Annotated in this window: 60 protein-coding genes and 1 pseudogene (1 of these 61 running past the window's edge); 31 read left to right on the top strand and 30 right to left on the bottom strand. The window is 63.6% G+C overall.

Annotated features, from left to right (window positions below; all coding sequences use genetic code 11):
- Positions 1–127 precede the first annotated feature (127 nt).
- Positions 128–3,097: a Tn3 family transposase gene (locus EV664_RS15260; protein ID WP_133496529.1), complete on the bottom strand. Its 2,970-nt coding sequence runs from the start codon at positions 3,095–3,097 to the stop codon at positions 128–130.
- 87 nt (positions 3,098–3,184) lie between these two features.
- On the opposite strand from EV664_RS15260, the gene EV664_RS15255 reads away from it, so the two are divergent.
- The 4 genes and pseudogenes from EV664_RS15255 to EV664_RS15240 all read left to right on the top strand — a co-directional run.
- A complete protein-coding gene (locus tag EV664_RS15255; protein WP_162848873.1) occupies positions 3,185–3,862 on the top strand; it encodes a recombinase family protein in 678 nt (225 codons plus the stop codon).
- Between the two features lie 3 nt (positions 3,863–3,865).
- Positions 3,866–5,008 (top strand): hypothetical protein, encoded by a 1,143-nt coding sequence (locus EV664_RS15250; RefSeq protein ID WP_133496527.1) that lies wholly within the window; start codon positions 3,866–3,868, stop codon positions 5,006–5,008.
- Positions 5,005–5,217, top strand: coding sequence for a hypothetical protein (locus tag EV664_RS15245; protein WP_133496571.1), 213 nt, complete (start codon positions 5,005–5,007; stop codon positions 5,215–5,217). The genes EV664_RS15250 and EV664_RS15245 overlap by 4 nt, the downstream gene beginning before the upstream one ends.
- 235 nt (positions 5,218–5,452) lie before the next feature.
- Positions 5,453–6,212, top strand: a pseudogene (locus tag EV664_RS15240) (Tn3 family transposase); the annotation flags it as partial.
- Between the two features lie 81 nt (positions 6,213–6,293).
- Here EV664_RS15240 and EV664_RS15235 read toward each other — a convergent pair.
- The 7 genes from EV664_RS15235 to EV664_RS15205 all read right to left on the bottom strand — a co-directional run bounded on the left by EV664_RS15235 (position 6,294) and on the right by EV664_RS15205 (position 12,024).
- Positions 6,294–6,809, bottom strand: coding sequence for a hypothetical protein (locus EV664_RS15235; protein WP_133496586.1), 516 nt, complete (start codon positions 6,807–6,809; stop codon positions 6,294–6,296).
- 172 nt (positions 6,810–6,981) lie between these two features.
- Positions 6,982–7,623: an ABC-type transport auxiliary lipoprotein family protein gene (locus EV664_RS15230; protein ID WP_162848878.1), complete on the bottom strand. Its 642-nt coding sequence runs from the start codon at positions 7,621–7,623 to the stop codon at positions 6,982–6,984.
- Positions 7,620–8,555 carry an MlaD family protein gene (locus EV664_RS15225; RefSeq protein WP_037508624.1) on the bottom strand — a complete coding sequence of 312 codons (936 nt, stop codon included), beginning with the start codon at positions 8,553–8,555 and terminating at the stop codon, positions 7,620–7,622. Before EV664_RS15225 ends, EV664_RS15230 begins: the two co-directional genes overlap by 4 nt.
- Positions 8,555–9,343, bottom strand: coding sequence for an ABC transporter ATP-binding protein (locus tag EV664_RS15220; protein WP_037508633.1), 789 nt, complete (start codon positions 9,341–9,343; stop codon positions 8,555–8,557). Before EV664_RS15220 ends, EV664_RS15225 begins: the two co-directional genes overlap by 1 nt.
- Positions 9,340–10,491, bottom strand: coding sequence for an MlaE family ABC transporter permease (locus EV664_RS15215; RefSeq protein WP_133496569.1), 1,152 nt, complete (start codon positions 10,489–10,491; stop codon positions 9,340–9,342). Before EV664_RS15215 ends, EV664_RS15220 begins: the two co-directional genes overlap by 4 nt.
- Before the next feature lie 142 nt (positions 10,492–10,633).
- The gene (locus EV664_RS15210) at positions 10,634–11,266 is read right to left on the bottom strand and encodes a sigma-70 family RNA polymerase sigma factor (protein WP_133496568.1); all 633 of its coding nucleotides are present in this window, start codon (positions 11,264–11,266) and stop codon (positions 10,634–10,636) included.
- 167 nt (positions 11,267–11,433) lie between these two features.
- On the bottom strand, positions 11,434–12,024 hold the full coding sequence (locus tag EV664_RS15205) for a recombinase family protein (protein WP_037508635.1): 591 nt from the start codon (positions 12,022–12,024) through the stop codon (positions 11,434–11,436).
- Between the two features lie 308 nt (positions 12,025–12,332).
- Between EV664_RS15205 and EV664_RS15200 the strand changes: the two genes are divergently transcribed.
- The 3 genes from EV664_RS15200 to EV664_RS15190 all read left to right on the top strand — a co-directional run bounded on the left by EV664_RS15200 (position 12,333) and on the right by EV664_RS15190 (position 15,324).
- Positions 12,333–13,196 carry a replication initiator protein A gene (locus tag EV664_RS15200; protein ID WP_133496567.1) on the top strand — a complete coding sequence of 288 codons (864 nt, stop codon included), beginning with the start codon at positions 12,333–12,335 and terminating at the stop codon, positions 13,194–13,196.
- 468 nt (positions 13,197–13,664) lie between these two features.
- Entirely contained in the window at positions 13,665–14,468 is an 804-nt protein-coding gene (locus EV664_RS15195) for a cyclic nucleotide-binding domain-containing protein (protein WP_229668364.1), read from the top strand.
- Positions 14,469–15,003: 535 nt separating this feature from the next.
- Positions 15,004–15,324: a single-stranded DNA-binding protein gene (locus EV664_RS15190; RefSeq protein WP_133496565.1), complete on the top strand. Its 321-nt coding sequence runs from the start codon at positions 15,004–15,006 to the stop codon at positions 15,322–15,324.
- Here the strand turns inward: EV664_RS15190 and EV664_RS19325 are convergent.
- Positions 15,321–15,467, bottom strand: coding sequence for a YlcI/YnfO family protein (locus tag EV664_RS19325; protein ID WP_162848877.1), 147 nt, complete (start codon positions 15,465–15,467; stop codon positions 15,321–15,323). The two genes, EV664_RS15190 and EV664_RS19325, sit on opposite strands and share 4 nt — an antisense overlap.
- A 154-nt stretch (positions 15,468–15,621) precedes the next feature.
- On the opposite strand from EV664_RS19325, the gene EV664_RS15185 reads away from it, so the two are divergent.
- The 6 genes from EV664_RS15185 to EV664_RS15160 all read left to right on the top strand — a co-directional run bounded on the left by EV664_RS15185 (position 15,622) and on the right by EV664_RS15160 (position 19,850).
- The gene (locus tag EV664_RS15185) at positions 15,622–15,813 is read left to right on the top strand and encodes a hypothetical protein (RefSeq protein WP_133496564.1); all 192 of its coding nucleotides are present in this window, start codon (positions 15,622–15,624) and stop codon (positions 15,811–15,813) included.
- 3 nt (positions 15,814–15,816) lie between these two features.
- Positions 15,817–16,557: a ParA family protein gene (locus tag EV664_RS15180; RefSeq protein WP_133496563.1), complete on the top strand. Its 741-nt coding sequence runs from the start codon at positions 15,817–15,819 to the stop codon at positions 16,555–16,557.
- Positions 16,554–17,549, top strand: coding sequence for a ParB/RepB/Spo0J family partition protein (locus EV664_RS15175; protein ID WP_133496562.1), 996 nt, complete (start codon positions 16,554–16,556; stop codon positions 17,547–17,549). Before EV664_RS15180 ends, EV664_RS15175 begins: the two co-directional genes overlap by 4 nt.
- Before the next feature lie 242 nt (positions 17,550–17,791).
- Positions 17,792–18,316, top strand: a complete 525-nt coding sequence (locus tag EV664_RS15170) for a hypothetical protein (RefSeq protein ID WP_133496561.1) — start codon at positions 17,792–17,794, stop codon at positions 18,314–18,316.
- Between the two features lie 38 nt (positions 18,317–18,354).
- A complete protein-coding gene (locus EV664_RS15165) occupies positions 18,355–19,422 on the top strand; it encodes a relaxase/mobilization nuclease domain-containing protein (RefSeq protein ID WP_229668363.1) in 1,068 nt (355 codons plus the stop codon).
- Between the two features lie 8 nt (positions 19,423–19,430).
- The gene (locus EV664_RS15160) at positions 19,431–19,850 is read left to right on the top strand and encodes a hypothetical protein (RefSeq protein WP_133496559.1); all 420 of its coding nucleotides are present in this window, start codon (positions 19,431–19,433) and stop codon (positions 19,848–19,850) included.
- A 543-nt stretch (positions 19,851–20,393) separates the two neighbouring features.
- Here the strand turns inward: EV664_RS15160 and EV664_RS15155 are convergent.
- The 15 genes from EV664_RS15155 to EV664_RS19320 form a co-directional block, all read right to left on the bottom strand.
- On the bottom strand, positions 20,394–21,140 hold the full coding sequence (locus tag EV664_RS15155) for an LPD7 domain-containing protein (RefSeq protein ID WP_133496558.1): 747 nt from the start codon (positions 21,138–21,140) through the stop codon (positions 20,394–20,396).
- A gap of 1 nt (position 21,141) precedes the next feature.
- Positions 21,142–22,962, bottom strand: a complete 1,821-nt coding sequence (locus tag EV664_RS15150) for a type IV secretory system conjugative DNA transfer family protein (RefSeq protein ID WP_373287536.1) — start codon at positions 22,960–22,962, stop codon at positions 21,142–21,144.
- Entirely contained in the window at positions 22,934–23,944 is a 1,011-nt protein-coding gene (gene virB11 / locus EV664_RS15145; protein ID WP_133496557.1) for a P-type DNA transfer ATPase VirB11, read from the bottom strand. Before virB11 ends, EV664_RS15150 begins: the two co-directional genes overlap by 29 nt.
- Entirely contained in the window at positions 23,941–25,140 is a 1,200-nt protein-coding gene (gene virB10 / locus EV664_RS15140) for a type IV secretion system protein VirB10 (protein ID WP_229668362.1), read from the bottom strand. The genes virB11 and virB10 overlap by 4 nt, the downstream gene beginning before the upstream one ends.
- A 1-nt stretch (position 25,141) precedes the next feature.
- Positions 25,142–25,981 carry a TrbG/VirB9 family P-type conjugative transfer protein gene (locus tag EV664_RS15135; protein WP_133496556.1) on the bottom strand — a complete coding sequence of 280 codons (840 nt, stop codon included), beginning with the start codon at positions 25,979–25,981 and terminating at the stop codon, positions 25,142–25,144.
- Positions 25,978–26,670 (bottom strand): VirB8 family type IV secretion system protein, encoded by a 693-nt coding sequence (locus tag EV664_RS15130; protein WP_133496555.1) that lies wholly within the window; start codon positions 26,668–26,670, stop codon positions 25,978–25,980. Before EV664_RS15130 ends, EV664_RS15135 begins: the two co-directional genes overlap by 4 nt.
- Before the next feature lie 389 nt (positions 26,671–27,059).
- Positions 27,060–28,064 (bottom strand): TrbL/VirB6 family protein, encoded by a 1,005-nt coding sequence (locus EV664_RS15125; protein ID WP_133496554.1) that lies wholly within the window; start codon positions 28,062–28,064, stop codon positions 27,060–27,062.
- A 28-nt stretch (positions 28,065–28,092) separates the two neighbouring features.
- Positions 28,093–28,398 (bottom strand): hypothetical protein, encoded by a 306-nt coding sequence (locus EV664_RS15120; RefSeq protein ID WP_133496553.1) that lies wholly within the window; start codon positions 28,396–28,398, stop codon positions 28,093–28,095.
- The gene (locus tag EV664_RS15115) at positions 28,395–29,099 is read right to left on the bottom strand and encodes a type IV secretion system protein (protein ID WP_244923138.1); all 705 of its coding nucleotides are present in this window, start codon (positions 29,097–29,099) and stop codon (positions 28,395–28,397) included. The genes EV664_RS15120 and EV664_RS15115 overlap by 4 nt, the downstream gene beginning before the upstream one ends.
- A gap of 21 nt (positions 29,100–29,120) precedes the next feature.
- Positions 29,121–31,511, bottom strand: a complete 2,391-nt coding sequence (locus EV664_RS15110; RefSeq protein WP_133496551.1) for a VirB4 family type IV secretion/conjugal transfer ATPase — start codon at positions 31,509–31,511, stop codon at positions 29,121–29,123.
- On the bottom strand, positions 31,504–31,848 hold the full coding sequence (locus tag EV664_RS15105; RefSeq protein ID WP_229668361.1) for a VirB3 family type IV secretion system protein: 345 nt from the start codon (positions 31,846–31,848) through the stop codon (positions 31,504–31,506). The genes EV664_RS15110 and EV664_RS15105 overlap by 8 nt, the downstream gene beginning before the upstream one ends.
- Before the next feature lie 63 nt (positions 31,849–31,911).
- On the bottom strand, positions 31,912–32,277 hold the full coding sequence (locus EV664_RS15100) for a TrbC/VirB2 family protein (protein ID WP_229668360.1): 366 nt from the start codon (positions 32,275–32,277) through the stop codon (positions 31,912–31,914).
- Positions 32,274–32,963: a lytic transglycosylase domain-containing protein gene (locus EV664_RS15095; RefSeq protein ID WP_133496550.1), complete on the bottom strand. Its 690-nt coding sequence runs from the start codon at positions 32,961–32,963 to the stop codon at positions 32,274–32,276. The genes EV664_RS15100 and EV664_RS15095 overlap by 4 nt, the downstream gene beginning before the upstream one ends.
- Entirely contained in the window at positions 32,963–33,361 is a 399-nt protein-coding gene (locus EV664_RS15090) for a hypothetical protein (protein ID WP_188656464.1), read from the bottom strand. The genes EV664_RS15095 and EV664_RS15090 overlap by 1 nt, the downstream gene beginning before the upstream one ends.
- 121 nt (positions 33,362–33,482) lie before the next feature.
- Positions 33,483–33,770 (bottom strand): hypothetical protein, encoded by a 288-nt coding sequence (locus EV664_RS19320; RefSeq protein ID WP_162848876.1) that lies wholly within the window; start codon positions 33,768–33,770, stop codon positions 33,483–33,485.
- Between the two features lie 95 nt (positions 33,771–33,865).
- Here EV664_RS19320 and EV664_RS15080 point away from each other — a divergent pair, with 95 nt between their 5' ends.
- The 8 genes from EV664_RS15080 (at position 33,866) to EV664_RS15045 (ending at position 38,716) form a co-directional block, all read left to right on the top strand.
- Positions 33,866–34,750 carry a DUF7146 domain-containing protein gene (locus EV664_RS15080; RefSeq protein WP_229668359.1) on the top strand — a complete coding sequence of 295 codons (885 nt, stop codon included), beginning with the start codon at positions 33,866–33,868 and terminating at the stop codon, positions 34,748–34,750.
- On the top strand, positions 34,747–35,346 hold the full coding sequence (locus tag EV664_RS15075; RefSeq protein ID WP_229668358.1) for a thermonuclease family protein: 600 nt from the start codon (positions 34,747–34,749) through the stop codon (positions 35,344–35,346). The genes EV664_RS15080 and EV664_RS15075 overlap by 4 nt, the downstream gene beginning before the upstream one ends.
- 156 nt (positions 35,347–35,502) lie before the next feature.
- A complete protein-coding gene (locus tag EV664_RS15070) occupies positions 35,503–35,832 on the top strand; it encodes a hypothetical protein (protein ID WP_229668357.1) in 330 nt (109 codons plus the stop codon).
- A 104-nt stretch (positions 35,833–35,936) separates the two neighbouring features.
- Entirely contained in the window at positions 35,937–36,194 is a 258-nt protein-coding gene (locus tag EV664_RS15065; RefSeq protein WP_133496549.1) for a type II toxin-antitoxin system ParD family antitoxin, read from the top strand.
- On the top strand, positions 36,191–36,487 hold the full coding sequence (locus EV664_RS15060) for a type II toxin-antitoxin system RelE/ParE family toxin (RefSeq protein ID WP_133496548.1): 297 nt from the start codon (positions 36,191–36,193) through the stop codon (positions 36,485–36,487). Before EV664_RS15065 ends, EV664_RS15060 begins: the two co-directional genes overlap by 4 nt.
- A 305-nt stretch (positions 36,488–36,792) precedes the next feature.
- Positions 36,793–37,728 carry an ArdC family protein gene (locus EV664_RS15055; protein WP_133496547.1) on the top strand — a complete coding sequence of 312 codons (936 nt, stop codon included), beginning with the start codon at positions 36,793–36,795 and terminating at the stop codon, positions 37,726–37,728.
- On the top strand, positions 37,725–38,378 hold the full coding sequence (locus tag EV664_RS15050; protein ID WP_133496546.1) for a hypothetical protein: 654 nt from the start codon (positions 37,725–37,727) through the stop codon (positions 38,376–38,378). The genes EV664_RS15055 and EV664_RS15050 overlap by 4 nt, the downstream gene beginning before the upstream one ends.
- Before the next feature lie 20 nt (positions 38,379–38,398).
- Positions 38,399–38,716, top strand: a complete 318-nt coding sequence (locus EV664_RS15045; RefSeq protein WP_133496545.1) for a DUF7673 family protein — start codon at positions 38,399–38,401, stop codon at positions 38,714–38,716.
- On the opposite strand, the gene EV664_RS19315 is transcribed toward EV664_RS15045, so the two are convergent.
- The gene (locus tag EV664_RS19315) at positions 38,668–38,991 is read right to left on the bottom strand and encodes a hypothetical protein (RefSeq protein ID WP_162848875.1); all 324 of its coding nucleotides are present in this window, start codon (positions 38,989–38,991) and stop codon (positions 38,668–38,670) included. The two genes, EV664_RS15045 and EV664_RS19315, sit on opposite strands and share 49 nt — an antisense overlap.
- Before the next feature lie 106 nt (positions 38,992–39,097).
- Between EV664_RS19315 and EV664_RS19310 the strand changes: the two genes are divergently transcribed.
- The 3 genes from EV664_RS19310 (at position 39,098) to EV664_RS15030 (ending at position 41,701) form a co-directional block, all read left to right on the top strand.
- Complete coding sequence (locus EV664_RS19310; RefSeq protein WP_162848874.1) at positions 39,098–39,274, top strand: hypothetical protein; 177 nt, start codon at positions 39,098–39,100, stop codon at positions 39,272–39,274.
- Between the two features lie 357 nt (positions 39,275–39,631).
- Positions 39,632–39,823 (top strand): hypothetical protein, encoded by a 192-nt coding sequence (locus tag EV664_RS15035; protein ID WP_066721896.1) that lies wholly within the window; start codon positions 39,632–39,634, stop codon positions 39,821–39,823.
- Between the two features lie 42 nt (positions 39,824–39,865).
- Positions 39,866–41,701, top strand: coding sequence for a ParB/RepB/Spo0J family partition protein (locus EV664_RS15030; RefSeq protein WP_133496543.1), 1,836 nt, complete (start codon positions 39,866–39,868; stop codon positions 41,699–41,701).
- Positions 41,702–42,272: 571 nt separating this feature from the next.
- Here EV664_RS15030 and EV664_RS15025 read toward each other — a convergent pair.
- Positions 42,273–42,752, bottom strand: a complete 480-nt coding sequence (locus EV664_RS15025) for a hypothetical protein (protein ID WP_133496542.1) — start codon at positions 42,750–42,752, stop codon at positions 42,273–42,275.
- Positions 42,753–43,026: 274 nt separating this feature from the next.
- Between EV664_RS15025 and EV664_RS15020 the strand changes: the two genes are divergently transcribed.
- The 5 genes from EV664_RS15020 to EV664_RS15000 all read left to right on the top strand — a co-directional run bounded on the left by EV664_RS15020 (position 43,027) and on the right by EV664_RS15000 (position 46,469).
- Positions 43,027–43,326, top strand: a complete 300-nt coding sequence (locus EV664_RS15020; RefSeq protein WP_133496541.1) for a hypothetical protein — start codon at positions 43,027–43,029, stop codon at positions 43,324–43,326.
- A 303-nt stretch (positions 43,327–43,629) separates the two neighbouring features.
- Positions 43,630–44,016 (top strand): DUF3768 domain-containing protein, encoded by a 387-nt coding sequence (locus EV664_RS15015; protein ID WP_133496540.1) that lies wholly within the window; start codon positions 43,630–43,632, stop codon positions 44,014–44,016.
- Between the two features lie 126 nt (positions 44,017–44,142).
- Positions 44,143–44,400 (top strand): hypothetical protein, encoded by a 258-nt coding sequence (locus EV664_RS15010; RefSeq protein ID WP_133496539.1) that lies wholly within the window; start codon positions 44,143–44,145, stop codon positions 44,398–44,400.
- 2 nt (positions 44,401–44,402) lie between these two features.
- A complete protein-coding gene (locus EV664_RS15005; RefSeq protein ID WP_133496538.1) occupies positions 44,403–45,692 on the top strand; it encodes a Fic/DOC family protein in 1,290 nt (429 codons plus the stop codon).
- Positions 45,693–45,896: 204 nt separating this feature from the next.
- On the top strand, positions 45,897–46,469 hold the full coding sequence (locus tag EV664_RS15000) for a DUF4142 domain-containing protein (protein WP_133496537.1): 573 nt from the start codon (positions 45,897–45,899) through the stop codon (positions 46,467–46,469).
- A 128-nt stretch (positions 46,470–46,597) separates the two neighbouring features.
- Here the strand turns inward: EV664_RS15000 and EV664_RS14995 are convergent, their stop codons facing one another.
- From EV664_RS14995 to EV664_RS14985, 3 genes are all read right to left on the bottom strand, one after another.
- Positions 46,598–48,178 (bottom strand): ABC1 kinase family protein, encoded by a 1,581-nt coding sequence (locus EV664_RS14995; RefSeq protein WP_133496536.1) that lies wholly within the window; start codon positions 48,176–48,178, stop codon positions 46,598–46,600.
- Positions 48,175–48,927 carry a TetR/AcrR family transcriptional regulator gene (locus EV664_RS14990; RefSeq protein WP_230588530.1) on the bottom strand — a complete coding sequence of 251 codons (753 nt, stop codon included), beginning with the start codon at positions 48,925–48,927 and terminating at the stop codon, positions 48,175–48,177. The genes EV664_RS14995 and EV664_RS14990 overlap by 4 nt, the downstream gene beginning before the upstream one ends.
- A gap of 110 nt (positions 48,928–49,037) precedes the next feature.
- A complete protein-coding gene (locus tag EV664_RS14985) occupies positions 49,038–49,997 on the bottom strand; it encodes an MlaD family protein (RefSeq protein WP_052076593.1) in 960 nt (319 codons plus the stop codon).
- Between the two features lie 90 nt (positions 49,998–50,087).
- On the opposite strand from EV664_RS14985, the gene EV664_RS14980 reads away from it, so the two are divergent.
- Together EV664_RS14980 and EV664_RS14975 are read left to right on the top strand one after the other, a co-directional pair.
- Positions 50,088–50,537: a PaaI family thioesterase gene (locus EV664_RS14980; protein ID WP_133496535.1), complete on the top strand. Its 450-nt coding sequence runs from the start codon at positions 50,088–50,090 to the stop codon at positions 50,535–50,537.
- Entirely contained in the window at positions 50,534–50,944 is a 411-nt protein-coding gene (locus EV664_RS14975) for a PaaI family thioesterase (RefSeq protein WP_052076595.1), read from the top strand. The genes EV664_RS14980 and EV664_RS14975 overlap by 4 nt, the downstream gene beginning before the upstream one ends.
- A 32-nt stretch (positions 50,945–50,976) precedes the next feature.
- On the opposite strand, the gene EV664_RS14970 is transcribed toward EV664_RS14975, so the two are convergent.
- Positions 50,977–51,697: the 3' portion of a MipA/OmpV family protein gene (locus tag EV664_RS14970; RefSeq protein WP_052076596.1), read on the bottom strand. 143 nt of this gene lie beyond the right edge of the window; only the last 721 of its 864 coding nucleotides appear in the window; its start codon lies off the right edge, out of view — the gene reads right to left on this strand; its stop codon occupies positions 50,977–50,979.

Here is a 51,697-nt window from a genome sequence, read left to right as displayed (position 1 = left end):
ATAATGGCACCGAGCTGACCAGCATGGCGATCCTGCGCTGGTCGAAGGAGCGCAATGTCGAGTGGCACTACATCGCGCCGGGCAAGCCCTATCAGGGGACCGGTGAGAGGATGGTCGAAAACGTACGCTAAGCGTTCTGGCTTTGCTGGTGAAGGCGAAGCGGCCTGAAACGCTCACGGGGTTTGTCGATTTCGCCCCAGAGATAGTCGCCGGTGAGACCGACATGCTCCCAGCCCAGCGGGGCGACGTGGGCGAGCATTTGGTCGGGCACGTCGATACCGTTTCCACGTAAATGCCGGACGGCGCGATCAAGATAGACGGTATTCCACAGCGTGACGGCCGCGGTGACCAAGGTCAGGCCCGAAGCGCGATGGCGCTGGTTCTCGAAAGTGCGGTCGCGCAGTTCGCCGAGCCGGTTGAAGAAGATGGCGCGGGCAAGCGCGTTGCGGGCCTCGCCCTTGTTGAGGATGCTGCCGGTGCGGCGTCGTTGCTCGGGATCGTCGAACCAGTTGAGCATGAACAAGGTGCGTTCAACCCGCCCGATCTCGCGTAAACTCCGGGCGACGGGGTTCTGGCGCGGGAAGCCCGCCAGCTTGCGCAGCATGACCGAGGCGCTGACGGTGCCAGCGCGGATCGAGGCTGCGAGGCGCAGCGTCTCGTCCCAGTTCTCCTCGATCGCGCGTACGTTGACTGGCCCGGCGACGAGCGGGCGCAGCGTTGGCCAGGAATCGAGCGGCAACAGACCGTATAGCCGGCGTTCGTTGAGGTCGCGGATGCGCGGCGCAAAGCGGAAGCCGAGCAGGTGGCACAGGCCGAAGACGTGATCGACCGCGCCAGCAGTGTCGGTCGCATGCTCGCGGATGACCAGTTCGCTCTCATGGTCGAGCAGGCCGTCAAGGACGTGCGCGGCCTCACCGGCATTGGCGGCGATGACCTTGGTGTGGAACGGGGTGAAGCGATCGGTGACATGGGTGTAGAACAGCACGCCGGGTTCGGTGCCGTAGCGGGCGTTGCGATCGGCGCGAGCCTCGCCCTGACCGCCGGCGCGGAAGAACTGCCCGTCCGACGACGATGTGTCGCCCGGTCCCCAGACCGCCGCAAGCGGATGCGCGGTGTGGCAGTCGACGATCGCCGCCAGCGCCGACAAATAGGTTTCGTCCCGGACATGCCATTCGGCAGTCCAGCGCAGGCGGGCCAGCGTCAATCCGCGCGAGCTCTCCGCCATACGCCCGAGGCCCAGGTTGGTCGCATCGGCGAGGATCGCACCCATCAGCGCCGATGGGTCGGAGGCGGGTGCGCCGCTGCGCGCATGGACGAAGCGATCGGTGAAGCCCGACCATGCGGCCACCTCGACCAGCAGGTCAGTGATGCGGACGCGCGGCAGCATCGCGTAGAGCCGCGCCTTCAGCGCCTCGGCATCGTCGGACGGGGATCGCCGGATCGGTGATATGAGCAACTGCCCGCGCTCGATCGTCACGTCGACCAGTTCGCCAGCTGCGGCTCCGCGTTCCACCTCGGTCATGCGCCGCGCCAGCAGGGTGCGATGTTCCTCGTACCATTCGGGAAAGTCGGTCGGTACAGCCAGGCGCAGATCGCCACTGGCGCGCATGGCCTCGAAGGCGGGCACCGGCAGCTGATAGTCGTCGAGCGTGCGATAGGCGCGGCTGCCGTCCACCCAGATACTGCCCGAGCCGAGCCGTTCGCGCAGGTGGACGATCACCGCGATCTCATAGGCGCGCCGGTCGATCGCTCCTTCCGTCGGTTGCACCACCTTGCGCCAGCGCGGCTTGATGAAGCTGGTCGGCACCCGCTTCGGCAGGACCGAACGTCCGTCGCGGTACATCGTTCGCAATACCTCGATTGCGCCGAGCAGCGGATCGCCCGATCGTGCGGTGCGGAAGGTAAAGGCGGCGAGGAAGGTCGGGGAGAACCGTCGCACGGCGGGATAGCGCTCGACCACTTCCTCCAGGCCATCATCTGCCGCGCGCGTCAGATCCTCGGCGAAGCGGATGCTGCGTTCTAGCTTATCCCAGCCCACCTGGGCGTCAATCGTGCGGAAGACATCGCGCCCACTCGCACGGGCATCGACCAGCAGGCGACCGAGCCGGGCATGGAAGCGCGCGGTGTCCTTCAACATCCGTGCCTGGCCGAGCAGCCGGTCGGACCGGGTGCGGTCGGCGCGGCGGAACAGCCCACCGACCATCTTCTCGACCATGACCAGCGCGGCGTCGGTTAGCGCTGCCTCCATCTCTATCATGGAAGCGATGAGCATCGCGAGCCGGCGCGGGCGTTCGAGACGCCGCAGGTGCTGTGCGGTGGCGATGCCGGCGGTTCGCGCGATGACGGCATAGCGGGCGGCATGGATGCGCCGTGCCCGATCGGCCACGATCCCGATGTCGCGCACCATGTCGAGCCGTTCGACGATCCCCTTCAGGTTGGCGGCCGATGGTGCTTCCGGCCACTCGCGTATCCACCCGAGTCGGGTACGGCCGCGGTCGTCGGAGCCGATCAGATGGTCGAGCGCGGCTTCCTGCTCGGCCGAACAGTCGCGGATCAGATTGGCATGGGCTGCCTTGCGCGCCCGTGTCCGCACAATGAGCGCGAGCCGTTCCAGCGTCGATGCCGCCGGCAGCACGATACGATCCGTCCGAAGGCGATCGACCATCCCGGTGACTATCGCTTCGCCCCTATCGGTCGAGGCCGCGATCTCCGATCCCAGCGCCAGCATAGCTCGCACTTCCACCCGCGCGAAGGCACGCAGACCGAGCAGGGCTTCGATCTCGGCACGGTGTTCGCGCAGCGTCGTGAGGCGCATGGCATAGCCGGTGAAGTCGTTCGCCTCGCATCCGATCTGGTCGGCGAGCAGCGCCAGCATGGTGTCGGGCACGTTCTCGCCCATTAGCAGCCCGCGCCCAGGATGGCGCAGGTAGCAGAGCTGCACCGCATAGCCGATCCGGTTGGCCCCGCGACGACGTCGCGCCACCTGCACCAGATCGTCGGGACCGAGCGTGTAGAGCCGTTCGATCGTCGCACGATCGAGAGGCGGATCGAAGATCGCCGCACGCTGTGCTGGCGACAGGATAGTCTTGGTCGGCATTGGTGTCCTGTTCGTCACGAAACAGGAAAGCAGACCTGTTCACGGAGCATAGACCAGAAGACGGGTTATGTGACACAATGTAGATCGATGACGAAGCGATCCCGCTCCGTCACGCGAACGGACGTATATGTGACAACACAGATCGGCTATGCACGAGTGTCTAAGGCAGACGGCAGCCAGGTCCATGACCTCCAGCGTGACGCACTGGTCGCGGCCGGCGTCGATCCCGACCACATCTATGAGGACGCCGCATCGGGCCGGCGTGACACGCGCCCCGGTCTCGATGCCTGCCTCAAGGCGCTGCGGCGCGGCGATACGCTGGTCGTGTGGAAGCTCGACCGGTTAGGGCGCGACCTGCGCCATCTCGTCAACCTGGTTGGCGAGCTGACGAAGCGACAGATCGGCCTCAAGGTGCTGGCGGGCGAAGGCGCGTCGATCGACACCACTACCGCCAACGGCCGGCTGATCTTCGCGATCTTCGCCGGCCTCGCCGAGTTCGAGCGCGAGTTGATCGTCGAGCGCACCCGCGCCGGACTCGCCTCCGCCCGCGCACGGGGTCGGCACGGCGGACGGCCTTTCAAAATGACGCCTGCCAAGCTGCGTCTCGCCCAAGCAGCCATGGGAAAGCCGGAAACCAAGGTCGCCGAACTATGCGCCGAACTCGGTATCACGAGGCAAACGCTTTATCGTCACGTCACACCAAAAGGGGAGATCAGGGCAGATGGGGAAAAGCTTCTCGCCCGCAAGGCGCGGTCAGTCACATAACCTATGACATTCTCGAAAAATCTGGCTTTTGTCTTTATCGGTGGAGAGCATCAGGTCTTGCACCTGGCGCCCGTGGCCGCTGCGATCAGCCTGCGTCATCCCAATATAGCCGTTGAATGCATTTGCGCCGATGAACGCACGGCCACCGCTTTGCTCAAGGTTGCCGAGACCATGGGCGCAGGCACGATGAAGGTAACGCAAATTACGTGGCCCTGGGCAAGCAGGATGGCGGCCCGATTGACGGGCATTCAATCGTCGGCGAAAGGCCCCTTGCTGGCGAAGATCCGATGGTTGCTCCGGAATTCACATGCAATCATCGTTCCGGAGCGCACCTCCGCGGCTTTGCGGTGTTTGGGATGGCGCCGCCCGCTCATACATTTTCGTCACGGGGCTGGCGATCGCGCGCCGTCTTCGGAAGTGAGGCTGCGCGCCTTCGACTTCATCTTTGTCGCCGGGCAGAAGGATATCGAGCGAGCGGTAGCGCAAGGCATCGACAGGAAAAAGCTTTCAGCAGTCGGCTACATAAAGATGGATTATTTGCGAACCATGCCTGCCGGATCGCGATTGTTCGATAATGATCGACCGATCGTCGTCTACAATCCCCATTTTGATCGCTCCATCTCGTCAATCAGTCTGGCTCGGGACGTCATCGCCCGCTTTCGCGAGCAGGAGCGATTTAATCTGATCTTTGCGCCTCACATCCGCGCTTTCGAGAACCTGGATGCGGTCTCCCGGGCGAAATGGCAGAAGCTTTCAGAGCCAGGACACATCATTGTGGATCTCGATTCACCCAGGCTCTTCGACATGACCTACACGCGGGCCGCCAGTATTTATCTGGGTGACATGTCGAGCCAGCTATACGAATTCCTTACAACGCCCCGGCCGGTGGCGTTCCTCAATGCACATGGTGCAAACTGGAAGGACGATTCACGCTACGCTGGTTGGCATCTGGGGGAGGTCGGGTCCGGAACTGACGATGTTCTCGATGTGATCGACCGGGCGTTCGCACGACATCCTGAAAGGGTCCAAAAGCAGTCGGAGGCGGTGGCGTTGGCCTTCGGTGACTACGAAGGTGCGATCACACGTGCTGCAGGGCAATTGCGGCAAGCCTTCAATCGTCGCGATCCGCTTAGCGTACGTTTTTGACCATCCTCTCACCGCCCCCCGACAAGCGCGTGTTGGGTGCTGTTATTGCAGTTGGCGCAGCGCTGGCGTCCTCCCACGCCGGCCTTGCGGCGCGCAGGTGGTCCATGCGGCGTTTTGGCCAGACCGGCACCGGCTTTGTCGAGGATGCGATCGTCTTCGGCAGCGGCTTAGCCGTTAGCAATCCTTCCCTGGTCTCGCATCAGGCTTGATCGTTCCTACTGGGCTTAGCGTCAGATCGAGAAGACCAAGGGCCTCGCCCAATACTTCATTGCTGGGATTCATCCCCTTCTCCCTCCGCGCCGATCCCATTCTGCGCCGACGCCGGAATATGTCGGTAGAGTGTAGGTATCGACACGCCGATCGCCGGCGCGACTTCACGCGCCGCATCACCGTCTTTAGCCCAAGACTTGCTGCCGATCGAGCGCAAGAACCGGGTCTGAGGCCGGCCTCACCAGCCACGGCACCGAACTGAAAATCGCCGAGCATTACACCGACACCAGCGGGGCGACCGATCATGTCTTCGCCCTGTGCGCCATGCTGGGATTTCGTTTCTGCCCGCGCTTGCGCGACTTTCCCGACAGACGGCTCGCGCCGATCGCGCCGGTCACGGCCTATCCGTCCATCACCCCGCTGTTGGGCAAGCGTATCCGCACCGACATCATCGGCGAGCAATGGGATGACGTGCTGCGCCTCGTAGGATCGATCAAGGCCGGCCACGTCGCCCCATCAATCATGCTCCCGAAGCTCGCCGCCTATGAGCGGCAGAACCAGCTCGACGTCGCGCTACAGGAAATCGGCAAGATTGAGCGGACGCTGTTCATGCTCGACTGGCTCGAAAACCCCGATCTGCGTCGGCGATGCCATCCCGGACTCAACAACAGCGAACAACGCCATGCCCTGACGCAGGCGATCTACACCTTCCGCCAGGGCCGTATCATCGACCGCAGCCATGAGGCGCAACAATATCGGGCATCCGGCCTCAACCTGGTCATCGCCGCGATCGTCATTGGAACACGATCTACATGGACGCCGCCGCTCAACATCTGCGATCAGCGGCGGTCGCGGTGCCTGATGATCTTCTTGCCATACCTCCCCTGTTGGCTGGGAGCATATTGCATTTTCGGGCGATTTACTCCGGGATCACGCCGCCGCTTCCGCTGGCCGCAAGGTCCTCAATCTGCCGCCCGATAGCCGCGTCGCCTGAACGTTCGCTGATTGTTCGCCCTAAGCGTCGTTTAGCGTACCATCCACGCTATGCCCTCTAAAATGGAGGTATCCAACTTTATCAGCCCTTTATCGGCGGATTGGTAGTCAGTTTGCAACCGCGTGCAACGGCCAGTCCGCGAAGAAAGCCGCGCCTGACAAGTCCCGCGTCCAGCGCGGCATTGTAGCGGCGTTCTGCCGGTGCCGCCCCGCTCACCTCCCGAACTAGCCCGCGAAACGGGATGAGCGCGTTCACGACCGTCTTACCGCCGGCTTCGGCGAGCTTGCCAGCGCGATTTTCCTTCGTGCCATGTCCCGGCACATAGTCTGGGCCAAGGACCTCGCCGAGTTCGGCCATGGAAGCGCTGATCTGGGAGCATGTACGCGCCCCAGTAGTCGCATATGGGTCTTGAGCAGCGCGTTCTAAGACGGGAGGTATTTCGCGTTTTTTGGCGCCCACGTCGCGCACTGGCTGGGTCGCTATGTCGCCCGCCTTGTTCAAGGTGTTAGCAACGGGCCTCTTGTCCTCCGCCGTGGCTGGTGTCGTTGGAGGCGCTTCTTGAGCCTGAGCGGTTGCTGGAAGAACTAAAGCGGCCATAAGCGCCAGTTTGGGAATACGTGATCGCATGCGCACGTAACGCAATAGGTGTTTGAGCGTTGCAATCAAATTACCATGGCAGTTTGAAATCGCCGTACCAATAATCATAGTTTGGCACTTCCATTCAAATTTTCGAGGCAAAACGCCCGAGAAAACTCGGGCACAACTTACGTCACGATGGACTGCTTGATTGAGTACGGACCCTCGTCCATTCGACGAGCTGGACGAGATATTGATCCGTGGCCACGCTGAACGCCGAGACGATCGCACTCACCCGGTTGTCCTGCGCCGGAGCATCGGCCTCGAAGCGGCGGGTCGCCACCACCGTCCGGTCGCTCATGCGGAACAGGCGCGCCTCGCCCTCCACGCGCACGACCGGCGGGTCCTTTTTACCCGCTGCGGGTGCGTAAACGGCCTCGAACCGATCGACCGATAGCTGAAGAGCATAATCGACGCCGGCTGCCTGGCGCGGTGTCGTCAGCAGAATTTCGGATGCCTGCGCGGCGAACACGGTTCTTGCCAGTCCAGCCAGCATGTCCGGCGCCGGAGTGACCCACCGGGCATCCTTGAGGTACAAGGTTTCAGCCCCGCGGCTGACAAGAATCCGATCGCTTCGTGCCTCGGCTGCGAAGTCGATCGGCAGGAAAATGACACCCCTGCGGGTAGCGGGGGCGGATGCTTGCTGTACAGGCGGATCAAGAGCGGTTTCCAGCCGAAAAAGATTGTCGGGCTTCCCGCCGCCGAGCAGTGAGCCCACACAACCGCCGAGCAGCAAGGCGAGGCCCAAGGGAGCGATTTTCCCGATCCGGTTCACCGTGGTAACTCCAGTTCCTTGCCAGAGCCCTTTGTCAGCGTGGCGCGCGGATCGCGCCGCACGTCGCGTATCAGGCCATCCAGTGATTTCGCTGTTTCCTGGAGCTCTAGCATTGTTGCGTTGATGTTAGGCAAGGTTGTCGTCCCGATAGCGCTGCTCTGCGTGTCCAGCTTTGCGATGACTCCGCGCGCGTCGCGGATCCCGAGCTTTAGTTCAGCGGCAGCATCGGAAATGTCGGAGAAGGCCTGGCGCCCGTCGCCGTTGGCGATGGTGCGCACGGATCGCGCCGCGTCCTGGATGTCCGTCGCGGCAAGGTCTAGCTTGGCCAGTGCCGAACTTGCACGATCAAACATTGCGCGGTTCTCGACGAGCGCGTCTGAGGTTTCCCGGACGTTCTGAAATGTTTTCTCGGCATTGGCGATTGTTCGGTCGGACAGTACACGGTTGACGCGGTCAAGCGCATCCGCAGCCTTCTGGATCAGTTGTCCGCCCCCCTGCAGGAGTGACGAGAGCGCATTGCCCTTGCTACGGATGACGGGGCGCTCCTCCTTCGAGACCTTATTCAACAAAGGACGACTGGGTGTGCCGGCGCTGATCTGGACTATGCTTACGCCGGAAATGCCCTCGCTTTCGAGAGTGGCGACCGAATCATCGCGCACCGGCGTTCCAGCCTTGATCTGAATATCGGTGATGACCCGATTGGGGTCGCGTGGGTCCAGATCGATCCGTTCGATCTGGCCTACCTTGATTCCGTTGAACTGGACTTCCCCGCCCTCGCTCAGGCCTCGGACGGGTCCGCGAAAGAGGATCCGATAATCATCGACCTTCCGGTTGATTTGCAGACTGCCGAGCCAGATCACGAAGGCGGCAGCCGCAATGAAGACGATTGTCGAAATTACACCAACCAAGGCGTAGTGGGCGTGACGCTCCATCAGTTATAAGTCCTTTGCGCGGCGCGCCCGCGCGGCCCCTGGAAAAAGTCTCTTACCCATGGATGTTCCGACCGTTCGAGATCTTCCACAGGCGCGACGGCAATGACCTTCCTTTCGGCGAGGACGGCGACCCGGTCGCAGATTGCATGGAGCGTATCGAGATCATGGGTGATCAGGAAAACGGTGAGGCCAAGTGCGTCACGCAGGGTCCGGATCAACTCGTCGAACTCATTTGCGGCAATCGGATCGAGACCGGAAGTCGGCTCATCCAGAAAGAGCAGCGCTGGATCGAGCGCGATCGCTCGCGCGATTCCGGCCCGTTTTCTCATTCCGCCCGACAGCTCCGCCGGCTTCTTCGCACCGGCGTCTTCGGGTAGTCCTGCCAATTTGATCTTGAGCGCAGCCAGCTTTCCAACAAGTTCCATCGGCAGGTCTGAGTGCTCGAGAAACGGCGCCTCGACATTCTCCTGCACGGTCAGAGCCGAGAACAGCGCTCCGTTCTGGAAAAGGACCCCGATCCGCCGCTCGACTTCGTCGCGCTCGCCCCCCTCCTGAATGTCATGGCCGAACAGTTCGACTTTACCAGCATCGGGCGTCTTTAGTCCGAGTATCGTATTTAGCAGAACCGACTTGCCTGATCCCGATCCGCCGACGAGCCCGAGGATTTCCCCCGCCTTCACGTCGAGATTCAAATCGTCGTGAATAAGCGTGTCGCCGAACTCCGTTCGCAGACCGGTGACGCGGATCGGCGGCGCTGCGCTTCCACGATCGGGCGCATCGCCGGTCACAGATCAAGCTCCATGAAGATCACGGCGAAGATCGCGTCAAACATGATGATCAGGAAAATCGACTGGACGACGGCGGAGGTGACACCCCTGCCGAGACTTTCCGTATCGCCGCTGACCGCAAGTCCCTTGCCGCATCCCGCGGCGGCGATCACCAAGGCGAAAAAGGGCGCCTTGACGAGCCCGATCCAGAAATGCGTCAAGCTCACGGTGTCGACTGTGCGTTCGAGAAAGAAGACCGGGCTGATGTCCATCGTAGCCCAGCTGACCAGCAGTCCGCCCAGGATGCCGCCGATGTCGCCACAGAAGGTCAGGATCGGAACCATCAGAAGCGCGGCAAGGACCCTCGGCACAACGAGGGCGTCGAATTCGTCAACGCCCATAACCTTCATCGCATCGACTTCCTGGTTCATGCGCATTGCGCCGATCTCCGCCGCGAAAGCAGAAGCGGACCGGCCGGCAAACAGGATTGCGGCGATGACCGCGCCGAACTCTCGCAAGATCGCTACGCCGACCAGTTCCACTGTGAAGGCGGAAACGCCAAACGTCGAAAGCAGGTTGGCGCCGACAAGCGCAACGATCGCACCGATGAAGAAGCACATCATCATCACGATCGGAATTGCATTGATGCCCGCCTGCTCCATCACGCTGAAAAGCGGTGTCAGGCGCAAGCGCTTCGGGTTCCTCAGGTGCCGGCCTAGCGCGACAACCAGCCGCCCCTGGAAATCCATCAGCGCCCAGATTTGGCCTATGAAGCTTTCAACCTGCCTGCCGATACGAGCAAAGAACGTGGTAATGGCGGAGGCTGCGGGCTCGGTAACCTGGCGGGCTTCGGACGGTGCGCCCACCAGATCCGCGAGCCGGCGAAGATCCTGACGATCACTGGCCTCCAGCGGCGCTGTTGAGCCGAGCGCTTCGACGAGTGCCAAGGCACCCGCACTGTCCACGTGACCGAGGCTCTGAACGTCCAGCGCTTTGGGCCGGGAACCTTCGGTGAGCGACCGCATGATTTCCGTTGGCAGGTTGCCCAGTCCGAATGCGGTCCAGTCGCCGCCAATCGCAAGGCAGAGCCCTTCGCCAGACTGGCGCAGCTCGTAACGTGCGGACTCGACGCCGACTTCAAAGGGGGGGCTGTGGCCCGGCACGCTCATCAAAAACCGATATCTCCCCTAAGCGCTAATCATCGAGGAACAAGCCCAGAATGAGCAACTTATGGAACTAATCATGTCGTCATGTCCTTGTCGCCTAAAATCTTTAAAGATCCCCCGCCCTCCCCCATGTCAACAAACAGAGTTATCCGATCTTTACGCCCCGCCAGTCCCGTTTCTTCTTTCTCGGTCTGACAGACCGATCGGCCGCTGGTGCGGCCTCGTCCCGGCCGTCTCTGTCCGCCAACAGCGGCGTCGATCGCTCCTCGATGAGCGCGCGCAGCCGAGTGCGGCCCCGCGCTATGCGACTTTTGACCGTTCCTGTGGTAACGCCGAGCCGCATCGCGGCCTCTTCGATCGACGCGCCCTGGCTCGCCAGCAGCACCGCCTCGCGCTGATGGGGCGGCAGTTCGCCGAGCGCCCAATCCGCATCCCGCAGCCAGATGGCGAGGCTCTGGGTCTCGTCCACCTTCAGCATCCGGTCGCGCGCCTCCTCGGGAAGGTCCGCCTGAAAGCGGGCGCGACGACGACCGGTGAGGAAGTTGTTCTTCATCACGGTTCGAGCCCAGGCAATCAGGCTCGTCCCGGCCGCGAAGCTGGCCCGCGCGCTCCAGCAGCGTAGCAGGGTATCCTGCAAGAGGTCGTCGGCGTCCGCACCGCCCGCGGTCAGCCGCCGGGCATAAGCGCTGAGCGCGGCCGTCTGCTCGATCAGTGCCGCTCCGAAATGATCGTCGGGCATGGCGACTGGGGAAGCATGGACGGGCACCTCGGGCGGCATCTTGTTCTCCGGACAGGCTTTTCCTGCCCTCAGGTGATATAGGGTACGCAAGGCGGGAATGTTGCCGGCTAGAATGCTTCGAGCCCGGTTCGTCCCGTCCCGGGCGATCGGAGCTGTGCCCGCTATAGAGTAAGATTGATACGGCCGAAGATCGGCAAAGATCTCTTTTAGGCATCGTCGCCTTTCTTCTCCGCGCCGATTGCATCCTGCGCAGACGCCGGAAAATGCCGGTAGAGCGTAGGGACCGATACGCCGATTGCCGGCGCGACTTCGCGCACCGTCATCCCCGACGCGAACAGCCTTCGAGCTGCTTCAATACGCTTGGAGGTCATCACTGTCTTTCTCCCACCGACCCTCCCCTCGCGCCTTGCGGCTATCAGTGCGGCTGTAGTGCGCTCGCGAATGAGATCACGCTCCATTTCAGCTAATGCAGCGAGAATGCGGAACACGAACTTGCCAGCCGTTCCTGACGTGTCGATACCGTCGGTTATCGAGCGCAGACCAATGTCGCGCATCTCCAGCTCGATTGAGAGATCGATTAATCCCTTGGATGTTCGACCTAGCCGATCCAGTTTCCAGATTACCAGTATGTCGCCGGAGCGCGCATGCGAGAGGGCTTCAGCTAGGCCGGCACGATTGGCATTGGACCCACTAGCCTTGTCGGTGAATGTACGCTCGCAACCCACCGCGCGGAGCGCGTCGAGCTGAGGTGTTAGATCCTGTTCGGGCGTCGAGACGCGGGCGTAGCCAATCAGCATGGGTTATTCTCAAAACTTACCGTCCGCACCTATCACGAGCCAGCTCAATCGAGAAAGTGTTTTGATACGTGCTGCACGCCTGCTATGCTTTCTCACATGGTCCCGCTTCATAATCGATCGTTTGCGAGACACGCCCGGCGTCCCATGCCGAAGGTCCGCGAAAGCACGAAGAGGGTGGTTCGCGCTATGCTCCCACCCCCGTCTGGCCGACGATTAGGGCCGGATGTTCGTGCTTTCGCGGACCATGCCCCTTCGCGGTTCGTGCTTTCGCGGACCGGCGTGGTCATAGTGCCGAGGGCGCATATGTCATGACGGCGCAGCCGATGAACCAGGGCGAGCTATTCGTTCTCGACAGCCCCTTGCTCACCGAGGTCCGCGGCGAGCAATCGTTGATGGCCTATCCGTTCTTCGCACTGACCAAGACGGCGTGGAAGCGCTCGCTGATCTACAAGACCGACGCGGTGTCGATCGAGATCGGCCCAGGGCCGCGCGGCGTGGCGACAATATACGACAAGGAGGTTCTGCTATATATCGCGAGCCTCATGGTCGCGAAGCTGGACGCCGGCGAGCATGTTTCGCAGGACTTCTTCTTTACGGCCCATGATCTATTCCGCGTTACTGGCGTGAACGGCTCAGCTCGGTCCTATTCGCGCCTTTCCGACGCGCTGGAGCGCCTGCAGGGCACGCAGATCAAGACGAATATCGAGGCCGGCGGCGAGGGCCAGGCCGGCTTTTTCTCTTGGTTATCAGAGGCCCAGCTTCATTACACGCGGACCAAGAACGGCGATAAACGGCTGAAGGCCGTCAAAGTCCGCCTATGCGATTGGCTCTTCCGAGCCATTCATCGCGATCGTCGCGTGCTGGACTACTCGCCGGGCTACTTTCAGCTCGGTCCGGTCGAACGGCGGCTTTACGAGGTTGCTCGGTCCACCTGTAAGGACGGAGCCGTTCAGGTCGGGCTAGACGACTTGCGCCTTCAACTCGGCTATCAGAACTCTCTCAAGCATTTCCGGCACGCGATGAAGGGTATCGCCGACGCCAATGCGATCCCGGACTACAACATCGTCATGGGTGAACGGCCTTCGACTGGCAACACTACCAGTCGGAGAGCGAGTGGCGGCGCTACTACTGTCACCATACAGCGCAAGCCGAGCCTGGCGGACGCCTCTTAACTGCCGCGACTCGATTCGCACGACGCTGCGCCCAAACGGTCCGCGAAAGCACGAACTTCGGTCGCCGAAAGCACGAACTACGGTCCGCGAAAGCACGAAGCACGACGCCAGCGGTCCGCGAAAGCACGAATTTTTCTTCGATTCGGTCCGCCAAAGCACGAACTTCAACTGTTTCGCCGCGCCTCTTAATTCGCCAAAAATATCGGGGAGCCGGGAGCATTCTGCGATCGGCCAGTCAGGGAGCGGCCGTGACCACATAAACGAATGCCCGGCACGAAGGCCGGGCACCCTGGAACGTGATGAGCGATGCTTGGCGGCATCGATCGGGACGTAAGACACCCCCCTCATACCCGTTCCCGAGCCTAGGTTCAAGGGAGCGCGCTTCGCGCCACGCTCTAGTTTTGCCTGGTCCCGGCCCCATGAAGGGGACGGAAGATGGGAGCTGTTACACTCGCAAAGGCGAGTTTCATGGCGCTCGATCGTATCGAGCGCGAGCGTCCGAGATCGCGATCGGGTGGACCAAATCCCACGCGCGCGCATGTCCATCCCAACAGCCGAAAAGCCGGCACGTTCGAGGATGACTTCTTCTATAGCTATGCGAAGGGAGAGCCCGACCGGCTCTACAAACAAGCGGCCGAGCTGCTGAAACGCAAGAACGCGGTGCGTCGCGTCGCACGTGCCGAAGGGCGCCAGCTCACCGAAGACGAACGCCTCGCTACCCTGATAACCAACACGGCGCTGCGCGTGTTCGAGCAGCTTACCACCCTGGCGCGCACGTGCGCCGGGAAGGTGTTCCCGACATGGGAGTGGATCGAGGCGGCCGCCGGCGTCTCGCGCGCCAGCGTCGGGCGCGCGCTGGCGGCCCTTGCGCGGATGGGACTACTCGACAAGCAGCGGCGATGCGTGCCGATCGATCCGCCCGCCGATCGGCCGAAGGCCCGAAATGCGCAGACGTCGAACGTCTATCGCATGCGCTTCCCCAACCGCCTCGCCCGCTTCCTTCCGCGCTTCCTCCGGCCCGTTCCCCTTCCCGACGACGTGGTGCAGCGGGAGGCCGATCGTATCGAGGAGATCGAGGCCATGCGGCTTTGGCGCTCCCCGCGCCAGGTAGTCGCCGAGGAAATCGAAGATGATGGCCTGCGTCGCGTATTGGACAGCCTCGCCATCGCAATCGAGAAGCAAGAGTCTCAAAAAAATGGTCAACCGCTCCTAGATTCATATGTTCTAGGGGCAGATGGAGTTGGCCTAGTCGGCCAACGCTCTAACGCCTGACGGCGAGGACGGTCCTACCCGAACAGACCCGCAAACGATCATCGACAGCACCAAGCCGAAACGTCGGACGCGCCGCTTCGCGTCGCGATGCTCCCGAGGGGAGCAAGCGTTTACCGTCGCGCTCAAATGGCCACCTTCGCGCCTGGTGCAGCCGTTTTTTGATGACGAACGCGACCGTAGCGCCAGTCCCCGAGCGCCAAGTTGTGCGATCGGCGCCGGCAGTTCCCTCTTCATACCTGTCCGCTGTCTATTTCCGCTGCGGCCGTGGCGCGGTTTTTCGACCATCACCTATCCCGCCGCGACCTGACTTCAACGCCGAGATCCACGCGCGAGATCGAGGCCCGTCGCCTTCCGATCGGTCATTCCTGAATCGATGGGTAAATGGGCGCTGGCCGCCTTATACGATCAAGCAAATAACCGGCTGCGCCTACGGTTTCCGCTACGCGAACTCTCCGTTTTTTTGCTTGATCGCGGCGTCTGCACTCCCCTTCAATTCCCATCAGGAATGAGCCTGATCGATCGAAAGGACAGGACCATGCAGAACATCGCGGAGTTTCGGATCATCGGCCGGGTCGGCAAGATCGCGGAGCATGACAAGGTGACGAAGGTGAACGTCGCCGCCAACTACAACCGCCAGGACAATGGAGAATGGGTGACGGACACCCACTGGAATGAGGTGACGCTATTCGGCAAGCTGATCGAGCGCGCCGCCAAGGCTCAGAAGGGCGACTTGGTGCATATCACGGGCCGCGTTCGCCAGAACTCCTACGACACGGCCGAGGGCAAGCGCTACACGGTGGAACTGATCGCGGACGGCTTCGCGGTTCTCGCCAAGGGCTCGGAGGATCGCGACTAGGAGCGGCCGGGGCCGCCTACCGGCGGCCCCTCTCGCCGGCGAAGCTCCAGCTCGACGGCCTCGCGCATGAAGTCTGACTGGTTCTCGCCATCGCGCAACACGGCCTTGATCCGGCCCAACGTCCCTTCCGGAAATCGAGCCATAGTCTTTTCCGCGTTAATCCGCGGGCGACCTGCCGTTCCTGATTTGCTAGTGGTCATCCCGAAGCACGCATATTGTTGATACCACCTATTGACGTGATTTCAGATACCATTTATTACAGGATGCGCCTTTCATCAAGGCGACGGAGGCAAGGCCATGTGGGATAATCTGCTGACGATCGGACTGTTCGTCCTGATCGCTTGGGCCGTCCTTCGGGGCGGTGGCGGCCGTAATCCGCGCATCTGGAGCGGCGACACGCCGGATGAGGAGGCGCGTCGCAACACGCGGACCGATTCGAACTATCGCGGCTACGACCACTGGAACAACAATTCGGATCGGGGCTGGTAAGGCGTGAAGACTATCGCCATCAATGTCGAGAAGGGCGGCGCCGGCAAGACGATGATCGCCTGTCATGTGGCATGGCATCTTGCCGATGCCGGTCATCGGGTGCTGTTCCTCGATCTCGATCGTCAGTGCAATGCCACCGATGCACTCGCCGACTTCGAGAGCCTTGGCACCTGCAAGCCGCTGTTCGAGCCGGGTTATACCCCGCCCGCCAGCTTTCCCCGGCTCGCGATCTATTCCAACCGCATGGGGGGGGAATATGACGCGGACTATCCGCGCGCGCTCACGAACCTGAATGCGAACTTCCCGGCGCTTGATCCATATTTCGATTATTGCGTTATCGACACGCCACCCTCTTGGTCGTGGATCAATTTCGCGGCGCTGCTGGTGTGCAACCACCTGATCGTGCCCGTCGAGCTGGGGCCGTTCGGTCCCGCCGCGACGAAGCAGGTCTCGGATTCGATCGCGACGGTGAACACTAAGCGCCGCACGCCGATCCATGTCGTCGGGCTGATCCCCAACCGGGTGCGCGCGAACGACCGGCACCAGATGGAAATGCTCGCGGCAATCAAGGACAAGATCGGTCGCAATCTTTTCAGCACCTACCTTCCCGAGCGCGCGCACTACAGCCAGGCCATCCAAGAGCATGTGCCGGTCTGGCGCTTCGACAAGGATGTGCGGACCTCGCTTCCCCCGATGCGCGCGTTCCTCGAGGAAGCCATGACCCGGATCGGGAGCCAGGGATGACAGACTTTTCGAACTTCGACGTTTTCAGCGAGAAGGCCGCCGTCGCGGACGCCGATCGCGTCCAGCTCCTCGATCCCGAGCTGCTATATCCAGACCCCGAGAATGTGCGCAGCGCAATCGACCCGGCGTCGATCGACGAGATGGCCGAGACAATCAAGGAGCGCGGCCAGCTTCAGCCTATCACCGTGGCGCCGAAGGATACCGAGGGACGCTACCGGATCATGTTCGGGGAGCGGCGCTGGCGTGCGTGCCAGAAGCTCGGCGTGCAGGTCCGCGCGATCGTCAGCAAGACGGACGACATTGAGCAGGTCCGCATCGATCAGTTCATCGAGAACGATCAGCGCGAGGATCTGTCGACGGCCGACATGATCCGGTTCGTCACGGGCCAAGTTGCGAAGGGGCGCTCGCTTGCGGAGCTGGCGCGCGCTACAGGTCGCAATCGCACGCTGCTGACCCGTTATCAGGGCCTCGCCAAGGCTCCGGATTATGTGGCGGCGCTGTTCGCTGACATTTCGATGCGCAGCGCTGTCGCGTTGACCCAGGCCGCCAAGACGGACGACGCGGCTACAAGGGCGTTCGTCACGAACACCGCGGCCGAGGACATGACCGTCCTGGCGTGTGAACGGTTTGCACGCGAGGTTGGTGCGAAGAAGTCGGCACCGAAACCCGAGCCGGCTCCGGTGCAGGAAACGGCCCCCCCGCCCGCCATCCACGACGCAGCGTCCGAAAGCGAGCCTGGCGTCTCACACCTAGCGCCGACGACGGACGAGATCAGGGACGAAGAGGGAGAACGCGCAATCGACGAGACGCCGGAGCCCGTAATTTCCGCGCCGACGGAGGCTTCTACCCCTCGCACGGCCGCCAAACCCAAGGGCGGAAAGCAGCGCGTCGAGCGACCAACGATCGAACTTGAAGGCAAGCGTGCGATGGTTGTCGAGGCGCTGTTGCACTTCGACGGTGAGGCGGAACCCCGGATCGTTAGCTGGCGCTGATCGCGCCGGGTTGAGCGGAGAGCGCCGGCAGTGGTTGCCACTCGCACCTAGGTCCAATCCTTCCTTCCGCGACTTCATCACTTTCAGGCGGTTTGGGTGTGCCACGTGGCACACTTGAAGGCTGATTTTGGTGGGGGATGTTTTATGGCAGGATAGGTATTGCTGCGTCTGCTGTATTACATTACCCTTGCAGGGCCATGTCACTCGCGCCGCAGTCTGCATCCCCCACCAAAGATTCAGCGATGCTGACGGCGCGCGTCGATCGCGAGCTGCTTGCCGCCTTCGATGCCGTGGCCGAGGGCAGGGGAGGGCGCAGCGCGCTCCTCCGCACCGTGCTTCAGCAATCGTTGAAGCACGTGGCCGACGCTCCCCGGATCGCACCCCGCGCCGATAGCGCGGGCAATCGCGTGTCGCTGACCTTCACGGATGTCGAAACGGCCGTCATCGATCACCGCGCCGCCGAGCGAGGCGTTGATCGCGCCGGATGGATCAAGGCGTTGGTGCGCCGGCACATCGCCTTGAAGGCCGGCGTCGACGACGGACTCCGGGACGCCGTGGCACCGATCCGGATGCAGCTCCAGCGCATCGGCCGAAACCTCAATCAGGCGATGAAGGCCGGCAACGCGGCGATGATGGCGGACAGCGGCTTGCAGATCGACCGCGAGCTGCGTCGCATCGCGGACATGCGCGAGGAGATCAACGAGCAGATCGAGGCGCTGGCGGCCGTGCTGCGCGGGGAAACCGCCTTTTGGGAGGTCGCCGACTAATGCCGTTCGGGGACCGTGAGGATGAGCTTTGGGAGGCGATGAAGCCCAGCTTCAAGCCACGCCTCGTCAGCGATCCGAATCTGAAATACGCGTGGCACCTGGTCAACGGCACCGGGCCGTTCGCTACGCGGACGCCGGCGACGTCGCACGTTAGAGGGGATGCCCGGGCCACGCTCGCGCGTGTCGTGCGGCGCACCCCCGAGGTGCTGGTCAAGGTGACGGGTCGAAAGAAGGGCGCCAAGCATCTTGCCGCCCATCTCGATTACATCGGTCGCCACGGCGACATTCCCCTAGAGACGCGCGACGGGGAGCAGATCGCAACGAAGGAAGACGCGCAGCGGATTGCCGACGAATGGTCGGACCCGCTCTACTGGCGGCAGGGCACGTCCGTTTCGGCCGTGGCGATGGTGTTCTCGATGCCGGCAGGAACCGACCCCGAGACGGTGAAGCAAGCCGTGCGCGAGGCGGCCGAGCGCATGATCGGCGACAACCACGACTATCTAATGGCGCTCCACACCGACACGCCCCGTCCGCATGTTCACCTGACGGTTCAAGCCGAAGGAGTTGACCGCAAGCGGTTCGATCCGAGGCGCGAGGATCTGTTCCGCTTCCGTGAAGCCTTCGCCGAGGCGCTACGCAGCCGTGGCGTCGAGGCAGAGGCGACGCCGCGCTACACGCGGGGCCAGGGGAGGGCAGGCACCAGCATGGCGCTGACGCAGTTGCGCGCGCGGATACGTAGCGGCGCTTCCCGTCAGCCGACAGAGGCCGATCTACGTCAGGCACGAGAAGCCATGCAGATCGCGCTTGGCAAGGCCGAGCAGCCCGCGTTCGTGTCGAAGACGCGCGCGCGTTGGCAGGACACCAAGCGGCGCTATGAGGTCGCGGCCGAACGGCTCGATCGCAGCGCCGATCGCGAGGACCGCAGGCTGGCGCGCGACGTGCGCCAATTCATACAGGAGCGCGGGAGCATTGAAACGGTGCCCGACCGGATGCTGCGCGAGGCGGAAACCCGCGTCCGAGAGGCACAGGAGCGGACTCGGACCCGCCCGTCGCTGGATCAGGGTGTGCCACGTGGCACACCCCCGCCGCCGTCTCGGCGCCGCTAGGGGCAACGATGCGTCATCAGCTTACCGGCAACGCCGGCCTCTACCATGTCGCGCGTGAACTATCGCGCAGAGGGTGGCACGTCATGCCGACCGTCAGGAACGCGCGCGGCGCCGACCTCTACGCGGCAAGCGATGACGAGCTGCGCGTCCTACCGATCCAGTCCAAGGCGCTTTCCAAGCGGGCGCCGGTGCCGCTCGGAGGATCGCTAGACCGGCTTTGCTCCAGATGGTGGGTCATCACCATCAACGCGAACACAGCGGCGCCCACGTGTTTCGTGCTGACCCTCGACGAGGTGAAGGCGGCTGCGCATCGCGGCGTCAACGCTGCCGGGACCGTCTCTTATTGGCTTCAGCCCAAGTCCTACGCGCTCGCCGAGTATCAGGAGGCATGGGACCGGCTAGGGTCGCCCGACGACCAGGCCCCGTAATCAAAGGGGCTGGCAGGAAATTGACCGTGGAAATGATTTTCCGCTCACTAAAGCCCCGTTGTATTTCGACAAAAAGAGCCAAGTGCTCTGTTGAAGACGTGATCTGGACGGGCTTGGAGTGTCTGTTGATCCGGAAAAATTGACGATTTGGGTCGTCGATAGGTTGGTGCACCGGACTCCGGGCGTATCCCAAGGGAGTTGGCCAGCGCGGCGCGGAGCGTCAAAACTGATCGTCCCAATTCGAAATTCCCGCCGAGCAAGCGCCCTTGCGGCTTCACCATCGGCATCCAGCGTTTCGATTAATCTGCGGGTTACGTCGTTCTCGGCGTCAATGTTGCTCGCGCATTGATGATCGAGCGAAGCGATCACCTTCGGGTTGGAGAGGATCGAATGATCGCCGCACGGCTTCTTCGCCCACATCGCCCTGAATTGTTCAATGACTGGTCTAACCGACTCTTCTGATACGTCCTGCGCCCGTAGGGATCCTCCTCCTGCAAGAATACAACACGCCGAGGCCCAGGCTAGATGAGGAAATCTTCGCATCTAACGTCCTCCGATGGTTCGGGATTTTTGCAGGATCTGATCCTGGGCCATTTCGCGCACCCGCTGTTCCTGCCTCGCCTTGACCTCGATGCCGGCGACGGCCTCGCCGCGGCCGAGCCGCGCTGCGACCTCTTCCTTGCGTTCCGCCACGAACTCGCGCCGCTTCTCATGATCGTTGGGGAAGCGTTCGGCCGCGACCGCCATCGCGAGCGCGACGTGGCTTTGCGCCTTGCGCAGCTCGGGGTCTTTGGCGTTCTGGACGTCCGTTTGCCGGCGAAACCGCTCGGCCAGATCGGTGCGCGGCTCGGCCTGTTCCCGGGTGTCGCGGACCTGGTTGGCGGTCCGTGTCGATCGCGCCTGGTTGTCGGGGACGCCGCCCTGACGCGCTTGCTCGCGCTCGGCCGCGGCCTTCGTCTTGTCGTCGGGCTTATAGCCGTCGACCTTGATGCCCTGCGCCGAGGCTGCGAGGTAGGCCGCTCGCTGAAACTCGGCGTCGCCGCTGACCTTGATCGCCGTCCACCCGTTTTCCTTCGCGAGCCGGATCAGATCAGGGAGAGACTCGCGGTCCTTCGCCTTGATGCGATCGGGCGTGATGGTCGCGACCGGCTGTTTGTCATGCGCGCTGCGATAGAGCTTGTCGCCGACGCGGAGGAACCGGGAGTCCAGCTCGGCGGGCACTTCCATCGGCCGCCGGCGCCGACCCTCACTCTCTTTGCCGGCGCCGGCAGCTTCGACATTCTCAGCCATGTCATCGCTCCTGTTCGATTACACCAATGACCTCGTTGCCGCGTTGCTCGGCCGCCACGTCTATGAGCATGTCGGGATGATCCTGGGTGACGACGCAATCCATCGCGAACGCGAACGGGTCAGGGTTCGTGAGCTGGTCGAATGTCGGCATCGCGCAGGCGGGCAGGTTTTCGTCGTCGCGCACCGTGCGCGGGATCGGGGGGACTTCCGGCGCCGGCACGACGCGCCCGCGAAACAGCCCGTCCGCATAGTAGCGAATCTTGTCGCCGTGGATCGGCGGTATGCCGCCCCGGAGGAGAAGCAATTCGCTGTCGGGAAACTGCATCAGCTCTTGCGGGAGCAGGAAGGCGCGGCGCTGGTCCGACATGGACTTGGAGCGGTTGGCTAGGACGCCGTGGATCGTCAGAGATTTGGTGACGGATTCCTGCCCGATATAGCCGATCCGCTCGGACAGCTCGTTCGCCACGCGCAGCTCTTTCGGCGTGAACGCGACCTCGACGCCGCAGTTGGCAACGATCTCGTTAGCGACATGCTCGCCATAGACGGCCCGTAGCTGCGATCGGGACTGGATGACGGGCAGGAGGCGGATGCCGTAGCCGGCGACGTAGGAGAAGGCGCTGGCGATCACTTGCGCTCGCCCGATGCGCGCGAACTCGTCGAGGATGACGAGGATCTTCAGCGGTGTTGCTGTGTCGGGCAGATCGCGCACATTCAGGTCGACGAGCTGCTGGAACAGAAGGTTGTAGAGCGGCGCGACCCGATCCAGCTCGTCGGGAGACACCCCGAGATAGATCGACATGCGCCTGCTGCGCAGCTCGCGCAGATCAAAGTCGGATTCTTCCGTCGCGGCGTCGACGCGCGGGTTAAGCCACAGGCTCAGCTTCGAGGTGACGGTCTGGACGATGCCGGCGAACGTATTGTCGGCGCCTGACGTGAAATCCGCGAGCGCGTTCCGGCACCCTTGCGACAGATCGAGCGAGCGACCGTCGAGGACGCGCTTGAAGAACCCGCGCGTGTCGCCCGTCGTCATCAGCCGATAGATCGAGCCGATGGTGAAGGGCTGATCGGCGACCGCGAGATATGCGCCGACGCCGACGAACGCGGTCCGCGCCGAGTCCGTCCAGAACGGCTCCCCACGTTCGGGAGGCACGAACAGCATCGTCGCGATCTTTTGCAGCTCGATCACCACCTGATCGGGGTCAGTGCGATCGATATAGCCGAGCGGGTTGTAGCGGGCGGTCCGCCCTTCCGGATCGGTCGGGTTGAACAGGTAAACCGCCTGCCCGTATTTCTTGCGAAAGCCCGCCGTCGCGTCCCAATTCTCGCGCTTCACATCGAGGACGACGACCGACTCCTGCCACGACAGGAGGTTCGGGATGACGATGCCGACGCCCTTGCCCGAGCGGGTAGGGGCCTCGACAATGCAATGTTCGCTTCCACCGAAGGTCAGGAACTTGCCGCCCTTTTTGCCGAGGACAATGCCGTCGTCGGCGCGGAAGCCGGCATGGCGGATTTCGCCTTCCTTCGCGAAGCGAGCAGCGCCGTGGAGAGGGGGCTTCCGCTTGGCAACCCACCACAGCATGAGGCCGGCGATGATGATGCCGACCAGGGCACCCCCGGCGAGGGCCTTCAGCACCACCGGATCATGCCGGTAATACCAGAAGAACGCTGGCATCTTGAAAATGTCGAACTTCGCGCTGGGGAGGCCCAGGTATATCCACGCGACGACCGAGGCGATGAGGAACGCGACGACGATCCCGACCGGGATGCCGAGCGCGAGGATGGTGCCCCGTTTAGGCGGCATGGCGCCCTGCCGGATCATAGTAGATCTCGGTCATTCGGAACTTGCCGTCGACCTTCTTCATCTGAACCACGACGTCGACGAGGATCTTGAGCAGCGCGCGTATGTCGTCGCGGGCCAGGTCCGCGCCGCCCTCGCTTTCCTTCACCAGCAGCGTCAATTGCTCAAACGCCAGCTCGGCCGAGTCCGCGTGTATTGTAGTGATCGAGCCGGGATGGCCGCTGTTGACGTTGCGCAGGTAGAAGAACGCCGTCCCGTCGCGCAGCTCTTGGAGCAGGATGCGATCGGGCCTCATGCGCAGCGCGCTTTCCAGCAGCTCCTTCGCCGTCACCTTGGCGGTGCCGGTGCCGTCCTTGCTGTAGATCATATGGACGACGTTCTTGTGGGGCACCACCAGCTCGCGCGTGTCCTCGATCGTCAGCAGCCGCTCATTCTCCGGGATCAGCTTGATAAGCCCCTTCGAGAACGTCGTCTTGCCCGAGCCCGTGGCGCCGGAGATCAGGATGTTGAGCCGGCTGCGCACCGCCAGCTCGAAAAACTCGACGTGCTTTCCCGTGTTGAGGAGACCGAGCAGGCGTTCCTCGACCGGGCTGACCCGCTTCGTGGCGACCTTCGTTTCCGCGAACAGGCCGCTCGCCTCAAAATCGGCCATCGTCATCGTCTTCGTCGATGGCTTGCGAACCGTGATCGACACGGTGCCGTCGGGCACAACGGGCGGAAGCACGAGCTGGACGCGCTCGCCGGTCGGAAAGATCGTCGAGCAGATCGGATTCTCGCGCGTCACATCCTGCGACGTGAAGGCGGCCGCAGCGCGCGCCAGTTGGTTGAGCGCGTCGAGCGTCAGATCATCCTCGCGCTCCCAGGTCCAGCCACCATGCCGCTCGACGCCCACGATCGACGGCTCGTTGATGACGACTTCGGTTACACCGTCGTCATCAAGATACTGGCGCAGCGGCCGAACAGCGTGATCGAGGATCGCGGTGTTGCGGAACGGGGCGTTCACTTGAGCCCCAGCCCATAGACTTGCGAGAAATCGAAATCCTTGGCGACGGTGATCGCCAGCTCGGTCCCTTGGTTCACGCGCACGATCGGGCGGATGTTCTGCGTATCTTGCAGGATTTGCGACGTCGTGTCGCCGGGAGTGCGGAACACCGTCGAGCCTTGCGGGCTGACGGCCTGGCCCGCGATCTGACCGCCAGCATCGAGGACGCTGAACAGCATCGCGGCACCGAACCGCTGCCAGAAGAACCGATCGATCCTGCCAGTGACGCCGGCGCGGCCGAGCGGGTCCGAGGCCGGCGAGGCAATGTCGATCGCGACGCCGCGGGGCGTGACGGCCCGCGTCCACATCGCGAACAGTCGATTTTGCCCGCGCTGCAAGCCGCCCTGATATTCGCCGAAGACGCGCGTGCCTTTCTCAAGCAGCACGACGCGCCCGTTGTCGGAATACACGTCGCGCGGGATGATGCAGGTCGCATAGCCCGGCACGGTGCTGTCCATTGCGGTCTGGAGCGTGCAGGGAATGATCGCGCCAGCGGTGACGAGATAGTTGCGGTCGCCGATCATGCGCGCCGTGGCGGTGCCGATCGTCGAGGTTTGCTTCAGGTTGTCGAGGTTGGTCCGCGTCGGGGCGCTTTCGCCGTCGCCTTGACCATTGCCGGCACCGGCGCTGGCGACGTCGCCGAGCGCGCGCCTGACGCCTTGGTCGCCGTTATAGGCGATCAGCGTCGATCGCCGCGCATTGTCGCGCAGCTCGCGGGCTTCGTTGGCACGCCGCTCTGCCTCGCTGACGCCGCGGCTCTGCTGCTGCCCTCCCGCCGATCCGTAGGGCGTGATCGGCTGACCGTCAGGACCGATCGCTGGCACTTGCTCGCCAGTGAGCTGCACAGGTGCATTGGGATCGCGGGGTGCGGTAGCGAGCGTGGGCGCGATGACCGAGTTGGGATCGTATGGCGCTTCCACAGCAGGAGGCGGCGCCTTCCTCGCTTCGAGGGCCTTGTTGTCGCCGCCTGACCCGGAGACGAGCGACAACACGCCGAAGACGATCGCTCCCGCCAGCGCGGCGCCTACAACCATCTTCTTGTTGTCCCACTGGACGGCGTTGAGTGCCGGCATCCTGCTCGGGCGATCGGCGGCCGGGGTCCGGTCGATTTCGTTCACGTCGGGCGTCGCATCGACGTCGAATCTCTTGTCGGACACGTCAGTTCTCCGTCGTGCGCTCGACCGCTTCCGAGGCCGTGTCCGTCTTGGGATCGCGGCCGTAGAAGCTCGGGCTTTCGTTATAGATGCACAGCACCACCTTCCCCCGGCGCAGGCGCATTTCCTTGTAAACGCCGTGGACGACCACGAACTCGTCGCGGACGTCGAACGAGGCCGTAGCCTCGCTACCGTCGGGGTTGACGGTGAAGATCGCAGGAATCTCGCGTTGGTTCGGGAAGCGCAAAACGGTGAACTGCCCGTTGTCGCTGACTTCGGACGGTTGCAGCGCGGTCGCTCCCTGGACCTTGTAGTTGAGGTTCCGCGTCCCTTCGAGGACGCCAATATCCAGCGCCGACCTGATCGCGCCGTTCTGCGCGGCGAGCGCCGCGGCGAGCTGCGCACGCTGTTGCGCCAATCGGGCCTGCGCCGCCTCATATTCTGGATAGCGGAGCCGCACCTTGAAGAAGGTGCCCGGCGAGCGTGCCGTCGCAACCGTCGACAGCTCGAAGGTGTAATTGCGCTTGGTGCCCTGGAAATCCGTCACGACGATCAGGTTCGTCGCGCCGGCACGCTCGCGCGGCTTCACGAACAGCGAATTGTCAGCCGGCGCGACCTCCCACGACACCGTGTCGCCCATCGCCACGAACTTGATGACCTCGCCGGGGGCGAACTCGATCTGTGTCGCGGTGCGGAACGCGCTCCGGATTTGGATCACGTTGCCATCGGTATAGTTGACCTCCCGGATACGGGCATCGGGACCGCGTGCAGCGGGGGTCTGCGCCAGCGCCGGCGCTGCCGACACGGCGCCGATCGCCGCGGCCAGGAGCAGGATCGTCTTCATCGTGTCGGAACCTCCACGTCGGCCCGGTATGTCTTCACCTGAAACCCGAGCGGATTGGCGTATCGGCCGGATTCCGTCTCCGGCTTCGACAGCACGTCGAAAGTGATGGTCGCGATGGCCGGCGTCTCGATTATCTGCTGGTCGCGCTGGAGCCGCTTGATGAAGCGGACCTGCGCCACGTTCGGCGAGATGAAGGCCACGGAGCGGATCGCCACGAACACCGCATCATTGGCGGTGAACTGGTTTTGCGGAGAGTCCGGATTGTCCTTCTTGTAGAAGGCCGTCCAACGGTTCTGTTCCTCCCGCGCCGACAGGGCCAGCACCTTGCGGAAGAACTCCTCGCGCGCTTGCGGAATCCACCCCTCGCGAGCGCGCACGTAGTCGGCGAGGAAATACTTACGGATCGCCTCGTCATAGGTGATCGTCTTATCGCCGCGCAGCTCCTGGGTGACTTCCGTGGCACCAGTCGAGCGGTCGACGGTGACGACATAGGGAACGACCGTCTTGAGCGGTGAGAGCGCCAGCACCGCGGCTGCGCAGATGGCGGCGAACACGATCGCAACGGCCGCGACGATCCAGGCAATGCGCCGCGACCGGACCGCAGCCACGAACCGATCGCGATCCCAGCTTTCCGCTTCCGCGAAATATGCCTTCAGATCCTCGTCTTTATCCTTCACGCCGATAGCCATTTCAGCAGCTCGCATATGTGGTTGGGAGCGCCGCGGTCGGGCCGGCGCTCGGATTGAGCGCGCCGATCGCCGGCACCTTGCTCGACGTGTTCGCCCCTTGCGGCCCTGGCGCCGCATCCTCGGGCGGAAACAGGTTCGTCGCCGGTGCCGGTGCGGGTTGAGGTGTGCCACGTGGCACACTCCCCTCCGGAGGCGTCACAGCGGCCGTCGGGGCTGTCCGCGACGGGACCGAGGGCAAGATCGTCCCGTAGAGATTGGCAGGCCGCTTCTGGCGGCCATTGCAGCGGGGCAGCTTTTCGTCCTTTGCCGCGAGCGCCGGGACCGGGGGAGTAAGAGCCGCAAGGGCGAGAAAGGCCAAGGCCGCACCGAGCTTCATGCCGGGTCTCCGATTAGCTGTTGTTGTAGAGGGTGCCGCCAGCAGCTCGCGCTTCGGCACGCCGCGCGCGTGATTGCTGCCAGCGGTTCACCGCACGTTGCGGCGCGTTCGACCATGCGCGGCCGATCATCGGCGCGATCCCGCCGGTGGCGGCGTTGGCAAATTGGGAAGCGAGCGACGCGCCGCCACCACCCAAGCCCGCAGCCATTCCGGGAATCTGTAGGAAGAAGAAGAACCCCAGGGCGTAGAATCCGAGCGCTTTGACCGCAGCGAGGATCAGGGAGTCATCCTGCGTTATTGCATCAATGAAGGCGTCCGCTGCGTTGGCGATGAAAACCGTTACGAGCAGAGCAAATGCGACGAGGATGACGTAATTCACAATACTCCCGAGCCATTGGAAAAAGAACGGCCGAGTGGAGTCGAACAGAAGCGCCGCTACAAAGAGAGGCCCAACCGCAGCCAGCAGGGAGAGCGCGAAAAGGGCGAAGGCACAGATGGCGAACCCAAGCGCCGACGCCAGCAACGCAGCGAGCATAATGACGACGTTGATGATTTCGCTGACAATGATTTCATCCCAATTGTTTGGGATGCCGACGAGGTTGTAACCTTCCTCAGTCGTGTGGTTTTGGACAATCTCTTTGATGTTGGCGATGGCGCGAACGGCGCCTTTCAATATCCCGTCGAAGAAGCCACCCAGCCCGTTGACGTCCTGCGCGCCAACGGCATTTGCAACCTCTCTCGGCAACCCATTCATAGCGAGGAGCCCGACCGAAGCACCGTAGAGCGTCGTGACGGCGAACACGAGCGCAGCCAGCTTCATTCCGCGATAGACGAACTCCCGGAACGGATACTCGACCGCCCCCCGCAGGATCGCGAAGCCGAGGAGGATGATGTAGATCGTCACTCCCACCCGGAGCGGTCCCGAAATCCAACCAATGACGCCGGCATATGCCGCGATCACTCCCGCCAAGGCGGCGTCGAGTTGGTTGAACATTGCCGTATAGATATTGAAGCCCATTACACGACCCCGGACAGCTTAGCTTCGATCAGATGCCCGCCTCTTTGCGTAGCTTATCCGTATCGGCCTTGTTTCTAAGCAAGGTCTTGGCAGCATCGACGTTGTTGCAATTACTGACGACAACCGCAGGCCATGATGCCGGTGGACGCTGCGACGCCTTCCAAGTCGTGCAGATCGCGTCTGTCTCGGCCAGCTCGCCTTGATGATCCGCGTAATACTTCACGGTGCGCAACGGCATGTCGGACCGAAGCTCGCCTTGGTCGGAGCCGGATTCATTCGTTCCACATGCCGCCAGCGCCAGAATAATGGGGGCGAGCCACAGGACCTTGGTCATGGATTGACCCCGGCCTCAGCCCGTAATTTGTCGATTTCTGCCCTGTTGGAAGCGAGCGACCGCTGATAATCGGCCTCCGCCTTTGCGCGGCGCTGAAGCTCGATCGCCTGTAGCGCCATCTGATCGTTCATCATCTGCGCCTGTTCGAGCTGGAGCCGGGCCGACATATCGGCGCGCTCCGCGGCCGAGTTGGCGCTGGCGAGGCGGCTGCGCAGCTCTTCGAGGCCCTGGCGTCGGCTCGTCACCGCATCGCCGACGTTGCTGGCAAGGCCGGTGGAAACAGCCGCTTCCCGCGCACGCTGCTCATAGGCGGAGCGTTGTGCGGCAGTCATGGATTGGGAGCCGCGCCCGAGGAGGTCTTGATAGACGTCGTTCGCCTTGCCCCGCAGGCCGCCGATGACGTTCAGATCGCCATTGGTGTAGCCGTCGAGCGAACTGGACGACACGTTGCTGGTGCGCAGCACGTCGTTCTTGAGCTGTTGTGCGACATTGCCAATGTCCGTCATCTTGTTGAGGTCTTGGTAGAGCTTCTGCGCTTCCTGGATCTGCGCGGCGCCCTGCTGGATCACCTGAACGCCCTGCCGCACCTGCTCGATCTGCTGGAGGATCGAGCTGACGTCGTGGACCGGGATGCCCTGCGCATGTGCCGAGCACGCCAGCATGAGCGCTGATCCCGACAGCGCGAGTGCGATTGCCTTCATTCTACGCATGTCCCTTCTCCTTCAGCTTGGACGACGACGTTGGTGAAATACCGGGAGCCAGTTGGCTGAATCGGGGCCGAACTCGGCCGCGGCCTGGACGGCGATCGGCGTCGTCTCGGCGCGACCCGACAGCACGGCCAGCTCGTTATCGAGGCCGGTCAAGTCCAGCTCGACCACAACGCTGTCACGGCCCTGCTTCACCAGGAACTTGCGCGACTCCGGCGACAATTCCTCGCGGATGAGCTGGTATTCCGCGTCCGTGAGGGAGAAGCCCTCCACATAGTCGCGGCGTGATCCCTTGGGGTTGGGAAGCATCACCTGGGTCGCGACCTGTTCGAGGATCGAGTGCGCAATGTCGCTCTTGAGCGCGTCCGCCGGCGACTGCGTGGCGAACACCATCATCGCGTTGCGCTTCCGGTATGTCTTCAGGCCGTCCTGCGCGAAGCTCCGGAACGCATCGTCGCCGAGCGCCTTCCAGAACTCGTCGACGGCGATGATGGTGCGCTCGCCGGTCAGCAGCTTGTCGATCCGGTGGAACAGGTAGAGCATCAACGGCGTGCGGACGTCGGCGTTGTCGAGGAAATCCGTCATGTCGAACCCGATGAACCGGGCATCGAGCGTCATTTCGTCCGCCGCGTTGTCGAACACCCAGCCCATCGACCCGCGCGAGGTCCACTTTTCGAGGCGGGCGCCAATGCCGCCCGCATCCGCCATGCCGAGCATCGTGCGCAGCGCGTCTAGCGAACGATCCTCGCGCGGGAGCCGCATCACCGCGGCGATCCCTTCATCGATCATCCGCTCTTCCTGGACCGTGATCGGGCGGCTTTCGGTGCGGACGAGCTGGCGGACCCACAGCGACAGCCAAGCCCGATCCTCCGGCTTGTTCTCCAGCGCCTTCAAGGGCGCGAAGCCGGTCGGCTTGCCGTTTTCGAGCGTCAGGTAGGTGCCGCCCGAGGCCAGCACGAAAATCTGCGCGCCGCGATCCTTGTCGATGAATATCTGGCGCGCGCCCGTCTTCTCGGCTTGCGCCATCAGGAAATTGACGATGACCGTCTTGCCGCCCCCGGTGGGGCCGACGATCAGCGTGTGGCCTATGTCGCGCTTGTGGAAGCTGAAGAAATAGGGGCTGCGCGCGCTGGTCTTCATCAGCGCAATCGCGTCGCCCCAATGATTGCCGGTAGCCAGGCCGGCGGGATAGGTGTGGAAGGGCGAGAACGCCGCGAAATTGAGCGACGTGATCGGCGCCGGCCTCGCCCGCCATGCGAAATTGCCGACGAGCTGGCTCCAATAGGCCGCTTCCAGCGCCGCGCCCTCCCGCGCCGCGACCATGCCGGTATCGGCGAGCGCAGCTCGCGCGATCGACATATTGTCGCGCAGCCCCTTGAGGCTGTCCGAATAGACCGCGAGCGTGAAATGATGATCGCCCAGGACGAAGCGGTTGGACATGAGATCGTCCGCCGCGTCGACGAGATCGAGCATCTGACTGACGGCCCGATCGTCCGCGTTCTCCATCTGCTTTTGCCGCAGCCGGAACCGCTCCGATGCCGCCGCGCGGCCGAGGAAGGTGAAGGATTGCGTCAGCACGAACGCGAAATCGACCGCCAGCAGCGATTGGAACTGCGTCGGGGTGGTGGTCGCCGGATACTCCCGGATGCCGAAGATGCCGCCGAAGAAGCTGCGATCGGCGTCGCGGACCTCTACCGTCTCCCCGCCGAACACGACGCGCTGCCGATAGAGGGCGCTGCCGAGGTGCCCCCGGATGATCGGGACGCGGCGATGCCGGCCCGTCATCACCATTTCCGCGACCTCCATCGTCTCCGAGAACTTGAGGCCGTTGTGCCCGTAGATCGACAGCCGGCGCGGCGAGCAGCGATCCATCAGCTTCTCGAAATCGCGCGCCTTGTCCTCCAGCGCCTCCAGCAGATCGGCGTCGATCGCGTCGGCTTCCGATTCCGCCCGCGCCTTGTTCCTGAAGAGCTGGACGAGCTTGTCGGCGCCGTGGACCGACGGCCGCAGCACCAGCGTCACGAAGAAGCGGTTGATGAACATCCGCTCCTTGTTCATTCGCCCGAAATAGGCGGCATCGAGATCCCGTGCGAAGCGGGATCGGAAGTTGCCGCCCGGATATTGTTCGACGCGCGCACGCACGAGGTGGGTCCAGATCGACAGGCGGTCGTCGTGCAGGTTGCGCAGCATCCCGTTGAGCTTGGCGTGCCAGTCGTTGAGGTCGCGCACATCGGCCGTCTCGAAAGCCCGGCCTTGCAGCTCAAACGTCAGCATGATCGCGCCGGAATCGAGCACCACCACTTCGTCGGTGACGTGCCGCGCATACGGCAGGAACTTGGTCGGCATCACTTCCTTGAGCGCGACCTTCATCGGCACCTGTTCGGACAGGCGGTTGGCCCTAGCCATTGCGGCCGAACCCCTTTCGCTTGATGCCCTTCAGGGGGAGCGGCGTGTAGCTCGAGCCGCCCCAAAAGACGCGGTTGCGGTTGGCCGCCTTGGTGCGGCCCCATAGGAAGATCAGCCGGAAGGCGTTGACGTCGTGCCGCACCACGAGACGCGAGATGCCGAACATCACCGCGGCTACGACGCCGCCATAGATCGGGTTCGTGGTGCCGATCAGCGTGATTACCGAGGACAGCAGGATCACCACGGCCGCCTCGATCGGGATGCCCGCGAACAGCGCGGGCCGCGTCACCGCCAGGAACAGCGTGTTGCGCGCCATCACTTCCCGTTCTTCGTCCACGCTACGCCCTTTCACAAAACACAGGCGGAAGCGGGGCGTGGGGACGCCCCGCTTCCATGAAGATCAGCCCTGGAGCTGATCGACGATCCACGGCGCCGAGAAGATGATCGCGATGCCGATGATGACGGTGACGAGCGCCCCGGTGTTGACCCGACCCGTCAGCCACCCGAAGCCTGCCGCGATCAGCGCGAGGATCGCGACGATGCGCAGGAGGCCGTTGCTCAGCAGCCCGAGGACCGCGTTGCCGAAGCTCTCCAGATTGGTTTGTGCGAACGCCGGCTCGGCCGACAGCAGCGACGTCAGCGCGACCAGGCTGAACATCGACAGCACCCGCGAAAACTTGCGCTGGCGCGGGGTCATCGCGTCGACGTAGCCGGTGACACGGGCTCGGAGGGCCAGCGCCGGCCCACCGAAAGATGCGAGAGTCATCGGTTTTCTCCTTCTCCGGCGAGCCGCGCTCGCTCATATTCCGCCCTCGCAAACACGTCCCACGATGGCGGCGGTGGGGGTGGCGCAGCCTTCGACTGCCCCGCAGCGGACGTGTTTTCCTCGACCAGCGCGGCGAGCTGCGCAGCCGCGCTCGACCCTTCGCCGGTATCTGTTGCGCCGGTGGACGCGCTCACGCGGACGGCGACGGGCTGGATGCCGTCGGCGAAGCCGGCATTGCCGACAACTTTCCCGACATAGCCGTTGGAGAAGCCACGCGACTGCGACCCGGTGTTATACATGGATAGGGCAATGCGAAGCGCGCGCTGGGGGTGAAGCCCCGCGCGCACGCTCCGATAATTGCCGGACAGCACCGCTCCCGCCGCGGCGATGTTGGTGCAGGGATCGAACACATTGTCCCACGTCAGGCCGAGGGCCTTCATGTTCCGCGAGTTGATCTGGCCGAGCCCGAGATCGACCGAATAGCCCTTGCCGACATAGTAGCGGGCAGTCTCGACCGCCTGCGCCACGCTCGTCGCCGGCGCGGGCTGGCGTGCGATGCCGTTGACCCCGATCGCCAGCTCGAACCCGCGGCTTTCCGTCTGGACGATCGCCGCGATGGTAGCGGGTGCCACATTAGGCGCGCATTGCGCCGCGAGACCCATGATGACCGCGGCGGGGAGCGTCATTACCGCTCCAAACTTTCTGATCCGAGCGGACCACCCGGCTGCGCTGTGGCCTCTGCTTGGGCCACCTGCGCCGCCGAGGGCACGGTGTAGCGCGTTCGGTTGCCGTCGGTCATCGTCATCACGACGTATCCGGGCCGTCCGTTCTTCGGCTTGGTATAGTCCGCCTTACGGACCCCGCCCGCGCTACAGGTCGGGAAGCCCCCTCCCAGCGCCAGATGCGAGATCAGCTTGCGGATCGGCGGCACGCACTCGGCGAACTGCATCCATCCGCCTGGATTGCTCGCGCAAAGCAGCACCTCGCAAGCCCAGGTGGAGTCGGCCGCCCGAGCAGGCGTCGCGACGATCGAGGCAGCGATAAGTGCAGTCGTCGCGATAGAGGAACATAAGCGATTTGCCATGTTTTCACTCCTGTCGTGCTGACAGGGTAAGTCGCGACATGGACGGGGACTAGACCGAAAAGCGCGTTAGATGCTCGGTTCGTCTGTTTTTGAGAACGGTTCGCAGAACATCCAAATCGGATTAGAAACTGCTTGCCTCCTGCAATCCATGATAAGGATGCACGTGGATCACGCCTTCGTATCCGTAGCCCAGAACTATATGCCGAATGGCTGAAGAAGCCTTTTTATACAGGCGGATACGCTTCTTGTCGTAAAGACCGACATGGAACAGCGACGTGCCTCGCCAACTCACCCGGATATTGATGTGCCACTTGCCGCATTCATGCTGACAGACGTGGATGTCGGTGATGCTTCCGCCCGGGGGGCGTTGCGTCGTCAGCTCGCGCTCTAATATAAGTTCTAATTCCATCCTGCCCTGCGAATAAGCGATTTCATATGTTTTCGCTGGCGCGATGTTTTACGCCGCATTAATAGTTATGCGGGTAGACATGGGAGTGTCCAGAGATGGCCCGACGAGACGGAGCGTCGATCGAGGACCAGGCCGAGCGGATCGTCCGCCAGCTCGGCGGGAAGTGGCAGGGCGACTTCGCCATGTGTCGGTGCCCTGCCCACGCCGACGGCAAGGCCAGCCTGTCGATCCGGGTCGGCGAGCGGGCCGTCCTCTTCCATTGCTTCGCCGGCTGCACGGCCGATGCGATCATGTCGGCGCTGCGCTCGGGCACGATCCTCGCGCCCGCTGACCATGACCCCGGCCAGCGCCAGGAGAACAAGGCCGACCTCAGCAAGCTCGCGCTGGCGGTATGGCGACACGCCGAGCCGTTCGCCGGCACCCTCGCCGATCGCTACATGCGCGAGGGCCGTCTTATCCTTCCCGACGGCATTAACGCACGCTTCGATCCGCGCTGCCAGTGCGGCGCCGGCACCGCCAAGGCGTTCGCGCCGGCGCTGATCGTGCCCGTCGAGGAGGACTCCGGCGTCGTCGCCATCCACCGGACCTTCCTGCGCCCTGACGGGCTTTGGAAGGCCGACTTCGATGAGCCGAAGCGGATGCTTGGCAACCCCGGTGTCGGCGCGGTCCGCTGGGGCGGCATCCCGCTCGACGGCACGCTCCGCCTCGCCGAAGGCGTCGAGGACGCCGCGAGCGTGATGAACATGCTCGGGCCTGGACGCTTCGTGTGGCCCGTCCTGGGGATCGAGCGGTATCAGGCAGTAGCGATCCCGGAGAGCGTCCACACCGTCGTCATCTACAGCCAGCATGGGGGCGAGGCGGCGCGCGCTATCGAGCGCGCCACCCCGCACCTGACGGCCAATGGCCGCCAGCTCCTCGTCAAGCCGCCGCCCCATACTGGCGATTGGAACGACCTCTTGCGCGAGATCCGTTCGCTATGAAGCTGTTTCCGGGAGCGACGCGGTTCCAGCGATGGACGATGGGCGCGACGTTCCTGATCGTCGCGAGCTATGCAATTTCACAGAACAAGCAGTCGTTGATCGAAGTCTCGAAAACACGGCTTTCGTCGACGACGCCGAGAATTATCGATGGAGATACCATCGATTTTGCCAACGGGCGGGTGCGTGTCGTCGGGATCGATGCACCGGACGATGATTTGCCGCAGCTTAAAGCCATTTCGACAGACGTGTTGCGGGGTTTGGCGACCCGAGACGGTGGGATGGATTGTTCCGTGTCGATGTTCGATTACGCGCTTCGTCGAGAGAACCAGTGTCGGACCGATCCGAAGAGTTATGGCCGCTTGAATCTGGCGTGTCGCTTTCCCGCGAATAAGGCGAGTGTCGGAGCTACAATGGTCGCTCAAGGCTATGCCGTCGATTACCGGGTGTTTTCAGGCGGAGCCTATGTCGATTTGATGCAGAAAGCCGCAGCGAGAAGGGCAGGACTTTGGGGCGTCGACTATGAGGCGATGCGTCAACTTGCCGTTCGCAGGGCACAGGTGCCGCAGGGATGCAACGTAGGGACGATCAAGCAGTAAGCGGGGCCTGCCTCCGGCCCGTGCTCTACTCCGCGGCGCTACGCGCCGCTCCGCGGAACCCCGTCACCGGGTTTCCGCCCTACCGGGTGACGATCAGACTAGGCCACAGCGGGCCGCCCTCGCGGGCGGGCGTAGCTTGTGCGGGAAACCGCTCCATTGCTTGAGCGCGGTTCTCCCGCCGCCGTCGTGATCGGCCGTTGGGGCATGGCGCTATCCCTTGTCATCGGCGCCGTCCTGGCCGGTCGCGTCATACGCAATTTTCCCTACCTGCTCCCCAACCGCCTCCCCGGCCTGGTCCTCTACGAGCTGGGGCCGGCGCTGATCCTTGCGCTCGCGATCGGCGCCGCCATCGCCATCACCGAGACCGACAGACCGCGCCCCGGCATCCCGGCGCGGCTCGCGCTGTTCGCGCTCGCCGCGCTGGTCGCCGGCACCGTCACTCTCGCCATTGAGTTCGGCGCCGTCCTTCAGGGGCAATGGCTCTAGGGCCCGCGTGGAGGGTGTGCCACGTGGCACACTTAGATCGTATAAACGCGAATCCTTTATCAACTGTTGATAAGGTGCTATCTTCGGCGTGAAAGGAGATCGCGATGATAAGTGCCGATCTAGGTCAGCAGCTCGAAAGTTTCGTCGCCCAGCTCGTCGCTGCCGGCCGCTACAACTCGAAAAGCGAAGTGCTTCGCGAAGGCGTGCGCCTCGTGCAGGACCGTGAAGCGCGGCTCGCGGCGCTGGACGCGTCGATCGCCCGCGGTATCGCCGATGCGGATGCCGGGCGCACCACGCCCGCAGCCCATGTTTTCGATCGGCTTGAGGCCAAATACCGTGCCATGTCCGAAGGCGCCGAATGATCGTCGATTTTACCGACGAAGCCGAACACGATCTTGAGACGATCGGCGACTACATCGCCCGCGACAATCCGGGCCGCGCGCTCAGCTTCGTCCGGGAGTTGCGCGGCAAGTGCCTTGGCTTGGCTGACATGCCGAAGCGATTCCCCCTGGTCCCGCGCTACGAGGCCGCAGGCGTGCGTCGGCGCGGACATGGTGACTATCTGATCTTCTACCGTGTCGAGCCCGACAAGGTGGTGATCGTCCACATCCTGCACGGTGCGCAGGACTATGCTTCGATCCTCTTCCCCGCATGAGCCTCCGGCATCGGTCGCGCAATCGCGCGGTGTGAGCCTGTGGGCGCCGCAGCCCTCCCCCGGAGGCCCGTCAGCGCCGGGGAACACCAAGGGCGGCTGCCCTTTCGTTCCCGAACGACAATCGACCGTCCGAGTAATCCGCCAAGCGTGGCACCCGACCCCCAGCAGGGTGTCGGCCACGCTAGGGCGGCTCGCCCGCGCCAGCGGTAGATTCTCGCTCTCCCTCCCCATCCCGTTCCTCGCCGGAAAGGCAGAGCCGGTTGCTGTTGCGACCGGCTTTCAGCCTCAAAGGAAAGGAAGAAATCATGGGACGGATCACCGACAACCGGGCCGATATCTATCAGGAAATCACCGACCAGATGATTGCCATGATCGAGGCGGGCACCCGGCCTTGGTCGAAATCGTGGAACGGCAGCACCGCGCCCAAAATCCCGCTGCGCTCGACGGGCGTTCCCTATCGCGGCATCAACGTCCTGACCCTTTGGGTTGCCGCCATGACGAACGGCTATGCCTCACCGCATTGGCTGACCTTCAAGCAGGCGCTCGCGCTCGGCGGCTGCGTCCGCAAGGGCGAGAAGGGCTCACCCGTCGTTTATGCCAACAAGATCGAGGTGGACGCCGACAGCAAGGCACAGGGGGGCGGAGAGCGCGGCGAGGACGGCAAGCGTCAGGTAGCGTTCCTCAAGCGTTACACGGTCTTCAATGCGGAGCAGATCGACGGCATCGAGGCGAAATATCCGACCCCCGCGCCGATCATCACCGCGACCAATCCCGACGAGCGGGACGCCGAACTGGACGCGCTCTTTGCCCGCGTGCCCGTCACCCTCAAGCACTTCGGCTCCCAGCCCTATTATCAGCCGAGCGGCGATCATGTCGTCATGCCGCAGTTTGCCGACTTCCACACCAGCGACGATTATTATTCGACCCTGGCGCACGAGCTTTGCCACGCGACGGGACACGTCGACCGCCTTGCCCGTCCCTCCCTCATTTCCACGAAGCGCGAGGACTACGCCCGCGAGGAACTGGTCGCCGAGCTTGGGGCCGCGTTCGTCAGCGCCACCATCGGCATCAAGCTCCACGACCGCGAGGACCAAGCCGCCTATCTGGCGAATTGGCTTCAAGCCCTCCGCAACGACAAGCGGTGCATCTTCACGGCCGCACGGCTCGCGCAGGACGCTTCCGACTGGCTGCTGACCCGCATGGCCGTCGAGACGGCGGCCGAGCTGGAGGAAGCGGCGTGACCGTCCCCGGCTACCCCGGCCCCGATGAGGGCCGGGGCGTGGCGGCGCGACTGGTCTATGACCTGAGCGTCGCCACCGTGAGCGAGGAGGAGTTTAACGAGCTGATCGCGATCATGCGCGACGGGCCGACCGCGAATCCGCTGACCCCCGAAGCGCAATGGCGGCGCGATTATCACAAGGCGATGTTCAACCGCCGTCTCGTCGGCGTGCAACCCGACCTGTTCGGCGGGAAGCCGGTGACACACATGCACAAGGCCGCGCCCGGGCCGGTCATCGATTGGAAACCCGAGCCGGTTGAGGAAAAGCTGGCGCGGATCGCGCTCGACTGCAACGCGACGTTCGGCATCGGCCGACCCGGCTTGAGCGAGGACGACAAGACGGCGCTGATCCGCTCGGCCGCGAACTGGCTGCGCGTCGGGCAGCGCGTCCGCATCGCCGGATCGTCCGTGTCCTACGATGGCCGCTTTGAGCGCCGCGTCGGGCGCAGGGGTGTCGTGTGGCGCTTGTGCAGCCCCGTCTTTGCCGACCACCTCTATGTCTATCTCGATCCGATCGGCGCGGAGCGCGTCGAGAAAACGCCGATGGTGGAGCTGCGCGACGTCGAGCCGATCGACGAGGCGCTGTTGGTCCCCGTCCCCTTCCCCACATGATAGCCAGCAGGAACTAGCCTATGAGCCCTCCCCAACGCCGCCCCGCGATCCGGGCCGTCAGCTTCGCGGAAGTCGGCGAGGCCGTCGCCCGCCTGATCGTCGTCGCCGGGTCCGACACCGGCCAAGCCTCGCGCGCGGCCGACTTCCTGCTGGCATGGTGGGATGGGGGCGAATGGGGCCACTTCCCGATCCTTCACCTCTGCAACTGCGATGCCTCCATTTCGGAGGATATGCTGATCGTTATGGCCTATCTGGCAGCCGAGCCGACCGTCTATGCCGATGCCTGGGGCTACCGCGACGCGATGGCGGCGCTGGTTGAGCAATGGCGGCCCGCATGACCCCGCTGCGCACCGCCACTGACATAATGACGGGCGAGCCGATCGGCAGCATCCCCCGGCGCGGCATCGTCTCCGGCCATTGGGACGGCGGAAACGTCGTCGTCGCGTTCCGGGGCGGGCGTGGCAGCTTCATCGCCGATCAGCCCCGTAAAATCGCGCGCCGCTCCCCCGGCGAGCGGGGGAGCGGCGCAGTCAACGAGCGGCGCAGCCGCCTCTATCCCGGCCGCGTCGTAGCGGGCAAAGACCCCTTCGCCGTTCCATCCACTTGGCATCATCGAACGCAGCCCCCTTCGGATCGAGGCAGGCGTTCTCACCGTGCGAGAGCAAGCCAAGCCGATACCATGCGATCCTGATCGGCGCCGTCGCGACGAGGAAGAGCTGATGATGATGGGGCACGACCTCGCGCCCGCCCGCAATGCCGTCGTGCGGAGCGAGCCCGCGTTCGCTACCGCCAGCGCCCTGCGCCTCGTCGCGATCGTCGACGCGCTTGCCTATCCGCACGCCACCCAGAGCTTCCGCTATCCGCAGCGGCCCTCCCGCGAGATCTACCTGACCTGACAGCCGCCCTCGAGGCGCTTGATCGCTTCCTCGAGACGGCCGAGCAGCATCTAAGGGGGAGCTGACGCGCCCAGGGCGGGACGTAGGTTCGCTGGCGCCGCGGCCCTCCCCCGGAGGCCCGCCAGCGCGGGGAACACCAAGGGCTGCTGCCCTTTCGTTCCCGAAGGAAAATAGACGGCCCGTGTGGTCCGCCAAGCGCGGCACCCGACGCCCTAAGGGGCGTCGCCGCGCTAGGGCGGCCTGCCCGCGCCAGGCCATCGATTTTCCTCCTCCCTCCCCATCCCGCTCCTCGCCGGAGAGGCAGACCCGGTTGCTGCGGCAACCGGCTTTCAGCCGCAGGGAGAAGGAGGAAAGAGAATGGCTTACACCCGATACAAGGGCGATCCGTACTGGAAACGGGCCAAGGTGGACGGCACCAGCGCGGACGGCACCCCCTACCGCCGTGGCGAGCGCGTGTTCTTCTACCCGCGTTCCGGCGCGACCTACGCGGGCGACGGCGCGGCGCGCGCATCGGCCGAGTTTGACGAACTCGCGAGCCTCGAAGGCTGACCCCTCCCCCATCGACATAGACACAGATCAAGGAGCATCATCATGGGTATCATCACCGTTAAGCTGTCGCAGCTTCGCCTTTCCCCGCTCAATCAGCGGCGCGTGAAGCCTTCCGCCGTCGAGAGCATGGCCGACGACATTGCCGCACACGGCCTGTTGCAGAACCTTGTCGCCTACGAGGACGAGGGCTTGTTCTATGTGTTTGCCGGAGGGCGGCGCTATCGCGGCCTAAAAGAACTGGCGAAGCGCAAGCAGATCAAGAACAGCGATGCGTTTCCGGTCGAGGTCCGCACTAAGGAAGAGGCCATCGAACTGTCGCTCGCGGAGAACTTCCAGCGCGAGGACATGCACCCGGCAGACAGCATCCGCGCCTTTGCGGCGCTGCGCGATACCGGCATGGATGCCGAGGAAATCGCGGCCCGGTTCGGTCAGGCGGTTAGCTTCGTCTATAAGATGCTTCGCCTTTCCGCGCTGGCACCGGCGCTGATCGATCTTATTGCCAAGGACCAGTTGTCGCTTGAGGCAGCGCGCGCGCTCACCCTCACCGACGACCACGACCAACAGGTGAAGGTCTGCAAGGCGGCGAATGGCCACGCCCACACTATCCGGCGGATGCTCACCACCGAAAAGGTGGACACCACCAGCGGCGCGTTCATCTTCGTCGGGCGCGACGCCTACGAGGCGAAGGGCGGGACGATCACGGTGGACCTGTTCAGCCAAGGGGCCGAGGGCTTTGCCGACCAGCCCGAGCTTGTGCAGGAACTGGCAGAGGACAAGCTGGACGCCATCGCCGACGAATATCGCGCGATCGGTTGGCATGAGGTTCGCGCCACGCTGGAACGGCCCTACGACCTTTACATGAAGGGCAGCCTGTATCCGGCCACGCGCGAGCCGACCGAGGACGAGGCGGCACGGATCGAGGCAATCGACGTCGCTATCGAGCAGATCGCCGAGGCCGAGGGCAAGGACAGCGACCGCATCGCGCCGTTGTCCGACGAGCGGGACGCGATCACCGAGGGCTTGCGCGGGTTCAGCGCCGAGCAGGTCGCAATCGGGGGCGTGGCGCTATGGGTTTCGCATGACGGATCGCTCGGCAAGAGCTTCTATCGCGCGAAGGCCGAGCCGAAGCCCAAGGCGAGCAGCGGCGAGCCGCAACCGCTCTACAGCAACAGCCTTGTCGCCGACCTGTCGCGGATCAAGACCCGCATCGTGCAGGAGGCGGTTTCGGCCGACCCCTCGCTGGCGCTGGACGTGCTGCTGGACAGCCTTGCGGGCCAGCTACTCCACGGCGCGCACAGCTATCAGATGGCGATCGACGTGCAGGCCAAGACCATCCCGACCGATGTTGCCGACGACCTTATGGCGACCAGCAACGTGCGGGAGGTCGAGGAAACAATGGCCGACCGCTTCGCATCGATCCCCGCCGAGGGCCGGTTCGAGGTCATTCGCGCCATGAGCCACGACGACAAGATGGCGCTACTCGCCGGATTGGTGTCGATGACGGTGGACGGCACCTTGTTCGCGGGCGGTGCCCCCGGTCCGCGTCACCATCACTTTGAGCAGGTGGCCCGCGCGACCGGCGTGGACATTGCGACCCGCTGGCAGGCCCCCATCGCCCTGTTCGACAAGATGCGCCGTGCAGCCCTGATCGACCTACTTCGCGCCGAGTGCGGCGATGCCAGCGCCGACAACTGCGCGACCATCAAGAAGAAGGCGGACTTGGCGGTCAACGTGTCGGGACGGCTCGCTTCGCACTGGCTTCCCGCGCCCATGCAGATCGGGGCGTTCGACCAGCCCGAGCGCGACGAGCGGGACGATCCCGAAGCCGATGCCTTCGATGGCGAGGGCGAGGACATGGAGGCCGACGAAATGGCGTGAACGGATGCGGGGGGCGGTGATAATCGCCCCCCTCCCCCCGACTGACCCGCCCAGCAGCAGCCCCGTCGCCGGCGCGACAGCCATGCCCCGCATGGCCGTCGCGCCCGCTGCCCTTTCAGGCCCGCGGGCGCCGCCCGCCCACAAGGGACGGGCGGCGCCGAGGCGACTTCACGACAATGTGAACGCAGTGCGCACGAGGATCGGCTACACTGTCCTCGATCGGCAGCGGAAGGATGTAGCAGCTCCCCCGCAATCTCGCCGGTCGAAGGAGGTGACTGAATGTGACAATCTTTGAAACCGCAATGGTTGTGATCGCGGGCTTTTCGCTCGAGGTTGCGATCGTAAAGTTGGGCCGCGACAAGTAGCCTGACGGGGGGCGGGGGCCTAGCAGGGCTCCCGTCCCTTTTCGTGGGGGAAGGCCCGAAAAGTTTGAGCCCGCCGAGTAGCAGCTCGACGGGCTCAGGATGGTGACGTCAGTGACTCACTCACGAAACCGCATCACCTATATACGCCTCCGCGCCTTAATATCCAATAGCCGGCCACGCCCCATCCCGACGATCGTGCAGCGGATCTAGCCCGCTAGAACCGCCGCAGGTGTGCCACGTGGCACACCCCATGCCGCAACAGGCGGCGCGTCGAGCAGGGCGAGCAAATCGCCCAGCGCGCGCCGCCTGTAGGCGTTTAGCCAGCGCCGGCGCCGATGCTCGGCCGCGTCATGGATCATATGGCACCGCTGGCACAGCGCAGCCAGGTTGCGCGGCGCGTTGTCGGTCGGGTCATGGTTCAGGTGCGCGCACGCGATATAGACCCGCGTGACGCGGACGATCGCCGCCACGCCGGAGCCGGGCACGCGGACCCGGCGACCGCGGCCGTCGCGCCACTGGCGGCGATCGGCGTCCCACCAGCGGCCATCGCCCAGGTGAAACACCCGCCGACCGTGCGGGCGCCGGCAATGCTCGCAGCGCCCCTTGGCGCGGCCGAACCGGATCAGCCTCGACAGCTCGGGCCAGTCGATCGGGTAGAGCCAGCGATGTTCGGGCATGATCGGCATGACGATTCTATGAGTCAGTCGAGTCGAGAACGAAAGCAGAAAATCGACTAGCGGTCCGCCCCGTGGGCGGGCGTTGGTTTGTAGGGGTAGTCCGTCAGTCTCCTACCATCGTGAGGGACGCGGCCCGCCGCCTCAAGGATCAGCGGTCCCCCCAATTTGCTGCGCAATTCGGCTCCCCCGCGGCCCGGCAAGCCGGTCGCTGGCGCGGTCCTGTGACCCGGCGTTCCGCGCCCCTCCCGCTGACGTCGCCAATCACGGCAACACGGAGATTTCCATGTCCCATCATCGCCTGTTCGCGCAGCTCGCCTTCGAGCGTGCGCTTGGGTTGGCCGCGCTGAACGCGCTGGCGCAGGCTGTCGCCGAGGGCGACCAGTTCCGTGCCGGGGGTCGCGACCGAGACCCGCCCCACTTCTGGGTTCTCGCTGGCGAGCTGGAGGAGGTCGTGCAGGATCGCATCCGCGACGTTCTCGACGGTCCCGGCCTCGCCGTCGTCGAGCGCGGCGAGCTGTTCCATCAGCCGCGCATCGTCGAGCTGGTGATCGCCGCTCGCGACGCACGCAACGCGCCCTCCTGACGGGACGCGCTTGCGCGCGACAATGCCGTGCGGAGATCTGCACCGCGTATCGTTCACCGCTCGCGCTGCGCGCGATCGGCGCCAGGGGAACACCAAGGGCGCCGCCCTTTCGTTCCCGAACGACAATCGACCGCCCGTGTAATCCGCCAAGCGCGGCGCCCGTCGCGTCGCGCCGGCCGCGCTAGAGCGGCTCGCCCGCGCCAGCGGTAGATTCTCGCTCCCCCTCCCCATCCCGTCCTCGCCGGACAGGCAGGGCCGTGAGGCCCAGCGGCCTTGCGGCCCATGCCAGAAGGAGGATCAGCGATGTATAGCCCCGAACAACTCGACACCATCCGCCGCCTGAATGACGCAGCGCGTCAGAGCCCCGGCGTCACGTCGTGCGCCAACGTCACGCAGGGCTTTCTTGCCCTCCCCAATGTGGATCGCTTCAAGGCCGTATCGGCGATCGTCGGTTTCACCAAGTTCGACGGCGACAACGACCCCTATGGTGAGCATGATTTCGGCGCGGTCTATCGCCTAGCGAGCGGTGAATGGTCGCAAGAGCGGCCGAGCGATGGCACGGCCATTTCCGAGACGGTTTTCTGGAAGGTGGATTACTACGACAACACGCTGACCTATGGTAGCGAAGCGCCGTGGGATGCGCAGCAGACCACGCGCGTTCTGACGGTCATGCTGGCGAGCGAGTATTAACGGCCCCGATCCGGCGATCCGCGCTCAACCAAGCGCGGATCACGGCGCGCATCCGCCTCGCTCACACATGATTTGTTGAGGAGTCGCCTTGGAAGGCGTAGGGTTAAGAGCAGAAAGGATGACGCGATGGCCCAGATCGATCTTGAGACGTTGCGCGAGCGCATCCGCCAGATGGATTTCCAGCGCGGCACCCCCGAGCAGATCGCACTTTGGCGGGAGGACGTAGCGGAAGCGCGCGCCAACCTCGCGATTGAGGACATGACGCCGACCATCGATGAAGATGCGATGTTCGCGATGATGCTCGACGAGGGCGTGCCGCCTGCCGTCATGCCCTCGATTATCCTCAGCCTCTATCAGCCCGGAACACACCAGATCGCCGCCTGACCTTGGCGAGCGATCCCTACACGTATCCTGGCACCGAGACGCTTCGGAATCGGCTCGGAATCACCGACGACAAGACGCTTACAGAGGCCGAACGGAGACTGACCCAGGCGCGCGGCGCGGAGGCCGCGCGCCTGACCTTTCCAGCGACGGCCGATGGCTATCGGGCCCTCCATAGGCACCTGTTCCAAGACCTCTACGATTGGGCGGGCCAGGATCGCTCCGTTAACATCGCCAAGGGCGGATCGAGCTTCGCCGCCGTCCCCTACCTTGCGCGCGAACTCGACAATCGGTTCGCCGAGGTAGGAGCGCAGAGCGGCTTGCGGGGGCTTCCTCGCGACGAGTTTTTCGATCGGCTCGGCAACCACATCAACGAGATCAACGCCATTCATCCCTTCCGCGAAGGGAACGGGCGCACCATGCGCCACCATGCCGCCCAGCTCGCCCGCGAAGCCGGCCACCCGATCCGCATTGCCGCGATCGACAAGGATCGTTGGATGGAGGCGTCCCGCCACGGCTTTCTCACCGGAGATCATCGCGGCATGGCCGCGGTTCTCTCCGCAGCGGCGGTCAAGCGCGACCTCGCGCCCGAAGCGCGCATCGGCCCCGCAGGGATCGCCATGCTCCCCAAGCGTGCCCCGCCCGAGGGGCAACGCTACCGGGTGACGCTGACCAAGGCGCGCGAGGAGCTGGAACGCTATCTGCCGGCCGCCCGTCAACAGGCGGCCGACCGGCTGCGCGGGCTGATTAAGGAGGGTGCCCCCTCCCCCGCCATCGCCAACGCGCGAACCGAACTCGCCTATGTCCGCCACGCCAAGGGGCCGATCTATCAATCGCACCTTCTCACCTATCTCGGCGTCCGTCAGGTCGATGCCGTCGTGACGCCCCAGCAGACGCCGTTGGAGCGGGTGCGGGAGATCGGGGCGGCGCTCGGCGTCCAGATCAACAACCAGCAGCCGGCGCAGATCCAGCGCGCCGTGCGGTCGCTGGAGCGGCCGATCCTGCCCCCCGGACACTCGCCAGGGCAGGAGCGGCTTGCCGAGCTGTTCCTGAAGAACACGCCGGAAAAGAACCAAGCCGATCCACGCCTCGCGCCCGCCCAGGCGATCGTCGACGCGGCCATGAAGACCGCGCGCGATCGGGGCGAGAGCGCGCGCATGGTCGGGACCATCGGGGAGTCGACGCGCCAGTTCGTCGCAGATCGGATCAAGGCTGGTGGATCGCTGGACGGCGAAATCGGCCGCGCGTCCCCGGCGCAAGCACCGGCGCCGCGCGATAAGGACCGGAGCCGCTGACGGCGTTGGGAGGACGGGTGAGTGGTTGAAGCAAGACCGCTTGTTGAGTTCGGTAACGGAAGCCATCCAATGGCTCGAAGGTTCTGCCTGTATGGCGTAGATCGCATCCTATCGCCAAGCCGATCTACAATGGAACCAACCGGTTTCCTTTTCGTTTGCCGCCCTGATTCACGTTACCGACATAAACCGCCAGAAAGGAAACAGATGAAGATCTTGATCTCCGCCGCGCTGCTTTCTTTGGTGTCGGTTCCGGCTTTTGCCCAAGCAGTTACCCCATCCACGTCAGGAACGATGACCAGCGCGGATGTCGGGGTAGAGCCGATTGCCAGCCAAAGCGGCCCAAACTACGTTCTCGCCGCGTCGGACGCGAACCTCTATCAGATAAAGGCTGCCCAGCTTGCCGCAACGCGCGCGCAGCGGGACGACGTCAAATCCTACGCCAAGCGCGTCCTTGCCGAGGCACAGAGCAGCCAAAAAGCACTGATGGCAGCGCTTAAGAACGATCAGCGCACGATAAAGGCGCCGTCGTCAACCTTGTCGGCTGACCGCGCTGCTCTTCTCAAGTTGTTGCAAAAGGCACCGAAGAGCGCTTTCGACAACCTTTATCTCACCCAGTCGGCGCAGGTGCAACAAGCAGCGTGGGCAATTCACAAGGGATATGCCCAAGACGGCACCGATCCAGCGCTGCAACAGATCGCCGGCACGGCCGTTCCTGTGCTGGAAAACGAACTCACCACCGGCAAGTCGCTCACGCCCTCCGGGCTTGCGGGAAGGTGAACCTAGCTGGGCCGGGTCGACTAGCTCCCGGCGGCCTGGCCCAGCATCTTGGACAAATCTCGGAATATCATAATTTGGTGAAGACTTGCCTATTTTATGAGTTAGCAAATTTAACTAGGTCATAAAAACTATCGGGCCCTAGTCCATGCCAACATGACTACTGCAATTCCCCATGAAACTAGTGATATGTATATTTGCTGACTGAAGAGAACCGCTCCCCCTACGATCAGACTGGCAGCGAGTATATCTCTTTGGGACGACGGCCTCTCCTTGTTCGGTGATGGTGATGACACCTGAACCGGGATAGTACCTGACTTTGCTACTTTCTCTACCAGTCCTATTAAGTCGGGAGAGGCTGCGGCCAAGCGGCCAATTCCTGCGGCCAGTCGGCGCCCACCTTTTTTCAGTTCGGCAGGACTAATTCGCTCGCGCGCAAGCTCGCGGGCGATCGGCATCGCCCTAGCCGCGATATCGAACTCTGGGTCAAGAGTCCGTACCAATCCCTCGGCGGTCAGTAATGTGCGCAGGAGCAAGGCTAGGTCGGGCGGCAATGCCAGACGGTATTGGCGCAGTAACGTGAACACGCGCGAGAATATCTCGGACAGATCAACCTGTTTCAGGACAGCGCCACGAAACTGACCGATCAAAGACTCAAGGTCCCGTTGCAACCCATCCACCTCAACGGTCCGGTCGCCTGACCAGTTTATCAGCACATCCGCGACCGCGCGCGGATTTTCTCCCGCGATGGCTAGGACCAGGGTGACCAGCTCCGAGCGACGGTTTGGAGTCAGCGTTCCGGTGGCGCCGAAGTCGATGAAGGCGATCTTTCGGCTTGGAAGAACGAATACGTTCCCGGGATGAGGATCTGCGTGAAATCGGCCGTGAAAGATGATCATGCGCAATATGGCGTCCGCGTAGGTGCCTGCAATTGCGGCCGCGTCTGTTACCTCGTTTACTGCAATAAGGACGCCGCGCACCGAGACTCCTTCAAGCCGCTCCTGGACGTTGACGCGGCGGCCGACATAATCCCAAAAGAACTTCGGTGTCCTCACGCCTAGCGTGTCAAGAAATGACCCAATCCCCTCACATGCTGCCGCTTCGGCGCTCAGATCCATTTCTTGAGACAGGCTCTCGGCGAAGAAGCGCAGCAGTTCGTCAATCTTAAGCCGCCGCAGTTCCGGCGAGCGCCGTTCGGCCAGACGCGCAAGTCGTCGTAGCAATCTCAGGTCGGCGTCGACGCGGGTCGCTATTCCCGGGCGGCGCACCTTGACGACAACTTCGGTCCCATCGAAAAGGGCTGCACCGTGCACCTGGGCAATCGACGCCGCGGCGATTGGTTTCGGATCGAAACGCGCGAAAACATCAGCAACGGGCGCCCCGAGAGACGAGACGAGTTCGGGTTCGATCTCGTGGAATGGTACCGCAGGAACTTGATCCTGTAATGTCGATAGCGCACTCACCCAGTCCGGCCCCAGAAGATCGCCACGTGTGGCGAGAAGCTGGCCCAGCTTTATTGCGACCGGACCTAGATCGCGAAGAAGTGCGACTACTCTTGTGGGTGCGTCGGGCTCGACCGGCCATGTCGGCGGACCGCTCGCCAAGCCGACGCGTGAGGCGAGGCCACCGAGTCCGTGACGTGCGAAGATTCGCGCGAGCTCTCCAAATCTTTCCCGCTCACTCAACGGAATGTCATCTGCGACCTCGGTCATTGCATACTCTCGGTTCCGAGTGCGGGAGGTAGACAGCCAATAATAAAAAGCTCGATGCCCCGTCTCACTCGGGCGCGGGCATTTTCGTCATAGGCTGGAGGGGCGAGGCCGAGCGCCGCGCGGCGCATCGGTGCGACGACCACGAGGGTCACGAACTGTTCAGCGGCGAAAACGGGATCCGGTAGATCGAGTTCACCCTTGGCGGCAGCAGCCCCGAGAATGCTCGCCACCCACTGAGCGGCGCGCTGAAAGCCGAACTCGTGAATGTTGGCGGCAAGCGCAGGAAAGCGCACGGCCTGCGCGATCACGACACGCTCCATTGAAGCGATGCGTGGCGTAAGCAGCCACTCGAGAAGCACATCGGCGATCGACTGCAGCCTGTCCACGACAGCAAGATCCGCATCGACGGCCGGCTCCAGTGCCCGAAGTTGCGTGTCAATCTCGTCGAGGATCACAGCTTCGAACATACGCGCTTTGCTGCCGAACCTGGCGTAAAGGGTCCGCTTCGAGATCTTTGCACGCTCGGCGATCATGTCAGCGCTCGCGCCGTCAAAGCCATGTTCGAAGAACATTTCACGAGCGCTTTGCAGGATATGGGAGGTCAGTCGGATCGCTGCCTCTGTCGTTGGCCTGCCAGTCCTACCGCCCCGCTTGCCGCTTCCTCGCCCCTTCATTTCAATCTCGCCTCCGCGATGCCTGATAGTCGCTGAAGCTGAAATCTGCGACCGGTTGCCAAGATGCACCACCATGTCCTGCTCATGCGCTCACGGCCACCGCCTTGTTCAATTTTGGGAGGGACCTGAATACAATCGGGGGCGGTCCCGAGGATGAGCGTCCCTCGTACCACGAAACGCTGGCGCTAGCGCGATGGTGGTGGCGACTGTTGTGCTGAATTATAATCGGGCAACTTTGGCGCCCCGAACAGCTGGAGTCCTTCGCGATCAACGCGTTCGACCTGGTCGCCGAGGCGCTGTGTAGTGGATCGCGCCGAGCGAACGGACTCTGTAACCACACGACTTCGGCCTTCGAGGGCGCGAACGGCCGGGCGCAGAGACTCCACGTCGCCACGAAACTCTTCCGCCGCGCGCCGAGCGCTGCGCAGCTTGTCATCGATTCCAAGGCTGGCATCGCGACGCGCTTCCAGCTTGGCGCGGATGCGGGCGGCGCGCTCGCCGACACCCGCGATCGAGTTGCCTACCCCGAGCATTCCGTCTCCCGCGCCGGCTATCCCGTCAGCCAGTCGAGCCGCCTTGGTAGGCCAAACCGCCGTCTTGGCGCTCAGTTCGGCCAGTCGCTCGCGGGTCCGCTGCTGCCCCTTCTCATCAAGATCGGCCGAAATGTTATCGACCGAGCGGCTGATCTTTTCGATCAGCGCGACCGGGTCACCGCCTGAACCAAGAAGCCCGCCCTTCTTTTCAGGAATGACCGGAAGGGGCTCACTATTGGTTGCCGCGATTGGCGACGCCCCCCTCTGTCCGCCGTCCAGGATGATGGTTGCGTCCCCGCCAATGAAGGACCTTGAAATCTGCGCCTTGACGCCTTCTACGATCGGTATCTCAGGGTTGAGACGGACGGTAACAAGCACGGTCGAAGGGTCTTGGCCGTCGAATCGTACGGCTGTTACCAGGCCCGCGGAAACGCCAGCATAGGTGACGGGCGACCCGTTTTTGACGCCTGTCACGCTGTTCTTGAAGCGGATCAGATACTCTCGACCATCAGGATTCCTGGCCGCGAGAAGCCAGAACGCAAACGCGAACAGAGCGACGGCAATGGCACCGATCACCGAGAACACCAGCAGGCGGTTCGAGCGAGTCTCCATAGCCTTGACCAACCACTAAGTGCGGCACATGGATATGTAAACCTAACGGTTCCGTTTTCTTTTTTACGCTCTTGACTGGACGGGGACTGGTTGGAACGCTCATTTGTGAATGCTGGAGGTGAGATCACCGTGCCGGAGGACGCCAATGCCACGGGCATCATCATTCCGTGGAGCGCAGAGCTGGGTTTCCGTCTCCTTTCGGTGGGCGATGGCCTGTGTTCTCTGCGACTGCCTTGGCGTCCCGATCTGAGCGGGTCCAACGGCGGGATTGCGAGCGGAGCGATCGCCAGCCTTATAGATCACGCATGCGGCGCCGCCGTGATGTCCCGGCTGGAGCGGGTGTCGATATCCACTCTCAACCTCAAGATCGATCATATTCGTCTACCAACGGCCCGCTCGCCAGTGACGGCGTGGGCACACTGTTATCGAGTGTCCGAGATCATGACATTCGTGCGTGCGGAGGTTTGGGACACCGATCCGGCCGAGGTGTTCGCCGCGGCTCAGGGCGTTTTCTCGATCAATCGAGGGGTTGCGGCGTGAGCGCCGATATGCGGACAGCCGTGATTGTGGCCACGTCGGGCTTCAGCTCGAAACTCGGCAAAATGATCGACGTAACCGAAGAGGGCACGCTCTGGACGCTGTCGCCTACGTCCGACCTCATCGGCAACCCGGTGGTGCGGGCACTTCACGGCGGCGCAGTCACAGCGTTTCTTGAGCTCGCCTGCGGCGTCGTTCTGGCGCGCCAGTTGGACCATGACAGTATTCCGCGCCTCATCAGCATGAATGTGCAGTTCCTGGCGTCGATGCGGCTGGCACCGGTGATCGCGCGTCCACAGGTGCGGCGGATCGGCAGGCGAGTGGCGGTGGCGCAGATCGAGGCATGGCAGGATAGCCCTGACACGGTCGTATGTGCGGCACAGTGCGAGTTTCTCTGTGAATTCGCCTGAAGCGGGCTCGTCTCGATGCCCGCGTGTACGGTCTAGAAGGTGTACGTCAGCCCGGCTGCGGCCGAGAACTGATCGGCGTCGCCGACGTCCATGACGATCGGGCTGCGCTTATACCTACCGAGCATCCGGCCGTAGAGTATGCCGGCTCCTATGCCGAGCCCACGACGGAGATCCCCGCTCAGGCTCTGAACCGCGAACGCCGTCAGATTGTAGCGCTTCCACCCTGAGTCGTTGATCGAATACGCCCGCAGCCCGCTCGCGAGCGCGCCCGCGGGCGTCACGCCGAAATAGGTGCGCCCATAGCCTTTTCCGACATAGTCAGCCGACGCTCCGATCGAGACGAGCGTTCGGGGCGAGAGCGGCGTCGTATAGTTGACCTGGGGGGTGATGACGTAGCTGTCGTGGACGTCGGAGACGTCGTGAACGTAAGCGACCCGCACCGTCAGCGTATCGTAATCGCTCGTAACGACTCCGGTACGGCTCACACCGATGTAGCCACCGGCTTCCCATGCAGTGTCGATCTTCCCGAGCGCACGGACCTGCAGGTTATCGACTTTGTTGGTGCGGTCGAGCCGCGCCGCGCCGATCAGACCGAGCTCGAAATTCGTCCGCGGTCCATCCCCGCTAGGCACGAGGTTGACGTAGAGCTGGGTCCCGCGTGTGAATACGTCGTGCCCGGCGATCTTGCCGACGATCACGGCTCCGGGAGTTACGCTGTTCTGGTCGGAACCCTCGTAGTCCGGCAAGGTTGCG

Origin of the sequence: Stakelama pacifica (assembly GCF_004361835.1) — a bacterium.
In the GTDB taxonomy this organism is placed as follows: domain Bacteria; phylum Pseudomonadota; class Alphaproteobacteria; order Sphingomonadales; family Sphingomonadaceae; genus Sphingomonas; species Sphingomonas pacifica.
The sequence above is the reverse complement of the archived record's forward strand: the minus strand, read 5'-3'. Positions and strand labels throughout refer to the sequence as shown.

Coding starts and splice junctions, on each gene's coding strand:
- EV664_RS15260 (WP_133496529.1), bottom strand. CDS start 3,097: ATGCCGACCAAGACTATCCTGTCGCCAGCACAGCGTGCGGCGATCTTC.
- EV664_RS15255 (WP_162848873.1), top strand. CDS start 3,185: ATGACGAAGCGATCCCGCTCCGTCACGCGAACGGACGTATATGTGACA.
- EV664_RS15250 (WP_133496527.1), top strand. CDS start 3,866: ATGACATTCTCGAAAAATCTGGCTTTTGTCTTTATCGGTGGAGAGCAT.
- EV664_RS15235 (WP_133496586.1), bottom strand. CDS start 6,809: ATGGCCGCTTTAGTTCTTCCAGCAACCGCTCAGGCTCAAGAAGCGCCT.
- EV664_RS15225 (WP_037508624.1), bottom strand. CDS start 8,555: ATGGAGCGTCACGCCCACTACGCCTTGGTTGGTGTAATTTCGACAATC.
- EV664_RS15215 (WP_133496569.1), bottom strand. CDS start 10,491: ATGAGCGTGCCGGGCCACAGCCCCCCCTTTGAAGTCGGCGTCGAGTCC.
- EV664_RS15210 (WP_133496568.1), bottom strand. CDS start 11,266: ATGCCGCCCGAGGTGCCCGTCCATGCTTCCCCAGTCGCCATGCCCGAC.
- EV664_RS15205 (WP_037508635.1), bottom strand. CDS start 12,024: ATGCTGATTGGCTACGCCCGCGTCTCGACGCCCGAACAGGATCTAACA.
- EV664_RS15200 (WP_133496567.1), top strand. CDS start 12,333: ATGACGGCGCAGCCGATGAACCAGGGCGAGCTATTCGTTCTCGACAGC.
- EV664_RS15195 (WP_229668364.1), top strand. CDS start 13,665: ATGGCGCTCGATCGTATCGAGCGCGAGCGTCCGAGATCGCGATCGGGT.
- EV664_RS15190 (WP_133496565.1), top strand. CDS start 15,004: ATGCAGAACATCGCGGAGTTTCGGATCATCGGCCGGGTCGGCAAGATC.
- EV664_RS19325 (WP_162848877.1), bottom strand. CDS start 15,467: ATGGCTCGATTTCCGGAAGGGACGTTGGGCCGGATCAAGGCCGTGTTG.
- EV664_RS15185 (WP_133496564.1), top strand. CDS start 15,622: ATGTGGGATAATCTGCTGACGATCGGACTGTTCGTCCTGATCGCTTGG.
- EV664_RS15175 (WP_133496562.1), top strand. CDS start 16,554: ATGACAGACTTTTCGAACTTCGACGTTTTCAGCGAGAAGGCCGCCGTC.
- EV664_RS15170 (WP_133496561.1), top strand. CDS start 17,792: ATGCTGACGGCGCGCGTCGATCGCGAGCTGCTTGCCGCCTTCGATGCC.
- EV664_RS15165 (WP_229668363.1), top strand. CDS start 18,355: ATGAAGCCCAGCTTCAAGCCACGCCTCGTCAGCGATCCGAATCTGAAA.
- EV664_RS15160 (WP_133496559.1), top strand. CDS start 19,431: ATGCGTCATCAGCTTACCGGCAACGCCGGCCTCTACCATGTCGCGCGT.
- EV664_RS15155 (WP_133496558.1), bottom strand. CDS start 21,140: ATGGCTGAGAATGTCGAAGCTGCCGGCGCCGGCAAAGAGAGTGAGGGT.
- EV664_RS15150 (WP_373287536.1), bottom strand. CDS start 22,962: ATGATCCGGCAGGGCGCCATGCCGCCTAAACGGGGCACCATCCTCGCG.
- EV664_RS15135 (WP_133496556.1), bottom strand. CDS start 25,981: ATGAAGACGATCCTGCTCCTGGCCGCGGCGATCGGCGCCGTGTCGGCA.
- EV664_RS15130 (WP_133496555.1), bottom strand. CDS start 26,670: ATGGCTATCGGCGTGAAGGATAAAGACGAGGATCTGAAGGCATATTTC.
- EV664_RS15125 (WP_133496554.1), bottom strand. CDS start 28,064: ATGGGCTTCAATATCTATACGGCAATGTTCAACCAACTCGACGCCGCC.
- EV664_RS15120 (WP_133496553.1), bottom strand. CDS start 28,398: ATGACCAAGGTCCTGTGGCTCGCCCCCATTATTCTGGCGCTGGCGGCA.
- EV664_RS15115 (WP_244923138.1), bottom strand. CDS start 29,099: ATGAAGGCAATCGCACTCGCGCTGTCGGGATCAGCGCTCATGCTGGCG.
- EV664_RS15110 (WP_133496551.1), bottom strand. CDS start 31,511: ATGGCTAGGGCCAACCGCCTGTCCGAACAGGTGCCGATGAAGGTCGCG.
- EV664_RS15100 (WP_229668360.1), bottom strand. CDS start 32,277: ATGACTCTCGCATCTTTCGGTGGGCCGGCGCTGGCCCTCCGAGCCCGT.
- EV664_RS15095 (WP_133496550.1), bottom strand. CDS start 32,963: ATGACGCTCCCCGCCGCGGTCATCATGGGTCTCGCGGCGCAATGCGCG.
- EV664_RS15090 (WP_188656464.1), bottom strand. CDS start 33,361: ATGGCAAATCGCTTATGTTCCTCTATCGCGACGACTGCACTTATCGCT.
- EV664_RS19320 (WP_162848876.1), bottom strand. CDS start 33,770: ATGGAATTAGAACTTATATTAGAGCGCGAGCTGACGACGCAACGCCCC.
- EV664_RS15080 (WP_229668359.1), top strand. CDS start 33,866: ATGGCCCGACGAGACGGAGCGTCGATCGAGGACCAGGCCGAGCGGATC.
- EV664_RS15075 (WP_229668358.1), top strand. CDS start 34,747: ATGAAGCTGTTTCCGGGAGCGACGCGGTTCCAGCGATGGACGATGGGC.
- EV664_RS15065 (WP_133496549.1), top strand. CDS start 35,937: ATGATAAGTGCCGATCTAGGTCAGCAGCTCGAAAGTTTCGTCGCCCAG.
- EV664_RS15060 (WP_133496548.1), top strand. CDS start 36,191: ATGATCGTCGATTTTACCGACGAAGCCGAACACGATCTTGAGACGATC.
- EV664_RS15055 (WP_133496547.1), top strand. CDS start 36,793: ATGGGACGGATCACCGACAACCGGGCCGATATCTATCAGGAAATCACC.
- EV664_RS15045 (WP_133496545.1), top strand. CDS start 38,399: ATGAGCCCTCCCCAACGCCGCCCCGCGATCCGGGCCGTCAGCTTCGCG.
- EV664_RS19315 (WP_162848875.1), bottom strand. CDS start 38,991: ATGATGCCAAGTGGATGGAACGGCGAAGGGGTCTTTGCCCGCTACGAC.
- EV664_RS19310 (WP_162848874.1), top strand. CDS start 39,098: ATGATGATGGGGCACGACCTCGCGCCCGCCCGCAATGCCGTCGTGCGG.
- EV664_RS15035 (WP_066721896.1), top strand. CDS start 39,632: ATGGCTTACACCCGATACAAGGGCGATCCGTACTGGAAACGGGCCAAG.
- EV664_RS15030 (WP_133496543.1), top strand. CDS start 39,866: ATGGGTATCATCACCGTTAAGCTGTCGCAGCTTCGCCTTTCCCCGCTC.
- EV664_RS15025 (WP_133496542.1), bottom strand. CDS start 42,752: ATGCCGATCATGCCCGAACATCGCTGGCTCTACCCGATCGACTGGCCC.
- EV664_RS15020 (WP_133496541.1), top strand. CDS start 43,027: ATGTCCCATCATCGCCTGTTCGCGCAGCTCGCCTTCGAGCGTGCGCTT.
- EV664_RS15015 (WP_133496540.1), top strand. CDS start 43,630: ATGTATAGCCCCGAACAACTCGACACCATCCGCCGCCTGAATGACGCA.
- EV664_RS15010 (WP_133496539.1), top strand. CDS start 44,143: ATGGCCCAGATCGATCTTGAGACGTTGCGCGAGCGCATCCGCCAGATG.
- EV664_RS15000 (WP_133496537.1), top strand. CDS start 45,897: ATGAAGATCTTGATCTCCGCCGCGCTGCTTTCTTTGGTGTCGGTTCCG.
- EV664_RS14995 (WP_133496536.1), bottom strand. CDS start 48,178: ATGACCGAGGTCGCAGATGACATTCCGTTGAGTGAGCGGGAAAGATTT.
- EV664_RS14990 (WP_230588530.1), bottom strand. CDS start 48,927: ATGGTGGTGCATCTTGGCAACCGGTCGCAGATTTCAGCTTCAGCGACT.
- EV664_RS14985 (WP_052076593.1), bottom strand. CDS start 49,997: ATGGAGACTCGCTCGAACCGCCTGCTGGTGTTCTCGGTGATCGGTGCC.